Below are 56872 nucleotides of genomic sequence, written 5' to 3' on the forward strand. Positions count from 1 at the left end.
GCCGTCCCGCCTGGACGTACAGCCGTCGTTTGCGGCCGGCGTTTACGAAAGCACGATCATCGAGGTTGAAGGGGCATCCGCAGCAAGCGGAGCGAACGGAACATACAGCGTAGAAGCCGGGCCGGCCAAAATTGTGACGGTGGGCATCAGAAAAGCCTAATGTATTGCAATATGCAGAGGGAGTGCTGAAATGGCCAAAATCAAGCAAATCAAATGCATTCGTACAAGGCATGACGGAAGCTGGACCATTGTGAAAGTGATCACGGATCAGGATGGCCTGTACGGCATCGGTTCGGCCAGCGATATGTATCAGCCGAAGGCAGTAGTCAGTGTCATTGAGGAGCTTCTTGCTCCTCAATTAATTGGCCGCGACGCCAGCCAGATTGAGGATATTTGGCAGACGATGTACACAAGCGGTTATTGGCGCAACGGCTCGACGCTGCATACAGCCATGAGCGGTATTGATATGGCGTTATGGGACATTAAAGGCAAGGAAGCGGGAATGCCTGTTTACCAGCTGCTTGGCGGGGCTGTCCGTTCGGCTGTGCCGATTTACGGCCATGCCAACGGCCATACGTACGAGGAGCTGGAAGAGGATGTGATCCGCTTCAAGGAGCAGGGCTACCGGATTATCCGCGCCCAGCTCGGCGGCTACGGCGGCGGCGGTTTTGTGGATGGCGGCGTCCGGTCGTTGTTCCCGCCGGCCAAGCAGTTTGACGAAGCCAGCTATATCCGGTCCATACCGGATATGTTTGAGAAGCTGCGCGTCCGGTTCGGCTCGGAGCTGGCATTTACGCATGACGTCCATGAGCATTTGACGCCGTCCGGCGCTGTGGCGCTGTCCCGCGAGCTTGACCCGTATCAGCTGTTTTTCCTCGAAGATTTGCTGCAGGTCGAACATACCGAATGGTACCGCCGCGTCCGCGAGCTGAGCTCTACGCCGCAAGCCATCGGCGAACTGTTTGTTCATCCGCAGGAATGGCTGCCGCTCGTCCAGAACCGGCTTATCGATTTCGTCCGGATGCGTGTTTCGAAAGCCGGCGGCATTACGCCATGCCGCAAAATCGCCGCCGTATGCGAAGCGTTTGGCGTCCGAACGGCATGGCAGGAGGGCGGGGAGAACGATCCGGTCAACCAGCTTGCTTCGGCGCATCTCGATATGGCGATCATGAGCTTCGGCGTGCAGGAAAGCAATCATTTTAAAGCGGAAGAAAAAGAAGCGTTTCCGGGGCATGCCGTATTGGAAGGCGGATACTTGCATGTGAACCATCAGCCGGGACTTGGCATCGATATTGATGAAGAGAAGGCGGCGAAGCTGCTGCAAGGCGGGGCGGTATCCACCTCTTACCACCGCCCGTATATATTGGACAGAAAGCCGGATGGGACGCTTCTTCGTCCATAACATAACGGCTGCCAAGGAGGAAGTGAGCGATGAATACGATTCTTGTGACGGGATCAGAAGGAAAGCTTGGCCGCTTTGTCGTTAACGATTTGGCCGAAGCCGGATACCGGGTTATTGGAACCGACAATCGGCCGGCGCAAGGCGGTCGCCGTTATTCCCGGTACGTGCAGGCGAATTTGACGGATCTTGGCGAGGTATACGGCATTGCCGCAGAAGCGGATGCCATCGTCCATTTGGCGGCGGTGCCGAATCCGATCAATTTTTCGCCGGAGCGCATTTTTCATAATAATATGATGTCCACTTATAACGTCATGGAGGCTGCCTCCAAGCTTGGCATCAAGCGGGTCGTAGCCGGCTCAAGCGAATCGGCGTACGGTTTTTGCTGGGCGAAACATCCGTTTGCGCCGGACTATTTGCCGGTGGATGAAGCGCACCCGCTCCTGCCCCAGGAAAGCTACGGCTTGTCCAAAGGGCTGAACGAGCTGACCGGCGATATGTTTGCACGCAGAACCGGCATGGAACTGTTCATGCTCCGCTTCTCCTTAATTGTTGCGCCGGAAGAATATGAACGCGAAATCGGCTATTTTGCCGATACGGCGAGGCATCATCGCATCTTGTGGAGCTATGTGGATGCACGGGATGCAGCGTCCGCCTGCCGGCTTGCGCTCACCGCTCCATTGCCGCGGGCTGATGAAGCGTGCCGTCTGGGCATTACGGCAAGCGATCTGCTGAGCGGCACTGATTTGCAGTCGCTTGCGGCCCAATATTATCCGCAGCTGCCGCTGCCGGAGAAGACGCCTGGAGCGCTTGTTTCCAACAAGCGAGCCGGTGAGGTGCTGAACTGGCATCCGGCTTATTCGTGGCGGGATGCGGCAAGCGCAAAATAACGCCTTGGCGTAGAACAAAATACGGAGCAGCTGCCGCCGGCAAGGCAAGCTGCTCCGTATTTTCGTTAGCTGCAGCACTTTCCAATCGGTTAATGGCAAAAAAAACGGCAAGATCTCCTGCCTGCACGCAAGAGATTTTGCCGTTTTGGTCCCTAGTTGTTATGAAGCCGGCTTAAGGCACGATTTTGCCGGAAGCGCGGTAAATGCCGTACCATTCTTCGCGGGTCAGCGGAATTTCCGAACCTGCCGCGCAATCTTTCAGGCGCTGTACATTCGTTGTGCCGGTTACGACCTGGATATTTGCCGGATGGCGCGTAATCCATGCAACGGCAATCGCCGTATTCGAAACGCCGTATTTGGCTGCGATTTCGTCGATCTTCTGGTTGAGCTCCGGATACTGCTCCATGTCGCCCAGGAACGGACCTTCAAAGAACCCTTTCTGGAACGGGGACCATGCCTGCAGCGTAATGTCCTTCAGGCGGCTGTATTCCAGCACGCTGCTGTCGCGGTTGATCGCCTGGTCGATGTTCATATTGAGCGTAATGCCCGAATCAATGACCGGCGTATGTGCGATGCTGAGCTGGATTTGGTTCACGACCAGCTTTTGCTTCACATATTTTTGCAGCAGCTCGGTTTGCGCCGGGCTAAAGTTCGATACGCCAAAGTAACGGACTTTGCCGCTGCTGTGCAGCTTGTCGAACGCTTCGGCGATTTCTTCCGGTTCCATGAGCGTATCCGGACGGTGCAGCAGCAGGACGTCCAGGTAGTCGGTGTTGAGGCGCTGCAAAATGCCGTCGGCGGAAGTTAAAATATGTTCTTTGGAAAAGTCAAAATATCCGCCGCGGATACCGCATTTGCTTTGCAATATCATTTGCTCGCGGATGGAATCGTTCATTTGGATCGCTTCGGCGAAATGCGTTTCGCACTTACCGGCGCCGTAAATATCGGCGTGGTCAAAAAAATTGATGCCCTCTTCCAAAGCGGTGCGGATAAGGCGTTCCGTATCGGATAACGAAAGCTGGTTAATGCGCATATTCCCCATAATAATATTGGATGCGCGAAGGTCTGTGTTTGCAATTTGAATCGTTTTCATAATACCGTTCTCCTTTCAAAACTTTACTGGAAGACAAGAACACAATAAACTATTATTGAAGCTCGAACAGAGCAAATCCTTTAGTTTATTGCCGGACAACTTCACGATACCCTATAGAGTAGGCTCTAGGTCAACAAAAATTATCGGAGGCGAACAGGATGAGCTACACGATATCGCAAGTAGCCAAAAAAACGAATTTATCGATCCATACCATCCGATATTACGATAAGGAAGGACTGTTTCCTTTTCTTGACCGGGATAACGGAACAAGAGTGTTCCATGACCAGGATGTGGAATGGATTGATTTAATCAGCTGCCTGAAGCATACCGGCATGCCGATTAAAGAACTTCGCACCTTTACCGAATGCTGCACAAGCTACGAAATGCTGGTGGAGCGAGGGCTTGCCATCCTTTCCAGGCATCGTAACAATGTGCTGAAGCAAATCGAAGAAACGCAGCGGAGCTTGGAGACGATTGATTATAAGATCAAGCATTTGCCGCAAATGTACAAAGAAAAGTTTGCGGCAAAAGAGCGGCTTCCGGTGTAATATGCATGTTCATTTTTAAGAGCATCCGTCACGGATGCTCTTTTTTAGTATGCAAAAATTGGCGTATGTCATCCGCCGAAAAAGATGGATGCTTCTATTGTATTAAGTGTATTAAGTGATATAATACACTTAAATCACATAAACAGGATGCGAATCTCGTATAGGAGGAACGGCTGTGGAAGATAACAAGGCTAAGTCTATCCGGTTTCATATCGATTTCAGCCAGCCGTTATATGAGCAGGTATTGGATCAGGCAAGAAGTGCCATCGCTAAAGGAGAGATTGCATTGGGAGAGAAAATGCCCTCGGTTCGCGAGCTCGCACAAGAACTTAGAATGAATCCGAATACGATTATGCGCGCATACGCGGAGCTCGAGCGTGACGGCTTGACGGAAAAACGGCGCGGGCAAGGGACGTATGTAACTTCCTCGCAGGAGAAAGTGTTTTTTTTCCGGACTACGATTGCGGAGAAATATATTGATCAATTTTTGGCCCAGATGGAGAGCCTCGGGCTGTCATGGGACGATATACAGCGTTATGTGGAAATGAACAGAAGCAGAAAAGGAGAGGACCGGTTATGAGCGTAAACCCGATCATTACCGCCGCCGGAGTTACGAAGCGATACGGCCACAAAACAGCGCTGCAGCAGTTTGATGTTGCGATTCCGGAAGGTACGATTACAGGCATACTAGGGCCAAACGGCTGCGGCAAATCCAGTTTTTTTCGAGCGGTAACTGGTTTGATCCGCCCCGAAGAAGGGAGATCACGGTGCTGGGCGGCAAGCCGGGCTGGGCGTTGAACGGCCAAATTGCTTATTTGCCCGATCGGGCGCGCTGGTATCCGAACCATACGGCGCAGCAGGCATTTGAATGGGGGGCATCGTTTTTGCCCGGCTTTGAACCGGATGCTGCGCATAAGCTGGCTGCGTATATGGATGTCGACCTGGGGATGAAGCTTGGGGCGATGAGCCGCGGCCAGGAAGCGCGGGTGCTGCTTATTTTATGCCTGGCGAGAAATGTTCCTCTGCTCGTGCTGGATGAACCGTTTGCCGGTATCGACATTTTGTCGCGGGAAGCAATTATTGCAGGGATGCTGGACCGCCTGGAGGAGCGCCGGCAAACGGTGCTGATCAGTACGCACGATATTGCAGAGGTGGAAGGCATGTTTGATTACACGGTCATGATGGATAAAGGGCGCGCCATCTGGTCCGGAGATACCGAACGGCTGCGTGCCGAGTACGGCTCGATCCAGCAAGTATTCCGCAACATGTATACGAAGGGGTGGAAACAGTGAACTCGTCCAATACGATGCTTCAGCTTATACGGCATGAGCTGAAAACAAGAGGAAGCAGAGGCCATGCGAACAGCCCCGCTTCCGTCAAATATGCCAAACGGGTCTATGCCATTGCGGCCCTTTTGATCTTAGGCGCTTTTTTTGCATACAACAGCTATTCCGATGCCGAGAAAGTCGTGGGCTTCTGGTATGTGACGATTGGCTTCCCGTTTATTGTGCTGTTCAGCGGCTTTCGTCTTATAAGAAAGGAATGGGACTGCGGCACATACGGCTTCTGGCTTGCGATGCCTTATTCCAGTCGCAAGCTGGCTGCGGCCAAATGGGCGGCCGCCTGCTTATTTTCGCTGTACCTGGTTGTATTAAGCCTGGCTGCGCTGACTGTCTATTCCCTTATTATTGCCGTCACAGTCCCTTCTTTTACGATGGAGCATTGGCGGGCTTTTATGGAGGCGGGCACAAGCTGGCTAATTATTATCGTCGGATTTACCCCTGTTCTAACGGCGGCAGGCCTGCTGCTGGCAAGCTGGAGGTACAGCGTTTGGCGGTTTGCTTCCTTGCTGCTGTGGATCGTAGCAGTCAGCGCCACAAGCTTGTTGTATTCGTTCGCTTCCGATCCATTTGATCGGTTTACGGAAGGATCGCAAGCGCCGTGGTTTCCCCATCCGCTGCTAATTGTTGCCGCGATGGCTGCAAGCTGGTTGGTCAGCTACCTGTTTATGCGGACAGCCGCTTATTTGCTCGAAAATAAACTTCTTTTATAAATCGAAAATACGGAGGGCATGACCATGAATCATACAGGAGCTTCTATTATTTCTTTTGTAGCAGCAGCCGCTATTATCGGGCTGATTGTATGGCGCAGAATGGGGCGGAACAAACGTCCCGTTAAAGGAGAAGGCTACGGCTTGCTTTATCCGCTTGCTTATATCGTCATCGTGTTTGGGCTGGCTGTATCGCAGCTCGTACGCCTGCCGGAAGACAAGTTTGAGTGGCCGGCGTCGTGGGAACTTCTCATCGCAGCGCTGCTCGGCGTATTGTTCGGCACAGTTATGCTGTACCAGACAGCCTACGAAAGAAGGACGGACGGGCACATCTATCCGAAAGCTAACAAAAACTTGAAATATATATTTATCGGCATTATTGCGATCCGCATTGCGCTTACTCAATACTTCAGCGGCATGAATACCGGCGAGTTTTCTTTGCTGGCCATGGATATGGCGCTTGTATATATCGGGATTTGGCGAATCGGCAGCTTTATCAAATTCCGCAAAGTAAAAAACGGCCCTGCAGCACGCATTCTTTCCTGAGCGGCGTCTGAGGCGGGCTGGGCTGAGCGTTATCCGGAAAGCTGCAAAACCGGAACAGGACAAAATCCGGAATTTGGCTTACAATAGGGAACGTAAACGATACGATATTAACGACATAGGCGGTATACAGCTATGAGAATCGGTTTCCGGACACTCAAAACAGCTGCAGGCGTCAGTATTTCCGTATTGATCGGCCAGCTTCTGCAGCTTGAATATTTTACGGCAGCAGGCATTTTGACACTGCTTTGCATTCAAAAGTCACGCAAGCAATCGATAAAAGCGGCGGTCAGCCGCTTTTTGGCGTGTTTGCTTGGCTTTATCATTTCAACCGCGCTTTTTGAACTGATCGGCTACCAGCCGTATACGATTTTAGTACTGCTGCTGTTATTTATTCCTCTTGTTGTCGCGCTCCGCATCCAGGAGGGCCTCGCCAGCAGTTTGGTTATTATGATGCATGTATATATGAATAAGCAGATGGAACTGTCGTTTTTTTGGAACGAGCTGCTGATCGTGCTGATCGGCCTTGGCGTCGCGCTGGTTGTGAACTGGTACATGCCCAGCATCGACAAGACGCTGCTCCGTTACCGGGAAGAGGCGGATCAGCAGATCGCTTCGATCTTGCATGAGATTTCCAATTACTTAATGAAGGGCGCTACCGATTGGGACGGGCGCGAATTGCTCCAGCTGGGCGATACGTTAAATAAAGCGCGTGCCCTGGCGCTGCTGAATGCGGAAAACCATACGCTGCACAAAGATGACACCTACATTACTTTGTTTGACCAGAAACGGCAGCAGCTGCAGCTGCTGGAGGGGATGCTGCCGATGGTATCCCGCATTACGGCCCAGATGGAGCAAAGCAGCAGGATCGGCGGATTCGTGGAGCGGCTGAGCCTCTGCTTGCGCGAAGGAGAGCCAACCGGCGGGCTGTATGAAGAGCTGAAAGAGATCAGGCAATATCATAAGCAGCTCCCGCTTCCGGAAAGCCGTGAAGAATTCGAAAACCGGGCGAACCTGTTCGGTATGGTGAATGAGCTGGAACGGCTGACTGATACATTGTAAAACCATTGAACGGGCCGGGTGCCCCTTTGCTAACAGGGTTCGCAAAGCGAACCAACAGCAAAGGGGCATTTATGCTTTTCCGCCCAAGTGCCACCGGCGGAGGCGCATATAATGGACGGAAAGCAAAAGGAGGCATGCCCGGCGGGAGTGTCCGTTTCGCCCTGCGGCTCGCACGGTTGTTTAACGCATCCGGGGGGCCGCTTGCGGGGCATGTACAATCAAATCGAATGAAAGGGCTTTCCCTCGCCTATAATGGAATATAAAGCTTTTGTTAATGGAAATAAGCGGTGGGGGATAAGCGCCCGGCACTGCTCATGCCCGTAACGGAACAGGGGGCGTAAATATGGCGAAACACCGATTGGCCAAATGGGCGGCGCTCGCCGCCGTTGCAGCTTCAGCGATTGGATGGAGCGGGCAGGATACGATCCGCGAGCATGTGCTTGCAGCCCGCAGCAATGAACAGGCAGGTTTTGCCGATCCGGAGGAGACGTTGGCTTCAGAATTGTATGCCGGATTTGCAAGCGGGGAAAGCAGCTTTGACATGACGTACGCTGGAGACCGGAAGAAACTGGCTGACGAGCTGCCGGCTAAAATAAAAGAAGCCATTGCCAAAGACGACTATATCCGGTATACGCTTGCTTCTTATGTGTATACGATCCGCAGCGCCGGCGGACGCTCGACGATACATGTGGAAGCCCGGTACCGGGAAACCAAAGCGCAGACTGCTTATGTAAAAGCGCAGGTCAAGCAATGGATAAGCCGGCTCGTGAAACCGGGCATGAATGATCATCAGAAAGTGAAAGTGATCCATGATTGGATTGTGTCACATGTAGAATACGATCAGCAGCTAAAAAAATATACGGCTTACGATGCTTTAACGTCCGGCTACGCGGTATGCCAAGGTTATTCGCTGCTTGGCTACCGGATGCTGCAGGAAGCGGGGCTGACGGCGCTTATCGCCGAAGGCAAAGTAAATACAGGGGATCATGCGTGGAACATGGTGAAGCTGGACGGCAAATGGTATCACCTTGACCTGACTTGGGATGATCCGGTTGTGCATCAGCCGCCATCCGCCCGAAAGCCAAAGATACTATCCGCTACACCTATTATTTGCGGACGGATGAGCAGCTTGCTAAAGATCATTCCTGGACGCTTGTTTATCCGGCGGCCGATACAAGCTACGATGATACGCTCCAATCGCTCATGCGGCGCGGAACGGCTGCTAACCAGGCTGCCTATGCCAAGCTGCGGAACGAGCTGGGGCTGCAGTGGATGGATGCGGAGCATACGATAACAAACGTTCCGCAGCTGACAGCCCGGATTAGGCAAGCGCTGCGCAGCAATGTTAAGCAGCTGCAGTTCCGCTATTCGGCGGGGACGCAGCTGCGGGAAGATTTGCGTAAAGCGGTCGCCGGACTAAATGAGCCGGCCGGTTATTCGGCTTCTTTTGAACCGTATGGCACAGATGGTTCCATGCTTGTTACGCTGGAGCTGAAAAAAGGATAGCCCGGCCGCTTCCGTTCAGACGATAATGATGGCGAGCCGGATAAGCAAAAGGCACAATGCCCGTTCGACGCGCGTGACGCGCGCAGGGGCATTGTGCCTTTTTGGCATATCATAAACACCGCGGGCCGCTGCATTTATGAATTTGCAGCAGGGCCAGGTTATATAAGGCGGCGTTGTCCGATTACGGTCACTGGCCGTTTTCGATTTCGCGGTTTCGCGCCGCCGTCATTTGCTGCCAGACGGAACCGGCCGCTTCTTCGCCGCGTTCAATCCGCTCAAGCGCGATCTGCGCCTGCAGCCGAATCTCGAACTCTTTGTCCTGCGCCGCCACCCGCAGCGCTTCGACGGCGGATTCATCCCCCGCTTCATACAGAAAACGCGCAGCGCGCCAGCGAACAAGCTTATTTGGATCGGCGAGCGCCTCGATCATCGGGCCGGTTGCCGCCGGGTCGCCCCAGTCCGACAACGTATCTCCCGCCGTTCTTCGGACGGCGGCTGAAGAATCTTTTAACGCCTCGAACAAATACGGCATCGCCTCCGGCGTGCGCAAATCGCCCAAATAAACAACAGCCAGCCGCCGGATCGACATATTGTCGTCCTTGAGCGCGCGTGCAATCAGAAGCAAATCGTCCGGCTCCGGCGACAGCCGGTCAAACGCCGCATAACGCAGCTTCCAATCCGCCGCTTGAAAAGCTTCTTCGACTTCCGCGCCTGTAAGCGGAGCGGGACGGGCAGGCGCTGCCGCCGCGGCGGGGTCTGCCCCATGCGCTTTGGCGTCTTCGATAAGCGCCTGCAGCCGCTCGCTTGGATAAGAGGCTTCCAGCTCTTTGACGACCTCTGCGGCAATTTCTTCAAGCTCGCCGTAACGGATGCCGAACTCCTCCAGCTTTCGTTCCCGGATCATCGTGGCTCCGGCCGCTTCGGTTACTGCATCCGTGAAAGCTTGGGGCAATGCCGACCGTACCTCGCGGTCGCCCGATTTGACGCGCACCTGAATCGGAATGCCGCGGTACATCTGCACAAGCACATGCGCTTCCCCGAAGCTGTTGTCCGGTCCGGCCGCCGTGCCGTCTGTTTCTTCGCCGCCGCCTTGCAGCAGCTGGCGGGCTTCGCTTAATATGGCTGCCCAATCCGCGCTGGATATGCGGTCCAGCGCGATAAAATCCGCCGTCCGGAAGACGCTTCGCACGCCTTCAATGCCAAGCAGGCTCCGCAGCGGCTCCGGCGCGCTGGCCGCTTCTTTCACCGTGTACGACTGCCGAACGCCGCGCGGCAGCGTTTCATCTATGTTAAGTTTCATGGAGTTGGGGCTTGGGGTTGGTTCGATATTAATGAGCTTCATCCAGAAATACCTCCGTTCAATGAAATAAAAGTTGTTCTAATCTCTAGTTTACATGAAATTGTCCGGCTGCGCGAATAGCCCGAAAACATGCTTTCGGGAAACGATATCGGGTTTGCTTTTGCCTTCGCCCAGTTGGTATCTTTATGCTAAGACCTATGGTAAGGAGGGAGCAATATGAATTCCAGCCGTTATGGCAATTATGATGCCGTTGAACAGCAAAATTCGTTCAAGCAGCTGAAACGGTGGAGGAAAGAGAGAATCCGCAAGCTTAAATATAAGGATTATTCGTACCGTGTGCCGTGCGCAAAGCCGGACGTCCGCTATTTGCAGAGCAACCGCAGCGATCCTTCCTTGACCTGGATTGGCCACTCTACTTTTCTCATTCAGCTGGAAGGGTTGAATATCGTTACGGATCCGGTATGGGCAGGCACGATGGCTTTTCAAAAAAGGCTGTCCCGCCCCGGGTTATCAATGGACGAGCTGCCGCCGGTGGATATTGTCCTCATTTCACATTCCCATTACGATCATCTAAGCATTAGCGCATTAAGGAAGCTGCCGGGCCCGAAGAAGCTGCTCGTTCCGGCGGGGCTGGGTTCGAAGCTGCGGCGGAAAGGGTTTAACGATATAACGGAGCTGGACTGGTGGGAGCATACAACGATAGGGACGGTAATGTTTACGTTTGTGCCTTCCCAGCATTGGACGCGCCGCAATCCTTGGGATACGAACCGTTCGCATTGGGGCGGCTGGGTTATGGAGCCTGTACAGGCGTTCCGCGAAGCTGCGGCGGCCGTTGCCCCTGCGTCTGCAGAGCTGCATCCGCAGACGATAGAAGCGGTTCCGATGTCTGCGGAGAAGGCGGCTTCCCCGTCATCGGATACAGCCGTCTCCCGGCCGGCCGTGGCGGAGGCGCCGGTTATTTATTTTGCCGGAGACAGCGGTTATTTTCGCGGGTTTAAAGAAATTGGCCGGCGAAAGCGGATAGATGTGGCATTGATGCCGATTGGCGCTTATGAGCCGGAGTGGTTTATGGGGCCGCAGCATGTGACGCCCGAGGAATCGCTGCAGGCGTTCGAAGATGTGAAAGCCGAATGGTTTGTGCCGATGCATTACGGTTCGTTTAAGCTGGCCGACGATACGCCGCGCGAGGCGCTGGACCGGCTCGAGGCAGAACGCAAGGCGCGGGGCATTGCGCCGGAGAAAATTGCGTTGCTTGCGCACGGGGAGACATGGCGGCTGGCGGGCAGCTAACGGCCGGGCGAAGCGGCAAGAACACATAACGAATAAACGGCCGTTATCGGCAAGCCATGACAAACTTGTACAACACAATAGCAAATAAGCAGAATGACGCGCAGGCCGGCAAGCAGGTATACTGATCATAGGTACTGGAACCAACCGACATTGACAAATAAGCCGATAAAAGCCGTCTGAAGCCGGCATTATCCGCAATCCGGGGAGATCTGACTATGAGCCAACAACCTATTCGTATCGGCGTTATCGGCGCGGGAGCTATCGGTAACGTTCATATTCAAACGTTTAAAAAAGTCGAAGGAGCCGAAATCGTTGCGATTACGGACGCTTACCTGCCGCTTGCGGAGCAGCGTGCGCAGGAGCATGGCATTGCGGTGGCGGCAAACCCGCAGCAGCTTTTTGAAGATCCGTCGATTGACGCTGTTATCGTATGCGTTCCGAACCAATATCATGCGGAACTTGCTATCGAAGCATTGCGCAGCGGCAAACATGTTATTCTCGAGAAACCGATGGCGATCAATTCAGAAGCCGCTCTGAAGATCGTAGAGGAGCAGCGCAAAGCGGGCAAAATCGTAATGATTCCGCATCAAATGCGCTGGGGCGGCCTTGCCCGCGCTGTGAAGCAGCGTATCGACAACGGGGATTTGGGCCGGATTTATAATGCTAAAACCAGCTATATGCGCAAAAAAGGCATTCCGGGCTGGGGCTCGTGGTTTACGCGCAAAGATCAGGCAGGCGGGGGGCCGCTGATCGATATCGGCGTGCATATGCTGGACTTGACCTTGTATTTGATGGGCAATCCGAAGCCGGTATCGGTATTTGGATCAACCTATGCCGAATTTGGCCCGCGCAAGCAAGGGCTTGGCACATGGGGCACGCCGAATTGGGACGGCTACTATGATGTAGAGGATTTGGCTTCCGCTTTGATCAAGCTGGACAACGGCGCAACTTTAGCGCTGGATGTCAGCTGGGCCGCTTTCTCCGGCTCGATCAGCGAAGAGCCGTCCGTCCATCTGATGGGATCGGAAGGCGGCGTATCGATCGTTGGCAATGCCGGCACATATGTCACCTACGAGGATGACAAGGTCGCGGCCAGCGAAATTACGGCGGCGGACGAGGAAGAAGACCGCGTATTGCTCAGCCGCCATTTCGTCGAGTGCGTGAATGAAGGCAAAGAGCCCATTACATCGGCGATGTCCGGGTATACGATCAACCGGATTCTCGACGCGATTTACGAATCGTCCCGTACAGGCCATGAAGTGAAGCTGAACTGGGATTAATGAAGACCGTATGTGCGGTATAAGCCGGCCGCGGGCGACTGCCAAGTCGTCCGGCCGGTTTTTATTTTTGCAGCAGCAGGCGAAAATAGGCCATGAACGGCTTTTAAACAGCTTTTGGGCGTACGTTTGCGCGCCAACCTATGCTATAATGATTCGAGATATGATTGTTTTTGAAGAAGGATGGGATAAATTACATGATCAGTACAAGTGGCATAACGCTTCGTTACGGGAAGCGCGCGCTTTTTGAAGATGTAAATATTAAATTCACGCCGGGCAACTGCTACGGCCTCATTGGCGCGAACGGAGCAGGCAAATCGACGTTTCTGAAAATATTGTCCGGTGAAATCGAGCAGACCAACGGCGAAGTGCATATTACGCCGGGCGAGCGTATGGCCGTGCTCAAGCAGAACCATTACGAGTATGATGATTTCCAAGTGCTCGAAACGGTTATTATGGGCCATAAGAAATTGTACGACGTAATGAAGGAAAAGGACGCACTGTACGCCAAAGCCGATTTTACCGATGAAGACGGCATGCGCGCAGGCGAGCTGGAAGCGGAATTTGCCGATATGAACGGCTGGGAAGCGGAATCGCAAGCGGCTGAAATGCTGAACGGCCTTGGCATTACGCCGGATTTGCACGATAAGAAGATGGCGGAGCTGGACGGCAACGAGAAAGTCCGCGTCCTGCTGGCGCAAGCGTTGTTCGGCGAGCCGAACATCCTGCTCCTTGACGAACCTACCAACCATTTGGACATGGAATCCATCAAATGGCTGGAAGATTTCCTCGCCGATTTTGAAGGCACCGTTATCGTAGTCAGCCATGACCGTCACTTCCTGAACACGGTTTGTACGCATATCGCCGACATCGACTTTGGCAAAATCCAAATGTACGTAGGCAACTACGACTTCTGGTACGAGTCCAGCCAGCTGGCGCTTCAGCTGCAGCGTGAGGCTAACAAGAAGAAAGAAGATAAAATGAAGGAGCTGCAGGCGTTTATTCAACGCTTCAGCGCCAACAAATCGAAATCGAAGCAGGCGACTTCGCGTAAGAAGCTGCTTGATAAAATTTCGCTGGATGATATTCGTCCTTCGAACCGGAAATATCCGTTCATTAACTTTAAGGGCGAACGTGATGCCGGCAAATCGATCCTGCTGATCGAAGGGTTGACGAAGTCGATCGACGGCGAGAAAGTAATCGACAACTTGACGCTGACGATCAACAAAGGCGACAAAATCGCATTTGTTGGTCCGAACGGCTTGCCGAAAACCGTATTGTTCCAGCTGCTCATGGGCGAGCTGGAGCCTGATGCCGGCAAATACCAGTGGGGGGTTACGATTACGCAGGGCTACTTCCCGAAAGACAACTCCGCTTACTTCGACGGCGTTGACCTGTCTCTTGTGGAATGGCTCCGCCAATATTCCAAAGACCCGGATGAAACGTTTATCCGCGGTTTCCTGGGACGGATGTTGTTCTCCGGCGACGACGGCAACAAGAAAGCAAGCGTATTGTCCGGCGGCGAGAAAGTCCGTTGCATGCTTTCCAAAATGATGCTGAGCGGCTCGAATGTGCTGCTGATGGATGAGCCGACCAACCACTTGGACCTCGAATCCATTACGGCGCTCAATAACGGGCTGATTGATACGGACTGCACCGTATTGTTTACCTCGCATGACCATCAGTTCGTGCAAACGATCGCGAACCGCATTATCGAGATTACGCCTAACGGCGTGATCGACCGGATGACGACGTATGACGAATACCTTGAAAATGAAGAAATTAAAGCGATCCGCGAGCGCATGTACGCGGTGAACTAATCACTATGAATTCGCCGCCCCGGCCGCTGCATTAACGGCTGGGGCGGCTTTTTGCCGTTCTGGGCTTCAATCCGAGCAACTGCCGGAATCGCTGCAGCGGACGCAGCTGTTTGCCGGGCAGTCCGTTTGCGTTCCGAGCGGTCTGCTCAGCTTGCGGCAGCAGCTCGTCATCGTAAATAATGAATTCGCCGGCGTTTACCCGGCTTTTCATTTCCAGTTCCCGTAGTTCATGGAGCTTTTGTGCGGTATAATGATTATCCATCATGGAAGTTTCCTCCTTAACTGCCAAAAGGCGCTTCGGACCGCCTTTTGCTCTCATTATGGAGTCATTATAAAAAGGGAAAAAGAGTAGATTCATTCCGGTTCATTTCCTCTTTTAGGAGGTTAACGAAAAACATGCAAACCTTGGAACGGTATTTTACACTGTATGAGCGGTTCGGCAAGGAAAGCGCGCCCGGGACGCCTTGCGAGGTTTCGCTTGGCCAAATCGCGGAAGCTTTATTTTGTACGGAACGCAATGCCAAACTTATTGTGAGAAAACTGTCGGATGAAGGTTTGATATGCTGGCAGGCCGGACGTGGGAGAGGCAACCGCTCCAGACTGACGTTTAAGCAAGACCGGGCGGAGCTGCTTCTCGTTGAAGCCAAAGCATTCGCCGAATCCGGCGAATATAAGAAGGCATTCGAGCTGCTTCGATTATATGGCGGTTCTACTGGAGCCGGAGAACGTTTTTTGGAGTGGATGAACGGCCGTTTCGGCTTCGGCAAAGAACAGGCGGAGGGCAGGGATGTGCTGCGGCTTCCCGTCTATGAGCCGATTCTTACGCTTGATCCGGCGGAAGCTATGTTTTCGCTGTCTGGCCATCTGGCTATTCAGCTGTTTGACCGGCTTGTCCAATATGATCATGAATCCTGCAAAATTGTCCCGGCGCTCGCCCACTATTGGGAAAGCGCTGCAGACGGGCGCGAGTGGACGTTTTATTTGCGCAAAGGCATTCCGTTCCATAACGGCAAGGAACTGACGGCAGCGGATGTTGTGTTTACATTGAACCGGCTGAGAGGGAAAAGGAACAGCTGGATTGTCCGCTTGGTGGAACAGGTGGAAGAGCTTTCTCCCCGGGTGGTTCAAATCCGCTTAAGCAAGCCGAATCGGCTGTTTTTACGTTTTTTGTGCTCGGTCAGCATGTCGGTTTTGCCGCTTCATTTGGCCGGGCAAACCGAAGAGCAGTTTTGGCGGCTGCCGGTTGGCACCGGGCCTTTCCGGGTGGAGCGCAGAAGCGACGAGCGGATTGTGCTGCAAGCCAACGCGCATTACTACTTGGGGCGCCCGCATCTCGACAGCGTGGATATCGTTGTAATGCCGCAAGCGGCGAAACGCCCTGAAACATGGAGCTGGCAGCAACTGCTGCGCGAGCCGGATCAGCGGGAGGTTAAACCGGAGAACAGCTGGGCGAAAAAAGAGTCGGAAAGCTGCTGCACGCTGCTGCTGACCTGGAATATGAACAAGGAAGGGCTGCATCAGCATGCCGCGTTCCGGCATGCGGTCGACAGGCTGCTGGACCGGACGGCAATGGTGGCGGAGCTGGGGCCGAATCGCGCTTATGCAGCGGAAGGTTATTTTTATAACGGAGCCGGCAGCAGCTGCAGCCGTGATGAAGAAAATAGCGGCGAAGTTCCGGCTATCCGGGAACTGCTGAAGGAAGCGGGCCATGATGGAACACCGGTTACCCTGCTTACTTACAATTCGCATGAAGCGGAAGCGAAATGGATGGTGCGCCGGTGTACGGAAGCCGGCATTCCGATGCGGATCGAAGTCGTTTCCATTGATAAGGTCCATGAGGCGCTGAGCGGCGCGGACGCCATTATGCATGCGATTGTTTTCCCCGAACAGGAGGTATGCCTGATCGAAAATTACGAACAAGAGGGCAGCTTCTTTAAAGAATATCAGCCCTCAGGCTTCCTGGAATGGATTAAAGCGAAGATTGACCAGGCAATCGGGCTTGAGCCGGCAGCGGAACGCCAGGCAGCGTTTGCGGCGATTGAGAACCGGCTTAAAGCGGAGGCCAGAGTATCCTTTTTGCTGCATACGAAGTTTTATACGAATTATCATTCTTCCTTTAAAGGGGTTGGCTTTAACCAGAACGGCTGGGTTGATTTCAAGGATGTTTGGCGGGCTTGAGCAGCTTATGCCGTGCATTTCCATTCCAAATGTTGCATAAGTGCATAAAAGCGCGCACTTGGTAAACACTGTTTCTCTAGACCCACTCGGGTTGTCTAAGGTATGATACGGCTAACCTTATCAGAAGGCAGGTAAGTTGCTTGAATCCATACGATGAAATTAAACGAGGGGAAAAGGGAGCCTGGGTCAGCATATCGGCTTATTTGGTTTTATCTGCGCTTAAGCTGATCGCCGGCTACTGGTTTGCTTCAGGCGCGCTTGTGGCGGACGGCTATAACAACTTGACCGACATCGTCGCGTCGCTTGCCGTCCTGATTGGGCTGCGCATTTCGCAAAAGCCGCCTGACAAGGACCACCGGTACGGCCATTTCCGTGCGGAGACGATAGCGGCGCTGATCGCCTCTTTTATTATGGCGATGGTCGGCATTCAAGTGCTGATCAGCACGATCCAGAAGCTGATCGCCGGGAACGAAGAAACGCCTAATGTGCTGTCGGCCGTCGTTGCATTGTTTTCGGCGGTTTGTATGGGCGGTGTATATATTTACAACAGCAGGCTGGCTAAACGCATCCAGAACGCCGCTCTTCAAGCAGCGGCGAAAGACAATTTATCGGACGCTCTGGTCAGCATCGGAGCGGCGATCGGCATATTTGGATCGCAGCTTGGCCTTCCGTGGCTGGACCCGGTTGCCGCGCTGTTTGTCGGAGCGATCATATGCAAGACGGCATGGGAAATCTTTTATAGCTCCACACATGCGCTCACCGACGGCTTTGACGAATCGGAGCTGATGACGCTGCGCCAGACGATTGTGGATACAAACGGCGTCAAGCTGATCAAAGACATGAAAGCCCGTGTGCACGGCAGCCAGGTGCTGCTTGATGTAATTGTCCAGGTCGACCCGATGCTTACGCTGGTTGAAAGCCATACCATCAGTGACGAGATTGAGCGGAGAATGAAGCAGAAGCATAATATTATGAGTGTCCATGTCCATGTGGAACCGCTTGCTGCTGCTGATACGAATGCCGCTCGGCCTGCTGGTAAGTAATGGGCATGCTGGTATAAGTCCTATCCGGTAGGACTTTAGACATATATGGCTGGAACGGTTTCATTTTCCTTTCGTAATACTGGAAAAAAACCAGCCGTGCCAATGTTTTGGCATGGTTTTCCGGCAAAAGCGCCTTCCTTCGGGAAGGCGCCTTTTTTTGTTCAACGCTCCAGAAACAGGATGAATTGGACCTAGTCTGGCGCCTGGCCATTTAGGCATATAGGTCGATGCTCCTGCCGCTTAAAGCCCCCTACAATAAGAAGGAACGATCATGGACAAGCATAAAGGAGGCGCATCAATTGCACAAAATGATGAAGCGAAAGGCGATTACGCTTGGACTTGCGGCAACGCTTTTGTTAAGCACAGCGGCTGCGGCTATTCCGGCGGAGGCGGCATCTCAGACGGCTAAAGTGGTCTATGGAGTTAATTTCCGCACAGCACCATCCTCATCGGCATCCGTAATCCGCATGCTGAAAAAAGGGGAAACATTAACGATTATTGATAAGGTGAACAGCTCCTGGTATCAGGCTGTTGATCAGAACGGGGCAACAGGCTATCTGTCCACTTCGTCCCAATATACGGCGATTACGTCCAGCCCGGCTTCTTCTTCCGGGACGACGGCAACGATTAAAAAATCGGTTTCATTCCGGACAGGCCCTTCCACTTCAAGCTCCGTAATGCGTTATTTGAAGGCGGGCGAGGTGGTACAAGTATTATCGCAGCCGAACAGCTATTGGTACCAAATTGCCGACAGCAGCGGCAAGACGGGTTATGTAAGCACTCAAGCGCAATACATAACGCTCGGCGGGACGCTTGGAAACAGTTCCGGAAGCGGCAACGGCTCAAGCAGCAGCGGCAATGGAAGCAGCGGCGGCAGCGCGACCGCAAGCGCCAAAGCGGAAGCGGTCATTGCGGCTGGCATGAAATATTTGGGTACGCCTTATGAATACGGTTCGAGCCGGAGCAATACGGCGACATTTGACTGCTCCGATTTTGTGCGGCAGTCGTTTATCGACGCGCTTGGCCTTACGCTGCCTGCCGATTCGGCATCCCAAGGCGCTTATGTGAAAAGCAAAGGCCACGCCGTAACGGACTGGCATCAGCTGAAACGCGGCGACCTGATGTTTTTTGGCGATTACAAAGGCACAAGCAAATCGAGTTACGCGAACGTCAATAAAGCGACGGCCAAAGTGTCGCATGACGGCATCTATTTGGGAGACGGCAAAATACTGCATACGTATTCCGTCGAAAGCGGCGGCGTTACGATTAGCAGCATCGCCGGAACCCATTGGGAATACCGCTTCCTGTACGGCGGAAGCCCTTTGTAAACCTGCGCTAACGATTAATAAACCTCCAGGCTTGTAAAGCCTGGAGGTTTATTAATTATGCTTTGATTATGCGCAGCCCAATAAAAAACCGTCACTGCATAAATTGCAGGACGGCTTTCGTGCAGCCCAGCGGATCGTAATACTGGTTGCGTTTGGCAAGCATCCGGCGGCGGAATTGCTCGGCTTCTTCCGGATTCATAATTCTTGCAAACCATTTGGAAGCGGTTGCTTTGGAATCGAGCACTTCGCCAAATCCGTGGCGGACAAAAAACTGGCAGTTTTCTTCCTCCTGGCCAGGAATCGGATGGTAAAACAGCATCGGAATGCCTTTGGTCATCCCTTCCGTACAGGTCATGCCGCCCGGCTTCGTAATGAGAATATCTGCGATATCCATCAGCTTGCTGATCTCCCGCGTAAACCCGATAATCCGAACGTTCTCATGCTGGTAAGCGGGATTGGCGAGCATGCTTTCCCGGGCTTTCTCATTGGAACCGACACAATAAATAAACTGGATGCCGTCACGCCATTTGGACATGTACTCCAGCATCTCATCATCTTCGTCCATCAGCCCCCAGCCGCCGCCCATAACGAGCACGGTGGGCATATCCTTTAAGCCAAAATGCTTCAAAGCCTCCTGCTTGTTGCCCGTACTCCAAAACTCCGGATGAACGGGAATGCCGGTCACTTCGATGCGGGAAGCGGGAACGCCGCGCTCCTGAAGCTTCTTCTGGACTATAGGGGTGGACACCAAATATTTGTCCACTTCCTGATTGATCCACGCGCCATGCGCATCATAATCGGTAATCACGGTATACAGCGGCGTATTTTCCATGCCAAGCCGCTTCAGTCTGCCGACCACCGCATTTGGTACGGGATGGGTGCAGATAATAAGGTCAGGCCTTAATTGATCAATGACCTGGGAAGTATGGGTATAGAACATTCGGTGAAGCGCAAGCTGCGTAAACCGATTGAGCGATTTTTCATAGTTGCTGCGGTACATGAGCCCAACCATTTTAGGCTGTTTGCTGACCGTTTTGCGATAGGCGGATACGATTAACGGACCTATCCTTGGGTTAAGAAAATTACCAAGCTCAAATACGCGGGTCGTTACGCCGGGATGAAGTTGGCGAAGACTGGCTGCAAGGGCATAAGCTGCTTGGGTATGTCCAGATCCGAAACCTTCGGAGAGCAGCAGTACTCTTTTTTTACGCATAAAAATCACCTACTTTTTCTTATCGCATCCATAAAGAAAATCCCGGTACTTCGATTTTGCAGATGTGCGGGTGCTTTCAATCATATCTCATTCCATCTTACTTCTCCGGTGAAGTGAATACAAGCTTTTATAAACAACGAACCTCTCCGGTGTTGGTTAATGAACGCAAAAAGATGATAGAATACAAATGATATGACGGTTTATAAAGGAGAGGACGGCATGGTTAGCGGGAATTATGCGGAAGGAAATATCGTAACTGCAGCGGTTCGCACCGGTACATACATCGGAGAAATCACGGAGTTTTACGGGCCGCGGGCAGTCGTGAAGGTGCTTGCTGTGCTGAAGCATCCGGAGCAGGGGGACCTGCATCATCCGTACAGCCCCGACGTAGCGATTTTCCATGAGCGGCGGGCGCTGGCTTACACGGAAAAAACGACGGTGCTGCAGCGTGATTTGGCTCCCTATGACGGGCCGGTGCCGGATTATAAAACGTCGCTGGCGAAGGCGCTCGACGAGCAGCTCGCTGCGCTGCAGGAGCAGGCCGCCGGCGGGGATGCGGAGCTGGCGCGCTGGGCGGAAAAAAGCTTGGAGCAGCTTCTGACGCTGCGTTCCGATTATAAACTGGACCGTTGAAATAAGGAGGGTCCGGTGTTATACTGGCGTTACGACTAAATGACCGGATTGGATTTTTGGTCATTTTATTATGGGGGAGGGCATATGCAGGAAAGCGGTGCGATTGATCGCAAGGCGCAAATTATTGAAGCGGCCAGCCGGTCCTTCGAGATGTTTGGCTATAAGGCGACTACAATGGAACAGGTAGCCAAAATCGCAGGTGTGGGCAAAGGAACGATCTACACTTTTTTTGCGACAAAAGAAGAACTGTTCGGTGCGATCATTGATACGCTGAAGCGTGAGCTGCGGCAAGTGGCGGAAAGCTCCATTGATCATGACCGGCCGTTTTTCGATAATTTGGCGAATGTGCTGGACGGTGTGCTGCAATACCGCGACCAGCATGCCTTATTCGTGAAGCTGTCGCAGGAAGTGCGGGAGATCGGGACGCCAATGGCGAAGGAAGGGCTCCGGACGCTGGAGCTTGGAATTGTGGATTACATTGAAAAGGAAGTTAAAGCAGCTGCGGACAAATCGGAAATTGCAGCGGGCAACACGCTTATGACGGCCTACGCCATGTTGAAGCTGTTTTTGGCTTTGTCTACAGACTGGAACGAACGTTATGAGCCGCTGACGCGAGAGCAAATCACCGATTATTTCTCGCAGCTGTTTCGAAGAGGGCTGGACGCCGCAAGGTAGCGGCAAAAGTGCCCGGCCAAGCCGTTGTTGCTGACGGCTGGCCATTTATTTTGGACTGGAATGACCAAATGAGTAATTTGGTCATATAGTACGGAGGATAGAGAGAAGGAGGACTTTGGATGGGAAGATCATTTGCAAATGAAATGATGAACATTATTAAAAACAAAAAGCTGCTGATTTCATTTATCGGCATCTTGCTCATACCGATTATGTACAGCGGCATGCTGATCGGCGCTTTTTGGGATCCGTACGGACAATTAAGCAAGCTGCCTGTTGCGGTTGTTAATGAAGATACGGGCGCAAGCCTTGAAGGCAAAACGATTGCGGCCGGCAATGATTTTGTAAACGAACTGAAGCAAAATGATGAGTTCAAATGGGATTTTGTAAGCAAGGAAGCGGCGGAGAGCGGGCTGCGCGACGGCCGTTATTATTTGGCGGTGGAAATCCCCGCCGATTTCTCGAAGCGAGCGGCAACTTTGCTGGACAGCAATCCGCAGCCGGCTTCGCTTGTTTATGTCAAAAATGAAGGAGCTAACTACTTGGCCGGCAAAATCGGAGATTCCGCCATTGAAAAGCTGAAATCCGAAGTTTCTGCAAAAATGACCAAAACGTATGCCGAATCGGTGTTTGAATCCATCAGCCAAGTGTCGGACGGCTTCCAGGAGGCAAGCGACGGCGCGTCGCAGCTTCATGACGGAGCGGAAAAAACAAAAGAAGGCGCCAATTTGCTGCAAAGCAATATTGCAAAGCTGGCAGACGGGTCTCTGCAACTGGAGGATGGCGTCTCCAAGCTGCAAACGGGCGCATCGCAGCTTGCTTCCGGCGCAAGCCGCTTGTCCGACGGCGCAGGAGCGCTTGCGGACGGCTTGAAGCAGCTGGATGGCGCAGCCGCCCAGCTGCACAGCGGCGCGGCCGACGCCGCGAAAGCCGGCGGGCAGCTTGCCGCCGGCCTCAGCTCGGCCCAGCAAGGCGAAGCCGAGCTGGCAAGCCAAGCGGCAGCGCTCGCTGACGCGCTGGCCGCTGCAGCAGCGGCTGCCGGGCCGGACGGCGGGGCAGCCGGCAGCACGAGCACGCCGGCGGCGGACGGCGGGCAGCCTGCCGCCGGAGGCAGCGCAGCTGCGGAGCAAGCCGCGCAGCTGCAGCAGCTGGCGGCTTCCGCCCGCGCACTTGCGGCGGGCGCCAGCCAGCTTGCAGACGGCGGCGGCAAGCTGGCCGCCGGAGGCGACGCGCTGCAGCAAGGCCAGGCTAAGCTGCAGCAAGGGCTGGAACAGCTGTCTGCGCAGCTGTCGAAAGCAGCGGGCAGCAGCGCGCAGCTGGCGCAAGGAGCCGCCGAGCTGGCCAGCGGCGCTTCGCAAGTGAACAGCGGCGCGTCTGCGGCGAAGCATGGCGCGGCTGATTTGGCCGACGGGTCCGTCAAGCTGGCGGACGGGTCGGGACAGCTGGCTACCGGCGCCGGCGCGCTGGCGGACGGCTCGTCGGAGCTGTCCGAGAAGCTGGGCGATGCCGCGCATGATTCCAGCAAAGTGAACGGAACCGACAAGCTGTACGATATGTTTGCATCTCCAGTGGATGTTACGGAACAGAAGCTGACTGAGGTGCCGAACTACGGTACCGGATTTTCTCCTTATTTTATGGCTCTTGGCTTATTTGTCGGCGCGCTGCTTTCCACCGTTGTGCTGCCGCTCCGCAATCCGGCGGCGGCGCCGCGGTCCGGCCTCAGCTGGTATACCGGCAAAACCGGCATGGTTGTGGTCGTGGCCGTGCTTCAGGCGCTTATTGCCGATATGATCATGCTGTACGGCTTGAAGCTTCATGTGCAAAACACCGGCTTGTTTATTGCGTTTAGCGTTGTATCCAGCTTTACGTTTATGATGATTATTCAGTTCCTTGTTACAGTGATGGATAATCCCGGCCGGTTTCTCGGTGTTATTTTGCTTATTTTGCAGCTGACAGGCAGCGCAGGGACGTATCCGAAGGAGCTGCTGCCGGAATGGCTGCAGAAGGTCGGGGAGTTTTTGCCGATGACCTATGCGATCCGCGGCTACCGCGAAATTATTTCCGGCGGCGATTTAAGCCGCGCGCGTGTCCAGATGTGGACGGTGCTGCTGTTTGCCATTCCGTTTATGGCGATGCTGCTCATCTATTTTGTGCTTGTATTCCGCAAAAAATATGCGGACAGCAGCCATGGTGGCAATGGCGGCGGACCGGCGCTTCCGGCCGCCGGTGCGGAAGCCTAACGGCTTATAACCAATAGAATAGTCCCCTTGTTACAACAAAAAGCTGGCCTCAGTGATGTGAGGCCAGCTTTTGTTGTTGTGCTTCTGGGTATGAAATTAGAAAGGTTGGTATGATAACAGGTGACGGATTATGAATTGATGAAAGCCGCCTGCAGCGTGCTGCGGTATACCGTTTGCAGCCCGAGGCCTTCGGATAAAGCGGCCAGCGGCAAATAAGTTTTGCTTTCTTTTCCAATGGTGCGCAAGTATGGCGCCGGAGCGTTAAGGGTTGTTGCTTTGCCGTTTACGAGCACCGTTGAGGAACCGATCTTGAACTCGACTTCGTTACCGTTTAATTGGACGGTAGCGGTCTGATTGGCATTATTCCAGTCCAGCTTGGCTCCGAGGGCGTCCGTAATGTCGCGCATCGCAACAAAGGTGCGGTTTTCCTTTAAGTCCGGCGGATATGGCGTAATCAGCTGTTTCCCGTTGACGACCACGGCAATCGGGGCTTGCGCGGATTGCGGCGACAACGTCCGGTAATCGCCCCATATTGCGTTGGCAAATGCTTTGCCCATTGCATCATAACCCGCCTGGGTCGGATGAATGTCTTTAGCGGCAATGGAGGTGTACTGCAGCTCATGCCCTTCAAAAGCTGCAGCGACCGGCACAACCGAAACGTTGTATCCGTTCTGCTGCAGGCCGGCTGTAACGGAATCGAGGGCTTCTCTCAGCTCTTTGGCTGCTCCAAGCAGAAACTGGCGTGCATCTTCCGGGAATAAAGCAACCGTCGTATTGCCGATTTGAACCGGTGCCGGAACCGGCAAATATTGATCGGCAATTTCGATTTTGGCATCCGGGTTCAGTTTTGTTATGCTGGCCAGCGCGCGCGCAAGCTGCGTTTTGTAATCTTCCAGCCCGGCCGCCAGCGTTGCGGCTGCCTGCTCGTCATGGCCGCCGCCGTTTTGCAGCGATTCCATAATCGGCAGAAAGTCATTGCCTCCGATAGTCAAGACGACGAGCTGGGCGGTTTTTAAAGCTTCCCCGAGCTGGGCTGTGCTTGCAGCGATTTGCTGCGCCCGCGGGTCGGACAGCTTGGGCTGAATATCATCCGCTGTAACGGCTGTCCCGTCAGCAGCAGCTTCCAGCTGGTTCGCAAGGCCTTCCGTTTTCAGGCCAAGCAGCGCGTAATTGGCGTAGCCGGCTCTTAGGCCATGGAATAAAGCCTGCTCATAGACACGCTCTACATATCCGTACGGAACGGACTGTGCCGTAAAGCCATGTTCGTAACCGGCTGTCACCGAGTCTCCGACAGCAACAATAGAATAAACATTTGCCGTTTTCGTTTCTGTAGCGCTTACACTTTGTAAATCCGTAAGTTCATTTGCTTTTGCAATATTAATGTTCGGAAATAAGACCAAAGAAGCGAGGATGGAAACGACTGTAAACCAGGCGGGAAGCTTACTGAATTTTTTGTACAATTTGTTCACTTTTTTGTACAATTTCATCACAACCTTTGGCATAATTTTTGTCTAAATTTAAAGCTTGAATTGCTGAAACATTAGGATGTATAAGCTTTTTCACCTCGCTTTAAAGGGTTAAAGGTACACAGCTGAAAAGCGCAAAAGAAGATGTTTATCGGGACCATAAAAAATATTAAATTGCGTCCGTTTTCTTCTTTTGTTAAAATGTTAAAATAATCACTTGTCTGAGAATGAAACACGGGAAGATAGGAAATGTTCGGAATTGGTCGCTTTTTTCCAATTTGAGGTGCGGGTGATCCAATTTTGTTCGTTACAGGTAGCGTTAATCGGCTTGCTTGGGAAGCACTTTCTAGTAAGATGTAAAGTTTTCCATACTGCAAGTTTATGATAAAACATGCTGAAAATGAAGCCTTTGCTTCATATTTATAAGTGGCCTTATTGGTCCGCTTAGCTTTGTTTTTTAGTAAGTTTTTGCCTAAAAATCTTTTGAGAGAAAGGTTGCCATGCAATGAACGAGAACATTATGGGGTTGCCGCCCAAACAGGGCCTTTATCGTCCGCAGTTTGAGAAAGACGCTTGCGGTATGGGCTTTGTGGCAAACATTAAAGGGAAAAAGTCGCACAACATCATTCGCCAGGCGCTGACGCTGCTTGAAAACATGGAGCACCGCGGCGGCCAAGGCAGCGAACCGAATACGGGGGACGGCGCGGGCATTTTGCTGCAAATTCCGCATGCGTTTTTCTCCAGGGAGCTGGCTAAAGAAGGCGTCAGCCTGCCGGAAGAAGGAGCTTATGCCGTCGGCATGCTGTTCCTGCCGCTGGAAGCCGAGCTTCGCGAACCGATGGAGCAGCAGCTCGAAGCTATTATTAAGGAAGAAGGCCAATCGGTTATCGGCTGGCGCACCGTGCCGACCAATGACGAGCATCTGGGCGAGTCGGCGCTTGCCGTTAAGCCTTACGTGCGCCAAATTTTCATCGGCCGCAATGCGGCGCTGAGCGACGATCTTGCGTTTGAGCGCAAGCTGTACGTGATCCGCAAACGCGCGGAGCTTGCGATCCGTTATTCCGGGCAGCCGGGCGGAGACAAATTTTATTTCTCCAGCTTGTCGAGCCGCAAAATTGTTTATAAAGGCATGCTGACGACCGAGCAGGTCCGTTCCTTCTATATAGAATTGAACGACGAAGCGGTTGTGACGGCGATGGCGCTTGTCCATTCCCGGTTCAGCACGAACACCTTCCCAAGCTGGGAACGCGCTCATCCGTTCCATTATTTGATTCATAACGGCGAAATCAATACGCTTCGCGGCAATATCAACTGGATGCACGCGCGTCAAACGCTGTTTGCTTCCGAATTGTTTGGCGAAGATCTGGAAAAAATCAAGCCGATTATTAATCCGGACGGTTCGGATACGGCTATGTTTGACAATACGCTGGAGTTCCTGCACCTGGCGGGCCGCTCCCTGCCTCATGTTGCCATGATGATGGTGCCTGAGCCTTGGAACAACGACGACCGCATGAGCGAGGAACGCAAAGCATTTTACGAATACCACAGCACGCTTATGGAGCCGTGGGACGGCCCTGCGGCGATGGGCTTTACAGACGGCGTGCAAATTGGCGCAGTGCTTGACCGCAACGGCCTCCGTCCTGCACGTTACTATGTAACGAAAGACGATCACATTATTTTGGGTTCCGAAGCGGGTACGGTTGATATTCCGCCGGAAAACATTTTGTACAAAGACCGCCTTCGTCCGGGACGTATGCTTCTGGTCGATACGAAGGAAGGCCGCATCATTTCCGATGAGGAAGTGAAAGCGCAAATCGCCGCCGAGCATCCGTACCGCGAGTGGCTCGATGAGCATCTGGTTGATCTGGATGATCTGCCGGAAGCGGCGGAGCTGCCGGAACCAAGCCATGAAACGGTGCAAACGCGCCAGCAGGCATTTGGCTATACGTTTGAGGATGTGCGCAAAGTGCTTGAGCCGATGGCGCTTACCGCGCAGGACCCGATCGGTTCGATGGGCTACGACGCCCCGCTTGCCGTGTTGTCCGAACGTCCGCAGCGGCTGTACAATTACTTTAAACAGCAGTTCGCGCAAGTAACGAACCCGCCGATCGACGCGATCCGGGAAGAAATCGTTACGTCGACTTATACAACGGTTGGTCCGGAACGGAACCTGCTCCAGCCGGAGCCGGAAAGCTGCCGCCAAATCCGCCTGGAGACGCCGGTATTGTCCAATGAGCAGTTTGCGAAGCTGCGCCATATCCGCCGTCCGGGCTTCAAGTCGATCACGCTGCCGATTTTCTTCAACGCAGCTGATGGAGAAGCGGGGCTGAAAGCGGCGCTTGACCAAATGTGCGAAGCGGCTGACCGCGTCATTTCGAAAGGGCACAACATTATTATTTTGTCCGACCGCGGGGTCGACAAAGACAACGCGGCGATTCCGGCCCTGCTTGCCGTATCGAGCCTGCATCACCATCTGATCCGCCAAGGCACGCGGACGAAAGTCAGCCTGCTGCTGGAATCCGGCGAGCCGCGCGAGGTGCATCATTTTGCGCTGCTGCTTGGCTACGGCGTAAGTGCGGTTAACCCTTATCTGGCGTTTGAATCGCTGGATGATATGATTTCCCAAGGTCTGATCCGCGGCGTTACGCATGAAAAAGCGGTGAAAAACTTCATTAAAGCCGCTACGAAAGGCGTCGTGAAGATTTTGTCCAAAATGGGCATCTCGACGATTCAATCGTACCGCGGCGCGCAAATTTTCGAAGCGGTTGGCCTGAACAGCGAACTGATTGATCAATACTTTACGTGGACGCCGTCCCGCATCGGCGGTATCGGCCTTGCCGAAGTGGCGGAAGAAACGCTGCGCCATCACATCCGTGCGTTCTCCGAGCAGGAAGGCAAAGTGAAAGAACTGGATTCCGGCGGCGATTACCAATGGCGCAAAGAAGGCGAAGACCATCTGTTCAGCCCGCAAACGATTCATACGCTGCAAATGGCTGCGCGGAAAAATGACTACAATCTGTACAAAAAATTCGCTTCGCTTGTACTGGGCGAAGATAAAAAATATTTGACGCTCCGTTCGCTCTTCCAATTCAAGGAAGGACGCGAATCGGTTCCGCTCGATGAAGTGGAATCCGTCGAGTCGATCGTTAAACGGTTCAAGACCGGAGCTATGTCCTTTGGCTCGATCAGCAAGGAAGCGCACGAAAGCCTCGCAATTGCGATGAACCGCCTTGGCGGCAAATCCAATACGGGCGAAGGCGGCGAAGATCCGGCCCGCTTTATTCCGGACGCGAACGGCGACTCCCGCCGCAGCGCCATCAAGCAGGTAGCATCCGGCCGTTTTGGCGTAACAAGCAACTATCTCGTCAATGCCGACGAAATTCAAATCAAGCTGGCGCAAGGCGCGAAGCCGGGTGAAGGCGGACAGCTGCCAGGCCGTAAAGTGTATCCGTGGGTAGCGGAAGTACGCGGTTCAACGCCGGGCGTCGGACTGATCTCGCCGCCTCCGCATCATGATATTTATTCGATCGAGGATCTTGCCGAGCTGATTCATGATTTGAAAAATGCGAATCCGCAAGCCCGCATCAACGTGAAGCTTGTATCCGGCGTTGGCGTAGGCACGATTGCGGCCGGCGTAGCGAAAGCGCGTGCGGACGTCATTATGATCAGCGGCTACGACGGCGGTACCGGCGCTTCTCCGATGGGTTCGATCCGCCATGCCGGTCTCCCTTGGGAGCTTGGCCTTGCGGAAACGCATCAGACGCTGATGCTGAACAACTTGCGTGACCGCGTTATGATCGAAACCGACGGCAAAATGATGACCGGACGCGACGTTGCTATCGCGGCTTTGCTTGGCGCAGAAGAATATGGCTTCTCGACCGCTCCGCTGATCGTTTTGGGCTGTGTCATGATGCGCGTCTGCCAGCTGGATACTTGTCCGGTGGGCGTTGCAACGCAAAATCCGGAACTTCGCGCGAAATTTATGGGCGACCCGAGCCATGTGGTCAATTACTTGAAATTTATCGCCGAAGATCTTCGTGAAATTATGGCGGAACTTGGTTTCCGCACGATTAATGAAATGGTTGGCCGCGTCGACATTTTGGAAACCAAACATTTGGTCAGCCATTACAAAGCAAAAGGCCTGGATCTTTCCGGCTTGCTTTACGAACCGGCAACTTCCCGCAACCTAGCCCGCTACAAAGTGCAGGAGCAAAATCACGGCCTCGAATTGTCGCTCGATATGCAGGAGCTTGTACCGGCTGCCCAAGCTGCGCTTGAAACCGGTGAGAAGGTGCGCGGCACTTATCCGATCCGCAATACGAACCGTGTAGTCGGCACGATTCTGGGCAGCGAAGTAACCCGCCGTTACGGCGCAAAAGGGCTGCCTGAAGATACCATATCGTTCCACTTCGTAGGTTCGGCCGGCCAAAGCTTTGGCGCATTTGTGCCAAAAGGGATTACGCTGTCCCTGGAAGGCGACTCGAACGACTATGTCGGCAAAGGGCTTTCCGGCGGCAAAATTATTGTTGCGCCTTCTGCGAAAGCAACGTTTGCGGCGGAAGACAACATCATCATCGGCAACACGGCCTTTTACGGCGCGACAGCCGGCGAAGCTTATATCAGCGGTATCGCTGGGGAACGTTTTGCTGTCCGCAACAGCGGCGTCAGCGTTGTTGTTGAAGGGGTAGGCGACCATGGCTGCGAATATATGACCGGCGGACGGGTAGCCGTGCTGGGCGAAACGGGCCGCAACTTTGCTGCCGGTATGTCGGGCGGTATCGCATATGTATACGATGAAGCGGGCGACTTCCTGAACCGCTGCAACCTCGAGATGGTTCTGCTTGAGAGAGTAAGTGAAGAGCAGGACGTTGCAGAGCTTCGCGGCATGATTGAACGCCATGCGTCTTATACAGAAAGCGCCATTGCAACCCGCATCTTAAGCGACTGGGATACCTCGCTTACGAAATTCGTGAAGGTTATTCCGAAGGATTACAAAAAAATGCTTGAGCATATTCAGAAAGCCGAAGACAAAGGCTTAAGCGGTGAAGCAGCGCTGCTTGACGCTTTTGAAACCAGCATGAAGGAGCTTGCCCGTACAGGCTCATAATGACAAGCTTTCCGTATAAGAACAAGGACTCCGATAATATCGGAGTCCTTTTTTGTTGCTTGTTGTTTAGCATGAAAGGTGCAATTCGACAAAAGCGAAAAGAGTCAGGGGGAAACTGACAATTATTCGACAAAAAAACAACCGGATGTGTCTACACCGTTTGACATTCTCCAACCATGGAATTAGGTATAATAACATTGTTGTTTCGAATAAGGTTAGTCCAGATAGAAAGAGGTAGAGGATATGAGAGAAGAAATAATCGGGCAACAACATAAAGACCGCATCACAACGGATACGGTCGAGTTAAAAGTAGAGGACATACTGTCGCATCTGAATATATCGCTCGATCAATGGAGGCAATCGGAAACTAAAAACAGCGACCTGAAATCATACAAGCAAGCGTAACCAACCGCTAATCAGTTGCTCATCGATCTTTCCGCCCGCACAAAGGCGATAAAACGCCTTGTTTCTTCCGACGTCAACTTCTGGCCATCTATACTCAAGTTGTACTTCTCCAATATTTCTTCATCGGAAAGCTCCAAATCGTCCACAAATCCTTGCACTTCCTCGCTTAACGTAGCTTGTGGGTTATTGGTTCGTCCAACCAGATAATCAATCGTCACCTGATACAGATCAGCAAACTTTGCCATTGTTTCCGTATCCGGTTCTCTTCTGTTTTTTTCATAATGAGACAGAGAAGCACGAGAAATCCCAAGCTTGCCGGCAGTTTGTTCTTGCGTCCAGCCGCGATCCTCTCTAAGTTTTGCGATTCGATTTCCGATGTTCATAATTCTCCCCCTAAAGTTCCCGTTTCGCTACACCTATATTAATACGGAAATATAACATTTGCATTTATTGAAACAAAACGTCGCAAATTTTCACTCATTTTATTCTTTTTTCTTGACATGTTACATATTGTATCTTAAAGTGGGAAATGTGCATGATACATTTTGTATCTAATGATTAGCGTATCCGAATGAAATGAAATTATACCTGGCGCGGGAAGAAAACCCGCATCAGCCCGGCCCAGTGGCGGCCGGCTTAGAGAGAAGGCGATATGGTGGATATAGTCCGTTCCCGGGCGTTCACCCGTTTGAAATTCAGCTATGGCCTGAAAGCCGAGCTTAGGCTGGCGGACGATCAAGGCATTTTATTAACAGATGCGTCTGCTGCCGTCATCGTGATGCATATGAATCCGGACGGGCTTGGATTTCTGTCCGGCCTGCGTCTGCCTGTGCATCGCGGTTATTTGGTTGATCTCCGTTTTTCTATAGGCGGCGTTTTACTTCAAGTGTGGGGGAAGCTGACGTCGAGAAAGACGGCTGACAACCAGTACGAATACATGATGGACTTTCATCCCCCTTATAAGCTGCGTCCTCTTCTCGTTCGAATTTTGAATCAAGAGCTGCTGCGTCAAAACCCGGCTGATTACAAGATTCATAGCATTTATCGAAGGCTGAACGAATATCGTATGAGAACGGATCAAAAGGCGGACTAGCAGCGAACTTATCATTTTACGGGAAGGTGATCGGGACAATATGCCTCGACAAATGAGTGACAGAAAGCTTATTACTTATTATAATCCGGAATCTCCTATCGCCGAGACGTACCGTACGCTCCGGACGAATATTCAATTTTCCTCTATTGATAACCCTTTACGGACTTTAATCGTAACCTCCCCCAATTCCGGAGACGGCAAAACGACTACTGTCGCTAATCTGGCTGTCACTTATGCGCAGGAAGGCAAACGTGTCCTTATCGTAGATACCGATTTACGCAAACCGTCTTTGCATCAGCTGCTGTCTCTGTCTAATTTAACCGGCCTGACCAATGTGCTTATGAATGAAACGGAATGGCAGCAAGCGGTGCAGGAAACGAGCGTAAGCGGGCTATTCTTGTTAAGCTGCGGCCCTACGCCTCCGAATCCTTCCGAAATTTTAAATTCCAGAAAAATGCAGCAGCTCATTGATGAGCTAAAAGAGCAATACGACATCATCTTATTTGATACGCCTCCCGCATTAATTATTAGCGACAGCCTCATCATTGCCTCCAAATGCGACGGCGTTATTCTTGTCGTGAGCGGCGGCGTTACGAAACGCCAGCACGCCGAGAAGGTTTGTGCGAGCCTCGCCCATGTGAATGCCAGAATGCTAGGCGTTGTGCTGAACAATAAAAACAAGCGCGAACGGAAAAAAGAGTACGCAGTCTATTTCCGAAAATAGCTGCAGGGAAAAGGTGAGTTTGGCTTTGAAAATTATGATGATGGCTGGCGGCAATGATCAGCATTTATGGCCGCTTGCAAACAGCTTGCGTGCGGATCAATTTGTTCCATTGCTGGAGAGGCCGGACGGAGGGAAAGAATCAATCGTGCAGCGGATATGGCGCCAGCTGGAAGCTGCCGACCTGCAGGATTATGCCCATGTATGCACAACTTTGGAGCAGGCCGAGCTGCTGCAGAAACAGCTGGGGCAGCTGACGCCGGTTGTCTTGGAGCCTGTGCAGCGTGGCACCTATTGGGCGGCCGCGCTTGCTGCGGCTTATTTTCATTCCATTGCCTGCTTGTCCATGAACGAAACCATTATTGTGCTGCCGGCTAATATTGGGGTGCAGCAAAGCTTCTATGATTGTATTCGCAGCTTGCCCAAGCTGTTGAAAGACAGCGGCAACGAGCTTATGCTGATCGGCATTAGAGCGGAAGAGCCTGCTGCGGAACGGGCGCTCATATTGACGGACAGCAGAGGGGACGAGGCTGATTTTTATTCCAAGGTGCTTTCGTTTAACGGCCAGCCTTCCATAAAAGAAGGGGAGCGTCTGGCGGCAGAAGGCGCTTATTGGCATAGCGGGGCGTTTGCGTTCCGGCTTGGTTTTATGATTGAACGGCTGCTGGAAGAAGGGTTGTCCGCCCATTACGGGGAGCTGTTCAGGCAATATGAGGCTTTAAGCAGCAGAAGTTTCGCGACGCTTGTCCAGGATACGAGAACTGGGCTGGTGGAATATGCAGGCCAGTGGACGGAGCTGCAAGACTGGCAAAGCCTTCGCCCATTCCTGCATCATGATCTGGTCGTAATGGAGCAGGCAGCGGGCCGTGAACAACCTTCCTGCCTGTTCAATGAGCTGGATTTGCCGATTGTTGTAGAGGGGTTCTCCAACATTATGGTGGCAGCAAGCCGGGATGGCATTCGTATAACCAATTTGGACGGCGGAGAACGGGGCCAGAACGGTTATCCGAAGGCTGAGGAAGACCGCATCCGCCTTCCTTTGCCTATGACGGAGGAGAAACGCTGGGGCAGAGCGGAAGTGCTGGGCCATTCCAGCTATGCGGACGGGCATCAAGTTTCGGTAAGGCGGCTAAGGATGGATAAGGGCAAAAACCTTGATTACGAAATTCATTTAAACCGAAGCGAATATTGGATGATTACGGCTGGCGAAGCAGAGCTGCTGATTGATGAGAGGCCGTCGACTGTAAAAACAGGCGATACCGTCATCATCCCGCCCCGTACAAGACACAGCCTGAAAGCATTAACCGATCTGGAATGGGTCGAGCTTCAGATGGGAGATCTATTCTCTGGCAATGATGCCATCGTTATTTCGTCCACTTGGGATGAACTTGGGTTAAGCAGCAGCTAAGCGGCTGGAGATGTGACAAATGCAGGAGGAATACATATGAGCAGATGGCTCAAAAGGGCATTGATCGGCACGGGGATCGGCGTAGGGGTAGTGGCGATTGGCGTATTTATTTATGCCTGGTATTTATATGGCTCGATCAAGGATACGGCTAAAGCGGTTTATGAGCCTATTCCTTCACAAGAGCCTTATATCAGCAAAGATCCAGACGTCCAGCCGCGGGGCGGAGATCATGTCTCCAATATTACGGACCAGCATCCGTTTTCGGTTGCAATTTTAGGCGTGGACCAGCGTGAGCATGATGTTGGCCGTTCAGACAGTATTATCGTTCTTGCTGTAAATCCGGTTAAAAATTCAATTCTAATGTTCAATATTCCGCGCGATACGCGTACGGAAATTGTAGGGCACGGAACCGTCGACAAAATCAATCATGCTTATGCATTTGGCGGCGTGGAAATGTCGAAACAAACGATTGAAAATTTTCTCGACTATCCCATCGATTATTACATCAAAATCAATATGGAAGGTTTTGCGAAATTGATTGATTTAATGGGCGGCGTAGAAGTGCAAAACCCGTTTTCCTTTGATTATGGCGGCCGGACGTTCGAGAAAGGACCGCTGAAGCTGAACGGCAACGATACATTGCTGTATTCGCGTATGCGGTATGACGACCCGCGCGGCGATTTTGGGCGAAATACCAGGCAGCGGGATGTACTGGTTCAAGTGATGAAGGAGTCCTTGTCGTTCACGAACGTTATGCAGGTGCAAACCTTGCTGAACCAGCTTGGCAGCAGTGTCAAAACCAATATAACCTTTGATGAGATGAAAACATTTATGGCCGATTATCGGACGGAGCTGAATCATATTGATACGGTTGAAGTCAGCGGGACAGGACAGACGATTAACGGAATTTGGTATTATATCGTATCCGATCAAGAGAAAACAAGAATCCATCAGCTGATGAAGGATCAGATGCAGCAAAGCACAGGCGGAGTGTAAGGAACAAAGGGTGGCCGGCGGGCTTGCATAAGCTGGACGGCCCCATTTTTTTTCGGCTTGCAGATGCAGCTGCGACGGCCGGCGACAAAATACGTGAAATGGATTGACAATATTCGATAATTCACGTAAATTAGATACATAACGTATCATATATCAAAAAAAGATACATTTAGTATATAGAGGCGGTGTGTAATCCATGAATGAATTTTATTGTGTAGGCTGCGGCAAAATGGTTCCCTTTGGCGGAGAAGGCGTTTTATTTAAAACCGGTTTTTACCGCCAGACGCAATCGCTGGGCTGCTGCGAGAAATGCCTGAAAGCGAAAGAGCGGCCGCAGCCGGAAGCCGGCGAGTCCGACCATCCGTTTAATCATCATCATGTGGCTTCTCTAGCGCCTGTCCGCAATATCCCGCTTGCTGCTCCGCAATATTTGATCGCATTATAAAAAAATTTACTTCTTATTAATTTCCTTTTGTTCCCTGTTTCTATTATAATGGTGCTTGTTAATGAGAGGGGACCCTAATTGAGTGAAGCAATAGTTCAATTGCGTGATGTGACCAAAAAGATTGGCTCCAGAACGATAATTGACCGTTTAACGCTGGATTTGCCTGCAGGAGAAGTGTTTGGTTTTCTTGGGCCTAACGGCGCGGGCAAAACGACGACGATCCGGATGATGGTTGGCTTAATGTCGCTAACATCCGGCGAAATTCAAATTGGCGGTTACAGCATTACGAATCAGTTTGAGAAAGCTATCCGTCAAGTAGGCGCAATTGTTGAGAATCCGGAGATGTACAAATATTTGACCGGATATCAAAATCTGGTCCATTATGCGCGTATGGTGCCGGGAGTGGAGGACAGCCGAATCGGGGAAGTGGTAGAGCTCGTTGGGCTTAGCGCGCGCATACACGATAAAGTAAAAGGTTATTCCTTGGGCATGCGCCAGCGTTTAGGCGTAGCGCAAGCGCTGCTGCATAAACCGAGGCTGCTGATACTGGACGAGCCGACCAACGGTTTGGATCCGGCCGGAATACGCGAGCTTCGCGACTATTTGCGGCAGCTCGCGAGGGAAGAGGGCATCGCTATATTCGTATCAAGCCATTTGCTGGCCGAAATGGAGCTGATGTGCGACCGCGTCGCCATTATCCAAAACGGCAAATTGATCGACATCCGGAATTTGAAGCAGAACAGCGGGGAAGGCCAGGCGTCGATCGTGCATTTTGATGTGAGTGCTAATTCTGAAGCGGTTAACGTGCTGGCAGAAGCCGGCTTCCATCCAGTGCTGGACGGGGGCGTGGTGGCGGTAGAAGCGAATCGCGAAGCAACCGCAGAGCTGAATGCGCGGCTGGTTGCAGCCGGGATTAAAGTGTACGGCATCCGCCTGCACAGCAAATCGCTTGAGGAGCAATTCCTTGAGGTGACGGGGGGAGAAACGATTGCTTAACTTCTTTGAGCTCGTCATGAATGAGAATATGAAAACTTACCGCAGGCCAAGAGCATGGATCATGTCGGGCATATTGGCGCTGCTTGTTATCGTCATTACGGTTATGGCTTACAACGTCACGAACAGCCCGCCAAACGGATGGTATATGATTGGCATTGAGACGCAGGTGCTCATGATGCTCGTTACGATCTTTAGCGTTATTATCGCGGCAGGGAGCGTTGCGGACGAGTTTGCGACGGGTACGATCAAGCTGCTGCTTATCCGGCCGTGGAGCCGCTCCAAAATTTTATTGTCCAAATATATTTCGGTGCTCATGTTTGGCGTTCTGCAAGTGATTGTATTGTTTATCAGTACGCTTGCAGTCAATGCCCTGGTACTGGGCTTGCACAGTACGACAGTGCAGGAAGCGTTTGGTTCAGACAGCGGCAGCTCGCCGTTTGCGTATCTGGTTCAGTTTTTTGCGCTGAAGCTGGTGACGCTGTTTGTGACGCTGACGATTGCGTTTATGATTTCGACGATTTTCCGGAGCAGTGCGCTGGCTATCGGGCTGTCGATATTCCTTATTTTGCTGATGAACTCATTTGCTCCGCTGCTCGCGACGCTCAAATACAAGTGGGTTGATTATATTTTGTTTATCCATTTGGACCTTACGCAATATTTGGACGGTACGCCGCTGCGCGAAGGAATGGGGTATGGCTTCTCGCTGGCAGTGCTCGCAGTGTATTACATCATCTTTGTTGCATTGACCTGGCTTATATTTACGAAGCGGGACGTTGCATCCTAATCCGCGATAGTTGATGTTCGAAGAAGACTAACAGATCCATATGAAGAAGCCGTCTTGTAAAATGGATGTGCCGGGACTCCCCGTGATCGCGGGCAGGAGTCAGTCCCGTGCCAGACAGCCATTTCAAAGGACGGCTTCTTTTTGTCGCGCATTTCCGGCAAAACGGACAAACGGTCAACCAGCTGCTGTCAGCCCGCTTGGCGCGCTTTCTCGCGGGCCGCTTCCTTAGCGGCGGACAATGCGCTGCCGGACAGCTCTTTAGAGCTGCTGGCCGCTGTGCCTGCAGCAGCCGGTGTAACAGGGGGTGCGATAGGCGATGCAGCAGATTCCGTTTCGGCTAATGGGCGTGTATGTGTCTCTTGCGGAAATTCCATGCGGCAGTGGCCGTTAAGTATACCTCCGTCGTGGAGGATGAATGACCCGGCGGTGACATTGCCGTGAAGCTGGCCGTTTGAGGTAATGGTCAGCCTGCCTTTGGCGGCAACATCGCCGATGATCCGGCCTGCAACAATAAGGTCGGTAGCTGTAATGTTGGAGCGGGCTATTCCGGCTTCGCCAATGATGACGCTGCCCGCACATTCGATGTCTCCCCGGTATTCGCCTTCAATACGAAGATTGGCCTCGCACACCATTTTGCCTTCCACCCGGGTGCCTTGCCCGATTAACGTATCCGTACCTGCAGAACGCTTTAAGTCTTTGAACATCCGCCAGACGCCTCCTTCGACATATCAACTGGCCGGCCCGTTTAAATAAGGGAGCGGATCGACGGGAGTGTTTTTCTCCATAATTTGAAAATGAAGATGAGTGCCTGTGCTTCTTCCGCTTGATCCCATAAGGCCGATTTTTTCCCCGCGAACGACCGTATCGCCTTGCGTGGCTTCTATTTTCTCCAGATGCATATATTCGCTCTGCAGGCCGTTGCCGTGGTCAATAACGATGTAATTGCCTTCGGAACCGCCGCTTCCGGTCTCTGTAACGATGCCGTCGGCGGCGCTGAATACGGTATCTCCGGATTTGCCGGCAATGTCGATTCCGGCATGGAACTTGATGCTCCCGTTGATCGGGTCTTTTCGATAGCCAAAGCTGGACGTGAGCATATGTGATTTCGTAGGCCAGCTGGAAGGATAGGCATCTGCTGCTTGGCGTGTTTGTACAGCTTGCTGGAGTGTTTTTCCCATGATTTGCTCCATCTGGGAGAGCATTTGATTCATGTTTTGCAGATGTGCGCTTGTGCTGCCGGCTAAAGCTTCAGCTCCGTAAGGCGCATTCGTCCCTGCCGAACCGTCCTGTGCTGCGGACAGCCCATCCGGACTTGTTTCGTCATAAGCAGACAAGCCTGCCCGGTTCCCGTATTGGTTAATGAACTGTTTTAGCTTGTTTTCCAGCTCCTGCATATTGGCAACCTTCGTTTTCATTTCCTCCGCTTGGGCGGACAAAAGGGCAATTTGCTGCTGCAATGCCTGTATCGTTTCATCTTTGCCGGTAATGGCGTTGGCATAGCCGGCAGACTGGCTATCCAGTTCATCTTCTAGCGCCTGTGCTTCGTATGCCGCTTTTATTTGCAGCCCCGCAACGCAGCCCGAAACAGCAAGAATAGCCGCCGCAGGCGCTGCGACAACCGATTTTCTGGAAACGCGGAACTGTTTAACGGACTGCTCGGCGCCGCGTATGACCATAAACGACCATTTAGGCTTCCGTGCTCGCTTCAAAACGTCTCTCCTTCCGGCCGGGGAGATTTAAGAACGTTCTCAATGACATTTATTCTCGAATCCTATAAAACATGCCACAAAAAAGGAGAGATTGCTGTCAAATAGGGACGTATATCCTAGCTGCCGCGCGTGCAAACTAGTGGTTGGAACGCACAGGATAGAGGTGCAACAAGTGGAATTATGGCTGTTTATCGTTTGTTTGGCCTTGTTATTTTATATCGTTCAATTAGTTGTTATTTTGTTATCGGAACGGATGAATGCGAATAAAGCGGCTGCCTGGATATTTATTTCGATGATCCTTCCGGTGGCGGGATTCGCCGCTTATTGGATAGCGGAACGGGACTTCAAGAGGCATAAGCGGCTGCGGAGCCTGGAATTGAGCAGGCTGCAGGAAGCTAAAGCCATATCCGACTGCGTAAGCAGTGCCGGGGAGCTTAACAAGCAGTGGAGAAAGAGGGCAGCGGAAGGCGAACGGCTGATGGCGGCGTTGTCTGCGATTTCACAACGGGCTGTTACGCGGCGCAACCGGGTAGAAGTGCTCACTAACGGAGAATCGCTGTTTGCTTCCCTGCTGGCCAATTTGAAGCGGGCGGAGCATCATATCCATATGGACTACTATACGATCCGGAATGACGGGATCGGCTCGAAGGTGCTCGATGTGTTGACGGAACGGGCCGGGGCAGGCGTTGAAGTCCGTGTGTTATATGATGGGGTCGGAAGCTGGAAGCTGGGAGATGATTTTTTGATACGGCTGCAGGCGTCAGGAGGAAGAACTGCTTGTTTTTCCCCGCCGCGAAGCGCCATGGCTGCCAGGCAGCTCAATTACCGCAATCATAGCAAAATCGTGGTTATAGACGGCCGGATCGGTTATGTCGGCGGAATGAATATTGGCGACGAATATTTGGGTCGCAACCCGAAATTAGGTTTTTGGAGGGATACCCAGCTTCGGCTGGAAGGCGATTCGGTCTATTTTTTGCAGGAGCTGTTCATGAAGCATTGGGCTTATGCAGCTGGTGAAAGCCTGCCCTTTGACCAGTATACGGCGCCTCATTCAGACCCGAACCTTAGTGAAGACGGCGAGAATGTGCTTATTGTAGCAAGCGGACCGGACAGCCGCAAAGAGCCGATTATGGAAACGGTATTTGCCGCCGTTAATTCGGCGCGCAGCCGCATTTATATGACGACGCCTTATTTTATCCCGGATTCCGCTTTGATGACCGCGTTCATGAGTGCAGCCAGAGCCGGCGTCGACGTCCGGCTTATTATACCCGGGATTGCCGACACGCAGCTCGTGTTGTGGGGAACTTTATCTTATATGGAGCCGCTTCTTGCCGCAGGCGTCAAAGTGTACCGTTACGGCAAAGGGTTTATTCATGCCAAAGTGCTTATCATTGACGACCTGCTGGCTGCCGTCGGAACCGCTAATATGGATATGCGCAGCTTGCATAACAATTTTGAGCAAAATGCGATTTTATTTGACGAACGTACTTTGCAGCGGCTGGTTCATGATTTTCAGCAGGACTTGAAGGACAGCCGCCAAGTGGATCCGGACCGCTTTGCGAATCGCTCGCGGCTGGAAAAGGCGAAAGAAGCGTGCGGCCATCTGCTTTCGCCTTTGCTGTAGACCGCACCATGTTACGGGCGTTTGTTGATGAAGCTGATAATCGTCCCTACATTTTGCGGAGGCAGCGATCCGGCTAGCAGATCGCCTTTCTCAAGCAGGCGCTGTTCGATGTTCAGCAGATGAAATTGTTTAGGGGTGCAGCCCCGGCGCACTTCATCCCAAGTCAGCGGTGTAGATACTGGAGCGCCTTCCCGGGCGCGGGGCGTATAAGGAGCTGCAATGGATTTGCCGCGATAATGCTGGAGATAATCGACATAGATCAGGTCGCCGCGGTTTTTGACAAACCGTTCGACTGTAAACAGCCGCGGATGCGCTTTGGATAAATATTCGCCGATAAATTGCCCGGCGGCACGCAGCTGTTCGAACGTCAGCTGCCGGTTGAGCGGCACGATAATTTGCACGCCGGTGGCTCCGGATGTTTTGGGAATGGATTTGATGTGCAAAGATTCCAGCAGTTCGCCGACAATGGAAGCAGCTTCCATGATCCGGGGTTCTTCATCCCTGAACGGGTCCAGATCCAGCACCCACTCGGACGGATAATCCGGATTGTCGGTCTGCTCGAATGAAATATGGAATTCCAGAGAAGCCCGATTGCCAAGCCACATCAGCGCAGCCAGCGAATTTAAATGCACATAGTCGATGCCTTCGTTGGCCATAGTGTGAACGTAGTCCGGCCGGGGCTGCGGGCAGCTTTTCTGGTAAAATGATTTGCCGGTTATGCCGTCCGGATAACGGATGGTTGTCAAGTAGCGGTTCGCGCAGTGGCGGAGCAAATAGGGCGACAGGGCGGCAAGCTTTTGCACATACAGCAGCTTGGTGATGCCTTCTTTCGGCCAAAGCAGCTTATCGGGGTTGGATAATGCGATTTCGACGCCGCCGACAGCCAGCGTTGCTGTTGGCCGTTTTGCTGCTGCGCTCATAATGCGGCACCTGAAGAACCAAACGATACGAGCTTCGGATGGCGGAGCAGACCGTTGGAGGTTATTTCAAGCCCGGTAACCCGGCAGGGCATTGGAGCAGGCAGCCAAATGACCCGCTCGCCTTTTAACTCGGCGGGCAGGTTATCGAAGGGCATCGGCCATTGCTGTCCGCTGTCTGCCATTTGGGCGATTGCCCCATCCAGCGCTTGAAGCATGGCGCCGTTTAAGCCAAGCGAGACCGAGCCGGCAAACAGCCCGTCCAAACGCATGACCAGGCTGGCTGCACGCCCGTCCCGCTGTTTAATGCCGACAATATCCACATCGAGAATAACCGCTGTTTTTTTCTTTAGCCAATCGCGGTGTTTTTTGCCGCTCCGATAAATGCTTGTCCGCCTTTTGCTGACGACACCTTCCCAATGCTGTTCTTCTACCCAGTTCCATAATGCTTGCCCGTCTGCGTAACAAGCGGCAACGAACAGGCGGTTATCTGAAACAGGCGCTACCTTGCCCAGCAGCCGGCTGTACCGCTGCTCGAAAGGGAGGTCGCGCAGATCAGTCCCGCCGTCGAGCAATAAATCGAACAGCACATAACGGATACCCGGCGGGACCGGGGTGGTTTCCGCTTCAGGCGTAAGCGCAGCAGTCGGAGAATTGTTCCTGCCGGAGTTTGCATGATCAGGCCGGGTATCGTCATCTGGCTCTACCGGGCAGGCTGAATGGCTGCCGGAACCGCTCCTTTCCCGCTGCAGCACCTTCTGAAAGCTTGGCCGCTCGCCATCCCAATAAATAACTTCGCCGTCCAGCAGGCATGGGCCAAGCGCATCGAATTTATCCTTCAACAGCTGTTCCACTTCCGGATATACGCTGTTTTTCAGCAGCAGCTTGCGCGACCACAGCTTAATGGTTCCGGCTTCATCCAGCTGTGCAAGCATGCGCACGCCATCCCATTTTAATTGAAATGTCCATTCCTCTCCCGCAGGCAGGCACGGATCGGTAACAGGAGCCATCGGCTCGAATTCCATTAGGAAACGGTCTCCTTCTTCGGTTTTGTTGTGCGCGGCTTGCGGGGTTTCGGTGTTTTTGCCCCGTCGGCTGCTGCCTTCACTTTGTCCGCCGCACCGGTATCCAGTCCGCCGCCTGCAGGGGCAGGGGCTACTTTGGAAGTCTCGAGGCTGGCTTGCAGCGCAGCCATCAGGTCGATGACATTCGCCTGCTCCTGCTCCGGCGCTACCCGGATTTCCTCGCCGGCAATTTTGCTGTTTATCATCTCCATCAGATTGACCCGGTAATCGTCTGTATATTTGGTTGGCTCAAACGGCGTGGACAGCTGCTCAATCAGCAGTTTCGCCATCGTCAGCTCCTTGTCATTGACGTTTACCGCTTCCGGCAAACCGGGAACCTGGCTGACCGGACGGATTTCATCCGGGTAAAAAATCGTCTCCATTGCCAGGCAGTTGCCCATAACACGGATGGCAGCGAGGCTGCTCTTGGAGCGTATTGATATTTTGGCGATGCCGATTTTGCCGGATTCCAGCATAGCCTGCATAAGCAAATTATAAGCATTGCCCCCGGCTTGATCGGGCGACAAGTAATACGTTTTTTGAAAATAAATCGGGTCGATTTCCTTCAAATCCACAAAGTCGATAATTTGCAGCATACGCGATTTTTCGCCGGCCAGCTGCTCCAGCTCGTCCTTTTCAAACACAACAAACCGGCCTTTATCATATTCGTACCCTTTGACAATATCGTCCCATTCCGCTTCGGTGTCGCAGCTTGGGCATCGCTTCACATACGAAATCGGGCTCCCGCAAGGGCGGTGCAGCATACGAAGTGAAATATCCTTATCTTCCGTAGCGGAAAACATTTTGACCGGAACGTGCACAAGGCCGAAGCTGATAGCCCCTTTCCATACAGTATGCATGTTCATTCCTCCTCTGTATCAATTAGTACAAGGATTCCCCATATGCATGAGATTGAACCGTCCAGGGCATATTTTTAAGTGACCGGAAATCAACTTATTCAGGAGGTGGAGCTCGGGTGGAAGACAATAAAGAAACGAATCCGGAAGCATTGCCGGATACAAGGCATGAAGGACGCGAGCAATACTACATGGATATCGATCGAATGGTCAATGAAGGGCTGGGCGGAGGAACCGTCACTTTGCACAACGGCTTGATTGAAGAGTCGACAACCGACACGATGTTTGATAAAGAATAGAAGCGTTATTCAGGCCAAAAGAGGTGTAACTTGTGAACGTTGAACGCGCGAAACAAATTTATAATGCGAAGGAAACGATTAGCGTCAAGCTGGACGGCGATCCGGTCTGGATTGAGAAAGTGGATGCCGATAACGGCGTGGCTACCGTTCAAGTAGGCAATAATCCGGTGAATACGCGAACGGTATCCGTTTTTCAGCTTCAAGAAGAGGAATCATAACGAACAAAAGCATGTCCGGCGCTGCGCCCGGCATGCTTTTGTTCGTTACGGCCCTTGCGGCATGGCTCCGCTTTGGATTGGCCTATAAAGGCGCAGCTTTTAAGCGGCGCCGAACGCTTCCCGGAATGCCGCATTCAGCTTGACGGCATCTACATTCCAAAGCCTAGCGATTTCCTCGCTTACGTTTGTTTCCCACCAGTCCGCAAGCAGCTTCCGGTTGCTTTGATGCTCATGGATATAAAGCAGGTTTTCCGCTACCTTCTTAAAATAATACCGTTCCGCTTCTTCCATCTGTTTCGGCGCAACATATAGTTTCAGCCGTTTGGCTGTCCGGTACAGCTCATTGCTGCAGGCGCGGCGTATTTTGCGCGCGGTCGGATACCCTGCAGCTGTATTATGCTTGGGGCTGGGCGTATGAGAAGACAAGGCAGACCGACTCCTTTCCATCTGGATAATGTAAGTTATGCATCTGTCTCCGGCCGGGTCACTCGGCCGGCCGTTGGCCACGCAGCAAATAAGGGACTTCGGGATCCGCTTTTGCCAAACTGGAAGGAATGTCCGGCTCTGTGATAGAATACGTTGGAGAGATAGAATGAGGAGAAGAGCGGAGGATAACAAGAAATGGATTTCATATCGAATCTTCTTCACGACGTGCTGTTATGGATCGAGCAACTCGGCTATTTCGGCATCCTGATCGGGCTTCTGGTCGAGGTCATTCCAAGTGAAGTTGTATTGGCTTACGGCGGCTACCTGGTATCGGAGGGGAAAATTTCATATGCGGGCGCTGTCCTATTCGGAGTGCTCGGGGCAATCGGTCAGAACTGGATATTGTACGCGCTTGGCCGGTACGGGGGACGACCGCTCATCAACAAATACGGCAAATATATTAAAATTAAACAAAAACATGTCGACATTGCCGAGGGGTGGTTCAAGAAATACGGCTCAGGCATCGTATTTACGGCCCGGTTCATCCCGGTTATGCGCCAAGTTATTTCCGTGCCTGCCGGCATGGCCCGCATGAATTTTGGTTTGTTTACGCTGCTGACGGCGCTGGCATCGCTTCCTTGGTCGCTGTTGTTCGTTTATTTGGGCAAAGAGCTTGGAGCCAGATGGGACGACATCGAAAGCGAAGCAGGCCAATATGTACAGCCGGCCATTCTCATTGCGCTTGCGGTGCTTGTTATTTATGTCCTTTACAAATTTTTAAGATCCAAAGGCAAATCGGTATAATTTATTCCTTAAGGAGGATGAATACATATGAGCATTCAATTGGCTGATAAAATCGGAACGGGCATTACGCCTGCCCAGTTTATTGAAGGCATGACCAAAAACAAAGAGGCGTTCACAGGCTGGTACGATAAATTTGAATGGCCAAGCGCGGAAGACCGGTCTTTTTTTGAATCGCTCTCCGGCAAGCATTCGCTCCGCTGCTTTATTCTGATGGCGGACTGGTGCGGAGATGCGGTTCGCAATATCCCTGTAGTGCTGCATGCGCTGGAAGCGGCGCAAATACCGGTAGAAGTGCTGATTATGGAACAGCATCTGGACACGATGGACCAATTTCTCACGTTTGGCGGCCGTTCCATTCCGGTCGTTATATTTACGGATGAGCAAGGACAGGTGCTTGGCAAATGGGGTCCAAGGCCAAGTTATGTGCAAGAGGCGATGGTCCAGTTCAAACAAAACAATCCGGACCGGAACGCGGCGGATTACGAAACGAACCTGGCAGAGACACGCAAAGAAATAATGAGACGTTATGGCGAAGGCGCCGCTTACCATCCGCTTATCATTAGCGAGCTGCGCGAGCTGATCGGCTCGTTTTAAAGGAGCGGGCGGTTATGCGCATTGAAACTTTTACATTGGGGCCGTTGCAGACAAACGCCTACTTGCTGACCAATACCGATCCGGCAGGCAAGGAGCGGGGGATTGTCATTGATCCCGGAATGAATCCGAAGCGGCTGCTGGATCGGATCAGCGGCATTACGATAGAAGCGGTGCTGCTCACCCATGCCCACTTCGACCATATGGCCGGCGTGGATGCGGTGCGCCAGGCGTCAGGCTGTCCGGTGTACGTTCATGATTTGGAGGCCGACTGGCTGACCGATCCGAAAAAAAACGGCTCGGCCCGCTGGCCGGACGCAACGCCCCCCTTACAGCCGAACCAGCGGAATATGCGCTGGATGAAGGACAGCAGCTGCAGCTGATCGGGGAAACGTTCCATGTGATGCATACGCCGGGCCATTCGCCGGGCAGCGTCAGCTTTTTGTGGAACAAAGAGCTTTTCTCCGGCGACGTGTTGTTTAAGATGTCGGTCGGACGGACCGACCTGCCGGGCGGCCGCGAACGGGATCTATACGATTCCATTGAAACGAAGCTGTATAAGCTGGAGCCGGATGTGAACGTTTATCCGGGCCATGGACCGCGGACGACGATTGGATTTGAAATGGCCAACAATCCGTACGCCAAAGCCAGGTAAATGTTGTACAGCCGGGCTGCATACCGAAGCCACATGCGTTTGTATGGCGTATGTGGCTTTTCTTCTGCCTGCAGGCATTGGCAATCCGCTTTATATTTTGAGACAATGGTGTAGTTAAGGTTTATCGTTAGGCGGCAATATGATGGGATGGAAGGGTGTATGCGGTTTGGCGGAAACAAAAGATAAACGGCTTATGGAAGCAGAAACGGAAGAAACCGGGGCGAACGTTCGCACACCGGAGCAGATCGCCGAAGAGCAGGCGCGTATCGTTAAAGCGGTTGCCGCGGAGCTGGCTTTGCCGCTTACGAAGGTAAAGGCGGCTGCAGCGCTGCTGGATGAAGGGAACACGATTCCTTTTATCGCCCGATACCGCAAAGAAATGACAGGCGAGCTGGATGAAAACGAATTGCGGGCGATTGAAGAGAAGCTGCAATACAAACGCAATTTGGAAGACCGTAAACGGGAAGTCATCCGGCTTATTGACGATCAGGGCAAGCTGACGGATGAGCTTCGCGAATGGATAGAGGCAGCTTCCAAGCTGCAAGAGGTGGAGGATTTATACCGCCCTTACCGGCAAAAACGGAAAACGCGGGCGAGCGTCGCCAAGGAAAAAGGGCTGGAGCCGCTTGCGCTCTGGATATGGTCGCAGCCAAGGCAAGGCGAACCGCTGCAGGAGGCGGCCCGTTACGTTAAGGGGGCTGTTGCAACGGCGGAGGAAGCGCTGCAGGGCGCGATGGACATTCTGGCGGAGAACATTGCCGACGAAGCGGCGATCCGCGGCTGGGTGCGCAAGTTTACGTTTGACCAAGGACAGCTCCGTACAGTGGCTAAAGATAAGGACGCCGAGTCGGTCTACGAAATGTATTACGATTACCGGGAGCCGCTGCGCAAGCTGCCGCCGCACCGGACGCTTGCCATTAACAGGGGCGAGCGCGAAGAGGTGCTTCGCGTCTCCTTTGAAGTGCCGGCAGAGCGCATCTATGAGCATATGCAGCGTAAAATCATTCGCGGCGGAACGGCCGCCGCAGTCCGCGATACGCTTGCCGCAGTAATCGAAGATGCGTACAAACGGCTTATTGCGCCGTCTATCGAACGGGAAGTGCGGAACGATCTGACGGAAAAAGCGGAGGAACACGCCATTTCCATCTTTTCCGCCAATTTGCGCAATTTGCTGCTTCAGCCGCCGGTGCCCGGGCATGTAGTGCTTGGCGTTGATCCGGCGTACCGGACCGGCTGCAAGCTGGCCGTCGTAGACGATACGGGCAAGCTGCTGGAAGTGGCGGTAACCTACCCGACACCGCCTAACAATAAGGTTGCGGAAGCGGAGCGGATTATTAACGGCCTGATTGATAAATACGGCGTCGAACTTATTGTGATCGGCAACGGCACGGCTTCCCGCGAAACGGAACAATTTATTGCCGGGTTGATCGGCAAACGGTCAGGCGGACATAAGCTGAAATATATTATTGTCAATGAAGCCGGCGCCAGTGTGTATTCCGCATCCAAACTCGCGCAGGAGGAATTTCCGGATCTTGACGTCGCGGAGCGGAGTGCTGCTTCCATTGCACGCAGGCTGCAGGATCCGTTAGCTGAGCTGGTCAAAATTGAACCTAAAGCAATCGGCGTCGGACAATACCAGCATGACGTCAGCCAAAAGCGGCTGGATGAAAGCTTGGGCGGCGTTGTCGAATCGGCGGTTAACCATGTTGGCGTAAACGTCAACACGGCTTCGGCGTCATTGCTGTCTTATGTGGCGGGCATTAACATGACGCTTGCCCGCAATATCGTGAAGCACCGCGAGGAGCACGGCAAATTCTCCAAACGCCAAGAGCTGCAAAAAGTGCCGCGCCTCGGCGCCAAAGCGTACGAGCAGGCAGCAGGCTTCCTGCGCATATCCGAAGGCAGCAATCCGCTCGATAACACGCCGATTCATCCGGAATCCTACGGTGTTGTGGACAAGCTGTTTGCCGAGCTTGGGCTGGATGAAACGAAGCTGGGCGCAGAGGAGCTGAAACAGAAACTGTCGAGTGTTAATGCCGAGCAGCTTGCTCCCGTACTTGGCGTCGGCGTGCCGACCTTGCGTGATATCGTCGACAGCCTGCTGCGGCCCGGCCGCGATCCCCGCGAGGAGCTGCCGCCGCCGATTTTCCATACCGATGTGCTGCAGATCGAAGATTTGACGCCGGGCATGGAACTGCAGGGCACGGTCCGCAACGTCATTGACTTTGGCGCTTTTGTCGATATCGGCATTAAAAATGATGGTCTTGTCCATATTTCGCAAATGAGCGATAAATTCGTCAAGCACCCGATGGATGTGGTGTCCGTAGGCGACAATGTAACCGTCTGGGTATTGAATGTTGATCTGAAAAAAGGCAGAGTTGGCTTGACGATGCGCAAGCCGTAATGGAAATATTGGAAAGGGCTTGCTGAGCTATCGGCAAGCCCTTTATAATGTTGCATAGAGCAGGAAGGTTGAGACTTAAGACCTAACAGGGAAAGGAGAGATCAAATGCGCGAAGAGAAATGCACCAGCCCGCGAAATCATAAATGGTTTGGACTGTCGCTGCAAGCGTTGGTTGTTCTTTCCCACAAAACATGCGCCGTCTCCAGCTCCGAGATTGCGCCAAAGCTTTGTTCGGAAGCGACATTACTCAGGCGTGTTTTGGCTAAGCTGGCTAAAGCCGGTATCGTATCGACAAGGGAAGGGCGAGATGGAGGATACCGATTAAGCCGCCCTGCCGACAGTATTACCCTCGCGGAAGTTTATTTGGCAATGAGGGTAGGCCAGCCATTAAGCAGCGGTATGCTTGATACGACAGGTGTAAGCGCTTTCGGTCAAGAGATGAAATCAGCATTTATTGACATTACAAACGAATTGGAGCAGATGACGATCGAGGTGCTGAGCCATTATACCATTGCCCAGCTTGCATCCCGAATATGCGAAGAGAAAATGAGCATGCTAAAGGATGCGCCAGCTGCTGCATTAATTACGCTGAATCACAACGAAAGCGACGTCTCATAGCGGATGTAAGCTCCCGTCAATTTTTAAGTAATTGACAGGAGCATGCATCCGTTTTATACTGTGGTTAAATTAGTTACAGTTCATCGTCATCGTTGATCCTGTGTCCTTTTGTACACTGTTTTTTTATTGGATGAACTGAGCAAATTATTACACAGATAAGTGGAGGGATTTAGGTATGAGTCATTCTGTTTTGGCTTCTAATGACTTGTTTACGATTTTGAAGGAACGCCATTCGGTTCGTCATTATGACCCTACTGCCGTTATTTCGGATGCCGAGCTGACCGAAATTTTGGAGCTGGCTACCAAAGCGCCATCGTCCTCGAATACGCAAAGCTGGCGTTTTGTTGTCATCACCGATCCGGAGCTGAAAAAACAGCTTAAACCGGTTGCCAACAACCAGCAGCAAGTTGAAGATGCATCGGCGGTTATCGTTATTTTGGGCGATCTGCACCTGTATGAGAAGCTGGAGCAAATTTACGGTTCTGCCGTAGAAGCCGGCTTTATGCCGCAGGACGTCAAAGAACGTTTTGTTGAAAACTCCAACAAGCTTTACCGTTCGCTGCCTAGAGAACGCATGCTGGAAATTGTTAACTTTGACGGCGGGCTTGTTGCAATGCAAATTATGCTGATTGCGAAGTCCAAAGGCTACGATACGGTACCAATGGGCGGCTACAACCGCGATGGGCTTAAAGAGCTGCTCAACCTGCCGGAACATCTCCATCCGCTGCTGCTGCTGCCAATCGGCAAAGCGGCGACGCCGGGCCGTCCAACGACACGCCTGCCAATCGGCGAGATTGTTCATTGGAACCAATTTTAATAACAGCTGTGAAAAAATCCCGCGTACGGCGCTTATTCAGCGCTGCACGCGGGATTTTTTTTGAAATTGTATGTGTAATGGATGACCAGCGGCCAGTAATGCTGCAAGGATGTGCCGGAGCCGGCTTCCGTGGTTAGCTTAACCTAAGCGGGTTAAAGCCGGTTCAGCTTTTCACTTTCTCCATGGTTTTGTTTGCTCCGGTAAAAATACCAGCAGTCATTCAGCAGCTTGATCTGGCGGCTGTCCTTCTTCTGAAAAGCGCGCATCAATTGATTGCATAGCCATTGCGGCATACGCACCGTCCTCCTTCCGAGCCCTAACCTGTTGTAACACTAAGATATGGGCGGAAGGAGCCGTTTGTGCAGGTCCAACGCGATTATTCCGCGTATTCTTCCTCATACCACTGCTCCAGCTGGGCTTGCAGCGCGCGGATTTCCGTAAGCAGCGCAACGAGCGGATAAGCCGTTTCTTTGATGCCGGCGAACTCTTTTTCCAGCCCGTTGATGTAATCCAGGCCGGAGACGACAGCAGCAGACGGATCGTGAAGCTCGACGTTATCGCATTCAGCGATTGCTCTTGGCAACGACGGAACGCTGTCGGCAGTCAGCTTGTCCATCTCTTTGTGCAGGCGCAAGTTTAATGCGCTGAGCTGATAAGCATGGGTAGCGGGCATTTCTACGAAAGTCATTCGATCGGAATTGGACATTAGTACATAACGCATAGCAGGCATTGTGAGTAAACTCCCCTCGGTACATCGGCTTTTATGGAAATAGCATTATACGTATTGTTCAACAATTGCTACTTGACAGTGTATCGTATGAACCCTTTACAATTCAAGTAGTTAGGGGAGAATAACGATGACAAATGAAATGCTGCAGCAGTGGGTCGAACGCGTATCGCTGCAATATTTTGGACGGCCCTTCAAACATCAGGCGACGTTTAACGGGAGGCTGAAGGCGACCGGAGGACGGTATTTTACAAAGTCGCATCATATCGAGATCAGCCCGCATCAGCTGGAAGCGTTTGGCAAAGAGGAAACGGAAAAAATCATTAAGCATGAGCTGTGCCATTATCATCTTCATTTGCTGCGGCGGGGCTATCGGCACCGGGATGCTGATTTTAAGCTGCTGCTGGCGCAAGTGGGCGGATCGCGTTTTTGCAAATCGCTGCCTGAGCGTACGGCGCGCAAGCCGATTCCGCACAAATATAAGCTCATCTGTAAAAGATGCGGCATGGAATATTTGCGGAAGCGGAAGGTCGATCCCGCAAAATATGTATGCGGCAAATGCCGCGGAAAATTATCATTAATTATGCTTGACATAGAAGACATGCCATGATAAATTATTACTTGTCGCCGCCGTTTGAACGGCGTGCAACGAACAGCATTTTTAACAAAAATATTCCCTGATAGCTCAGTTGGTAGAGCACTCGACTGTTAATCGAGTTGTCACAGGTTCGAGTCCTGTTCGGGGAGCCATGGAGAGATACCCAAGTGGCTCAAGGGGACCCTCTGCTAAGGGGTTAGACTGCGCAAGTGGTGCGAGGGTTCGAATCCCTCTCTCTCCGCCATCGTTTTTTTTGTTGAAATGCTTGGCCCGTTGGTCAAGGGGTTAAGACACCTCCCTTTCACGGAGGTAACAGGGGTTCGAATCCCCTACGGGTCACCATCTTTATTATTCACTACGAACCGGCTGAGGGCAGTTGATTTCGATAGATGACAGCACGAGCCATTAGCTCAGTTGGTAGAGCACCTGACTTTTAATCAGGGTGTCGAAGGTTCGAGTCCTTCATGGCTCACTTTTATTTTTTTATGTGCGGTAGTGGTGGAATGGCAGACACGCTATCTTGAGGGGGTAGTGGGCGTACGCTCGTGGAGGTTCGAGTCCTCTCTACCGCACCATAACCAAGCCAACGAACAAGTCTTGCTCCGGCAAGGCTTTTTTTATTTGTCCGCATAGCGGCTGCGTTCACGGGACAATACGGAACCGCTTGCGGTATTCACGCGGCGAAATGCCTTCGTACCGGGTAAACGTCGTGCTGAAATAAGCCGACTGCTGAAAGCCGACCTGCTGTGCGATATGGCTGACCGGCAAATCGGTCTGCAGCAAAAAAAGCTTCGCCTGCTCCAGCCGGTAACGGTTCAAATATTCAACAGGAGAGCACCCAAGCTCCTTCTGCATACAGCGTGCGATATAAACGGGATGAAAGTTCAACTTTTCGCTCATCAGTTTGATCGAAACATCCTCATTATAATGCTTGCGCAAATAGGTGGCCGCTTGCTCTGCAACGCTGGCTGCGGGCAAAACCGTATGCATATCAAAGGATGCATTCAGCAGCTCGATGATTTGCTGGAAAATTAGCTGCTGCTTCCAGCGGGCGTTGCTGGACTGGGAGCCGTTCTCCAGGGAAACGAGCTGCCGCAGTTTATCGTAAACGATAGCAGGCTGCGATAATCGGATGAACTGGGGGAGCAGCATTTTAAACGTCTGGACGGTGAAAGCTCTTTTCCCTTGAAGGTGATCCGGTTCATCGTCTTTATTCTCGGCTTGATCGACAGCCCCCCATTTGCCGGCAGCTTGAAAATGCACCCAATAGCTTTTGGTGCGCCCTTCGCTGCCTTTTATGCCGTAATGGTGGCAGTCGGGCCGCAAAATTAAAGCATGTCCGGCTGGAACTTCATATTCGTTGTCATCCTCCTTGACGTATATGCAGCCGTCCAGCACTACGATCAAATCAAATATGCCGATATTCCGCCGGTTCAAATGCTTCCAGCCCGGCTCTGTTTCCATATAGCCGCCAATGATATAGTGCGGCAGCGGAGGCGCAATAAATTGCAAAATGGCCATAAGTGTTCACCTGTTCCCGTCCTGATGCGCAGCTTCCTGTACAGGCAGCTCTGCGTATTGCTCTAAGTATAGTACGGCCGTTCATTGTTGGCTATATTCGGCGCAAACAAAAAAAAGATGGCCTGGACGGGCATCTTTTTTATCGTTATTTGTATTCCATCCGGCGGTTCAAATAAATGTTGGCGCCGTATTTTTGGGTTAAGCCGTGCGATTCCTTTTGCATAAACAAGTAAATATCTTTCAGCTTCTGATTGAGCGGTTTAATCGTTTCTTTCACTTCTCCATTCACAATGACGTCAAACACAATCACGTTTCATCCCTCCTGTATTGTTTTCTATATGCAGTATAGCCCTGATTTATTAGAACAAAATTAAATGCACATTTAATCTGTATTAAAATAGGCCCTGCCATTAAATCTGAAAATTTTCACGATACAGTCGATTATTGGCGGGGAGGATGATATGATGGAGTACAAAGAGTTGGCGGCCGCCGCAGATTGAGGCTGCGGGGCAGACGTTTTGCTTGCAAAGGTTAAGGGGGATTAAGTTCATGCGCTTTATCAGTACGCGAGGCAATGTTGGACAAATCGGGTTTATTGATGCTTTTTTGATGGGGCTTGGCAATGACGGAGGGTTGCTTGTGCCGGCACAAATTCCGGTTATTGAAGAAGCAACGCTGAAGCAATGGCAAAATTTAACCTTCCAAGAGCTGATGCTCGAAATATTCAGCTATTACACAAACGGCGAAATTCCGGAAGCTGATTTGAAGCAAATGGTGTATGCGAGCTACGGCCGGTTCCGCGATGAGGAAGTAACGCCGGTCCGTAAGCTGAAGGATGGCCTGTTCCTGCTGGAGCTGTTCCACGGGCCGACTTTTGCGTTTAAGGACATCGCTTTGCAGCTGATGGGCGAACTGTATTCGTATGTAGCGAAAAAAGACGGCCGTAAAATCCATATCCTTGGCGCAACATCCGGTGATACGGGCGCTTCGGCTATCGAAGGCGTGAAAGGCAAGGAAGGCATTAAAATCTGCATCCTTCATCCGCACCAAAAGGTGAGCAAGGTGCAGGAGCTGCAGATGACAACGGTGCAGGAAGATAATGTGCTGAACCTGTCCGTTCACGGCAATTTCGATGATTGCCAGCGTATCATTAAAGAGTTGTTTGCTGATGTGAATTATAAAACAACCAATCATTTGGCCGCGATCAACTCGATTAACTTTGTGCGCATTTTGGCGCAGACGGTTTATTATTTCTATGCTTATTTCCAACTGCAAAAACAAGGCGTCTCTGGAAAAGTGGATTTCAGCGTGCCAACCGGCAATTTTGGCGATATTTTTGCAGGTTACTTGGCGAAACGGATGGGCCTTCCGGTCGGCAAGCTCATTTTGGCCACGAACGAAAACAATATTTTGGAGCGGTTTGTGAAAGAAGGCATTTACAAGCCGGGCAACTTCCAAAGCACATACAGCCCTTCGATGGACATCCAAGTGGCGAGCAACTTCGAACGTTATTTGTATTACGTGCTGGGTGAAAATCCGGAAGCGGTCGTATCGCTGATGGAGGGCTTCAAGCGCGAAGGGCAAATTGTGGTGAATGGCGATACGCTTCGCCAGGTGCAGGAAGACTTCGCCGCGCACGGCGTCGTTGGCGAAGAATGCTTAAATACGATTCGCCGTTATAAAGAGGAGACGGGCTATCTGCTTGACCCGCATTCCGCATGCGGCGTAGCGGCAGCGGATCAATGCGAAGCAGGCGGCGTATGCGTGTCGCTGGCGACGGCGCATCCGGCGAAGTTTGATGAAGCGATCCGCTTGTGCAGCATTGAGCAAACGTTCCCTGAGCCGATTGCCCGCTTGTTTGACCAGCCGCGGCGCCAAATCGTTGTAGACGGCACGCAGGAAGCGATCGTACAGGAGCTGGGCCGGTTTTTCCGCTAGAAGGCGGAAGCCGTTTTTGCGATGAACCAGTGCCTGGCGTGGCGGAAGCCTTGTGGCCGGCAATAGGCGAAAAGCCCGCAGCAAGCGCTATAAAGCGTTATGCTGCGGGCTTTTTTATGCGCTGTCCTGCAAAAACATAAGCAGGGACAACGGATGGCCGCCCTTTGGTTCAGGAACGGCCGAGCTGGTTATTGGAGCGGGTCGTCGTTCAAATATTTTTCGGTAAGAACAGTTAGCAGCTGGACGCCAATCTCGTTATGCCCGCCTTCCGGAATTATCAGATCGGCGTATTTTTTGGACGGCTCGATAAAAGCATCATGCATCGGTTTCACGGTGTTCAAATATTGGTCGTGAACGGACTGGATTGACCGGCCGCGCTCCTCGATATCGCGGAGCACCCGGCGCAAAATGCGCACATCGGGATCGGTATCGACAAATACTTTGATGGCGAGCAGCTCCCGCAGGTTAGCATCGGACAAAACATGAAGCCCTTCGATCATGACGATTTTTTTCGGAAGCAGCAGCTCCGTGTGGCGGGAGCGGGCGTGCAAGGAAAAATCGTAAAGCGGCGCCTGGACTTCCTGACCGCTGAGCAGCAGCTTCAAATCTGCGATCAGCTGCTCGTTATCGAATGCCAACGGGTGATCGTAGTTGATTTTTTCTCTTTCCGCATACGTAAGATGCGGGTTGTCCTTATAATAGTTGTCTTGGGAAATAAACGTGACGTTATCCGCGCCCAAGCGCTCCATGACGGAACGGGCTACTGTCGTTTTGCCGGAGCCGGTTCCCCCGGCGATTCCGATAATAAGCATAATAAAATTCGAACCCCCCTGTTACGATATGCCGATTTCAATCCTCGTATTGTAGCATATGTTATTCCTTTTTTCACGGGCTGCTGCTGTGGAATCGGATGGATGGCACCGGAAGCCGGGCGCAAGTTGTTTTTTTATTCTATTTGTTGTCACGGCTTGCCGTTGTTATAATAGATATATTGCAGGAAAATCGATGAGGGAACGGTTTTCACTTATGTGAATGAGGTGCACAATGATTATTATTAAAACCAAAGATGAAATTGCCAAAATGCAAAAAGCCGGAGAAATTTTGGCGGCTTGCCATAGAGAAATCAGAGGCTTGATCCGTCCGGGCATTACGACGTACGAGATCGACCAGTTTGTAGAAAAGTTTCTGAAAGAAAATCATGCCATACCTGAGCAAAAAGGATACAATGGTTATCCGTTTGCGACATGCGCGTCGGTAAATGATGTGATTTGCCACGGCTTCCCTTCCAAAACGCAGGTGCTGAAAGACGGGGATATCGTGACGATCGATATGGTGGTGAATGTGGACGGCTGGCTGGCCGATTCGGCCTGGTCGTATGCGGTAGGGCAAGTTTCCGAGCAGGCGGCGCATTTGCTGCGCGTTACGGAAGAGTCGATGTATAAAGGCATCGAGCAAGCGGTTATCGGCAACCGGATTGGCGATATCGGCCATGCGATCCAAACCTATGCCGAAGCGGAAGGTTTTTCCGTTGTACGCGAGTTTATCGGCCACGGCATCGGGCAGGAAATGCACGAGGAGC

The 56872-nt window shown here is 52.3% G+C and carries 56 protein-coding genes, 5 tRNA genes and 2 pseudogenes (2 of these 63 only partly in view); 46 read left to right on the top strand and 17 right to left on the bottom strand.

Annotation, left to right across the window (positions count from 1 at the left end; translation table 11 throughout):
* The 3 genes in view from ET464_RS18815 to ET464_RS18825 are tightly spaced (at most 30 nt apart) and all read left to right on the top strand, a layout consistent with a single transcriptional unit that may run on beyond the window.
* Positions 1-160: the 3' end of an alpha-mannosidase gene (locus ET464_RS18815; RefSeq protein WP_129443580.1), read on the top strand. The gene continues 2564 nt to the left of window position 1, outside the view; only the last 160 of its 2724 coding nucleotides appear in the window; its start codon lies off the left edge, out of view; its stop codon occupies positions 158-160.
* A gap of 30 nt (positions 161-190) precedes the next feature.
* Positions 191-1402 carry an enolase C-terminal domain-like protein gene (locus tag ET464_RS18820; RefSeq protein WP_129443582.1) on the top strand — a complete coding sequence of 404 codons (1212 nt, stop codon included), beginning with the start codon at positions 191-193 and terminating at the stop codon, positions 1400-1402.
* Positions 1403-1431: 29 nt separating this feature from the next.
* Positions 1432-2289 (top strand): NAD-dependent epimerase/dehydratase family protein, encoded by an 858-nt coding sequence (locus ET464_RS18825; protein ID WP_129443584.1) that lies wholly within the window; start codon positions 1432-1434, stop codon positions 2287-2289.
* Between the two features lie 172 nt (positions 2290-2461).
* On the opposite strand, the gene ET464_RS18830 is transcribed toward ET464_RS18825, so the two are convergent.
* A complete protein-coding gene (locus ET464_RS18830) occupies positions 2462-3382 on the bottom strand; it encodes an aldo/keto reductase (protein ID WP_129443586.1) in 921 nt (306 codons plus the stop codon).
* 158 nt (positions 3383-3540) lie between these two features.
* Between ET464_RS18830 and ET464_RS18835 the strand changes: the two genes are divergently transcribed.
* The 8 genes and pseudogenes from ET464_RS18835 (at position 3541) to ET464_RS18870 (ending at position 9091) form a co-directional block, all read left to right on the top strand.
* The gene (locus ET464_RS18835) at positions 3541-3930 is read left to right on the top strand and encodes a MerR family transcriptional regulator (protein WP_129443588.1); all 390 of its coding nucleotides are present in this window, start codon (positions 3541-3543) and stop codon (positions 3928-3930) included.
* Between the two features lie 175 nt (positions 3931-4105).
* A complete protein-coding gene (locus ET464_RS18840) occupies positions 4106-4510 on the top strand; it encodes a GntR family transcriptional regulator (protein WP_129443591.1) in 405 nt (134 codons plus the stop codon).
* A pseudogene (locus ET464_RS18845) lies at positions 4507-5222 on the top strand (ABC transporter ATP-binding protein). The gene ET464_RS18840 and the pseudogene ET464_RS18845 overlap by 4 nt, the downstream one beginning before the upstream one ends.
* Positions 5219-5983 (top strand): ABC transporter permease, encoded by a 765-nt coding sequence (locus ET464_RS18850; protein WP_165280055.1) that lies wholly within the window; start codon positions 5219-5221, stop codon positions 5981-5983. Before ET464_RS18845 ends, ET464_RS18850 begins: the two are co-directional and overlap by 4 nt.
* Positions 5984-6007: 24 nt before the next feature.
* Positions 6008-6526: a CcdC protein domain-containing protein gene (locus ET464_RS18855; RefSeq protein WP_129443595.1), complete on the top strand. Its 519-nt coding sequence runs from the start codon at positions 6008-6010 to the stop codon at positions 6524-6526.
* A 132-nt stretch (positions 6527-6658) separates the two neighbouring features.
* Entirely contained in the window at positions 6659-7585 is a 927-nt protein-coding gene (locus tag ET464_RS18860) for an aromatic acid exporter family protein (RefSeq protein WP_129443597.1), read from the top strand.
* Between the two features lie 343 nt (positions 7586-7928).
* Positions 7929-8879: a transglutaminase domain-containing protein gene (locus ET464_RS18865; protein ID WP_129443599.1), complete on the top strand. Its 951-nt coding sequence runs from the start codon at positions 7929-7931 to the stop codon at positions 8877-8879.
* Positions 8858-9091 (top strand): hypothetical protein, encoded by a 234-nt coding sequence (locus ET464_RS18870; protein ID WP_129443601.1) that lies wholly within the window; start codon positions 8858-8860, stop codon positions 9089-9091. The genes ET464_RS18865 and ET464_RS18870 overlap by 22 nt, the downstream gene beginning before the upstream one ends.
* Before the next feature lie 187 nt (positions 9092-9278).
* Here the strand turns inward: ET464_RS18870 and ET464_RS18875 are convergent, their stop codons facing one another.
* Positions 9279-10433 carry a virulence factor gene (locus tag ET464_RS18875; RefSeq protein ID WP_129443603.1) on the bottom strand — a complete coding sequence of 385 codons (1155 nt, stop codon included), beginning with the start codon at positions 10431-10433 and terminating at the stop codon, positions 9279-9281.
* 174 nt (positions 10434-10607) lie between these two features.
* Here ET464_RS18875 and ET464_RS18880 point away from each other — a divergent pair, with 174 nt between their 5' ends.
* The 3 genes from ET464_RS18880 to ET464_RS18890 all read left to right on the top strand — a co-directional run bounded on the left by ET464_RS18880 (position 10608) and on the right by ET464_RS18890 (position 14778).
* Positions 10608-11681, top strand: coding sequence for an MBL fold metallo-hydrolase (locus ET464_RS18880; RefSeq protein ID WP_129443605.1), 1074 nt, complete (start codon positions 10608-10610; stop codon positions 11679-11681).
* Between the two features lie 215 nt (positions 11682-11896).
* Positions 11897-12961: a Gfo/Idh/MocA family protein gene (locus ET464_RS18885; protein ID WP_129443607.1), complete on the top strand. Its 1065-nt coding sequence runs from the start codon at positions 11897-11899 to the stop codon at positions 12959-12961.
* Positions 12962-13155: 194 nt separating this feature from the next.
* A complete protein-coding gene (locus tag ET464_RS18890) occupies positions 13156-14778 on the top strand; it encodes an ABC-F family ATP-binding cassette domain-containing protein (protein WP_129443609.1) in 1623 nt (540 codons plus the stop codon).
* Positions 14779-14809: 31 nt separating this feature from the next.
* Here the strand turns inward: ET464_RS18890 and ET464_RS18895 are convergent, their stop codons facing one another.
* Positions 14810-15043: a hypothetical protein gene (locus ET464_RS18895; RefSeq protein ID WP_129443611.1), complete on the bottom strand. Its 234-nt coding sequence runs from the start codon at positions 15041-15043 to the stop codon at positions 14810-14812.
* 131 nt (positions 15044-15174) lie between these two features.
* On the opposite strand from ET464_RS18895, the gene ET464_RS18900 reads away from it, so the two are divergent.
* The 3 genes from ET464_RS18900 (at position 15175) to ET464_RS18910 (ending at position 19327) form a co-directional block, all read left to right on the top strand.
* A complete protein-coding gene (locus ET464_RS18900; RefSeq protein WP_129443613.1) occupies positions 15175-16956 on the top strand; it encodes an SgrR family transcriptional regulator in 1782 nt (593 codons plus the stop codon).
* 140 nt (positions 16957-17096) lie between these two features.
* Positions 17097-17999, top strand: coding sequence for a cation diffusion facilitator family transporter (locus ET464_RS18905; protein WP_129443615.1), 903 nt, complete (start codon positions 17097-17099; stop codon positions 17997-17999).
* 308 nt (positions 18000-18307) lie between these two features.
* On the top strand, positions 18308-19327 hold the full coding sequence (locus tag ET464_RS18910) for a C40 family peptidase (RefSeq protein WP_244226783.1): 1020 nt from the start codon (positions 18308-18310) through the stop codon (positions 19325-19327).
* A gap of 91 nt (positions 19328-19418) precedes the next feature.
* Here ET464_RS18910 and ET464_RS18915 read toward each other — a convergent pair whose 3' ends face one another.
* A complete protein-coding gene (locus ET464_RS18915; RefSeq protein WP_208543868.1) occupies positions 19419-20540 on the bottom strand; it encodes an MGDG synthase family glycosyltransferase in 1122 nt (373 codons plus the stop codon).
* 219 nt (positions 20541-20759) lie between these two features.
* On the opposite strand from ET464_RS18915, the gene kapB reads away from it, so the two are divergent.
* The 3 genes from kapB (at position 20760) to ET464_RS18930 (ending at position 24085) form a co-directional block, all read left to right on the top strand.
* Positions 20760-21173, top strand: a complete 414-nt coding sequence (kapB, locus tag ET464_RS18920; RefSeq protein ID WP_129443617.1) for a sporulation phosphorelay system protein KapB — start codon at positions 20760-20762, stop codon at positions 21171-21173.
* An 84-nt stretch (positions 21174-21257) separates the two neighbouring features.
* Complete coding sequence (locus ET464_RS18925; RefSeq protein ID WP_129443619.1) at positions 21258-21848, top strand: TetR/AcrR family transcriptional regulator; 591 nt, start codon at positions 21258-21260, stop codon at positions 21846-21848.
* A 119-nt stretch (positions 21849-21967) separates the two neighbouring features.
* Positions 21968-24085 carry a YhgE/Pip domain-containing protein gene (locus ET464_RS18930; RefSeq protein ID WP_129443621.1) on the top strand — a complete coding sequence of 706 codons (2118 nt, stop codon included), beginning with the start codon at positions 21968-21970 and terminating at the stop codon, positions 24083-24085.
* 128 nt (positions 24086-24213) lie between these two features.
* Here ET464_RS18930 and ET464_RS18935 read toward each other — a convergent pair whose 3' ends face one another.
* A complete protein-coding gene (locus ET464_RS18935) occupies positions 24214-25572 on the bottom strand; it encodes an SGNH/GDSL hydrolase family protein (RefSeq protein ID WP_165280056.1) in 1359 nt (452 codons plus the stop codon).
* A 484-nt stretch (positions 25573-26056) separates the two neighbouring features.
* Between ET464_RS18935 and gltB the strand changes: the two genes are divergently transcribed.
* Complete coding sequence (gene gltB, locus ET464_RS18945; protein WP_129443627.1) at positions 26057-30658, top strand: glutamate synthase large subunit; 4602 nt, start codon at positions 26057-26059, stop codon at positions 30656-30658.
* A 243-nt stretch (positions 30659-30901) separates the two neighbouring features.
* Positions 30902-31063 carry a hypothetical protein gene (locus ET464_RS19925; protein ID WP_165280057.1) on the top strand — a complete coding sequence of 54 codons (162 nt, stop codon included), beginning with the start codon at positions 30902-30904 and terminating at the stop codon, positions 31061-31063.
* A gap of 11 nt (positions 31064-31074) precedes the next feature.
* On the opposite strand, the gene ET464_RS18950 is transcribed toward ET464_RS19925, so the two are convergent.
* A complete protein-coding gene (locus ET464_RS18950; RefSeq protein ID WP_129443629.1) occupies positions 31075-31446 on the bottom strand; it encodes a helix-turn-helix domain-containing protein in 372 nt (123 codons plus the stop codon).
* 269 nt (positions 31447-31715) lie between these two features.
* Here ET464_RS18950 and ET464_RS18955 point away from each other — a divergent pair, with 269 nt between their 5' ends.
* The 7 genes from ET464_RS18955 (at position 31716) to ET464_RS18985 (ending at position 37506) form a co-directional block, all read left to right on the top strand.
* On the top strand, positions 31716-32156 hold the full coding sequence (locus ET464_RS18955; protein WP_129443631.1) for a hypothetical protein: 441 nt from the start codon (positions 31716-31718) through the stop codon (positions 32154-32156).
* A 40-nt stretch (positions 32157-32196) separates the two neighbouring features.
* A complete protein-coding gene (locus tag ET464_RS18960; RefSeq protein ID WP_129443633.1) occupies positions 32197-32880 on the top strand; it encodes a CpsD/CapB family tyrosine-protein kinase in 684 nt (227 codons plus the stop codon).
* A 34-nt stretch (positions 32881-32914) separates the two neighbouring features.
* Positions 32915-34285, top strand: a complete 1371-nt coding sequence (locus tag ET464_RS18965; protein WP_244226784.1) for a sugar phosphate nucleotidyltransferase — start codon at positions 32915-32917, stop codon at positions 34283-34285.
* Between the two features lie 36 nt (positions 34286-34321).
* A complete protein-coding gene (locus tag ET464_RS18970) occupies positions 34322-35281 on the top strand; it encodes an LCP family glycopolymer transferase (RefSeq protein WP_129443637.1) in 960 nt (319 codons plus the stop codon).
* 196 nt (positions 35282-35477) lie between these two features.
* Positions 35478-35726, top strand: coding sequence for a hypothetical protein (locus tag ET464_RS18975; protein WP_129443639.1), 249 nt, complete (start codon positions 35478-35480; stop codon positions 35724-35726).
* 78 nt (positions 35727-35804) lie between these two features.
* Positions 35805-36722, top strand: coding sequence for an ABC transporter ATP-binding protein (locus ET464_RS18980; RefSeq protein WP_129443641.1), 918 nt, complete (start codon positions 35805-35807; stop codon positions 36720-36722).
* Positions 36715-37506, top strand: coding sequence for an ABC transporter permease (locus tag ET464_RS18985; protein WP_129443643.1), 792 nt, complete (start codon positions 36715-36717; stop codon positions 37504-37506). Before ET464_RS18980 ends, ET464_RS18985 begins: the two co-directional genes overlap by 8 nt.
* Before the next feature lie 188 nt (positions 37507-37694).
* On the opposite strand, the gene ET464_RS18990 is transcribed toward ET464_RS18985, so the two are convergent.
* Positions 37695-38210, bottom strand: coding sequence for a bactofilin family protein (locus tag ET464_RS18990; protein ID WP_129443645.1), 516 nt, complete (start codon positions 38208-38210; stop codon positions 37695-37697).
* Positions 38211-38234: 24 nt separating this feature from the next.
* Positions 38235-39215 (bottom strand): M23 family metallopeptidase, encoded by a 981-nt coding sequence (locus ET464_RS18995; protein ID WP_129443647.1) that lies wholly within the window; start codon positions 39213-39215, stop codon positions 38235-38237.
* A 172-nt stretch (positions 39216-39387) separates the two neighbouring features.
* On the opposite strand from ET464_RS18995, the gene cls reads away from it, so the two are divergent.
* Positions 39388-40839 (top strand): cardiolipin synthase, encoded by a 1452-nt coding sequence (gene cls, locus ET464_RS19000; protein ID WP_165280059.1) that lies wholly within the window; start codon positions 39388-39390, stop codon positions 40837-40839.
* Positions 40840-40850: 11 nt separating this feature from the next.
* On the opposite strand, the gene ligD is transcribed toward cls, so the two are convergent.
* The 3 genes from ligD to ku are packed head-to-tail and all read right to left on the bottom strand — an operon-like array spanning position 40851 to position 43680.
* Positions 40851-41759, bottom strand: coding sequence for a non-homologous end-joining DNA ligase (gene ligD, locus ET464_RS19005; RefSeq protein WP_129443651.1), 909 nt, complete (start codon positions 41757-41759; stop codon positions 40851-40853).
* The gene (locus ET464_RS19010; protein WP_129443653.1) at positions 41756-42781 is read right to left on the bottom strand and encodes an ATP-dependent DNA ligase; all 1026 of its coding nucleotides are present in this window, start codon (positions 42779-42781) and stop codon (positions 41756-41758) included. Before ET464_RS19010 ends, ligD begins: the two co-directional genes overlap by 4 nt.
* The gene (gene ku / locus ET464_RS19015) at positions 42781-43680 is read right to left on the bottom strand and encodes a non-homologous end joining protein Ku (RefSeq protein WP_129443655.1); all 900 of its coding nucleotides are present in this window, start codon (positions 43678-43680) and stop codon (positions 42781-42783) included. The genes ET464_RS19010 and ku overlap by 1 nt, the downstream gene beginning before the upstream one ends.
* A gap of 116 nt (positions 43681-43796) precedes the next feature.
* Between ku and ET464_RS19020 the strand changes: the two genes are divergently transcribed.
* Together ET464_RS19020 and ET464_RS19025 are read left to right on the top strand one after the other, a co-directional pair.
* The gene (locus ET464_RS19020) at positions 43797-43976 is read left to right on the top strand and encodes a hypothetical protein (protein ID WP_129443657.1); all 180 of its coding nucleotides are present in this window, start codon (positions 43797-43799) and stop codon (positions 43974-43976) included.
* Between the two features lie 32 nt (positions 43977-44008).
* Positions 44009-44194, top strand: coding sequence for an H-type small acid-soluble spore protein (locus ET464_RS19025; protein ID WP_129443659.1), 186 nt, complete (start codon positions 44009-44011; stop codon positions 44192-44194).
* Between the two features lie 99 nt (positions 44195-44293).
* Here ET464_RS19025 and ET464_RS19030 read toward each other — a convergent pair whose 3' ends face one another.
* Positions 44294-44641: a dehydrogenase gene (locus ET464_RS19030; protein ID WP_208543869.1), complete on the bottom strand. Its 348-nt coding sequence runs from the start codon at positions 44639-44641 to the stop codon at positions 44294-44296.
* Positions 44642-44815: 174 nt separating this feature from the next.
* On the opposite strand from ET464_RS19030, the gene uptA reads away from it, so the two are divergent.
* The 6 genes and pseudogenes from uptA (at position 44816) to ET464_RS19060 (ending at position 50509) form a co-directional block, all read left to right on the top strand.
* Positions 44816-45424, top strand: coding sequence for an undecaprenyl phosphate transporter UptA (gene uptA / locus ET464_RS19035; protein ID WP_129443663.1), 609 nt, complete (start codon positions 44816-44818; stop codon positions 45422-45424).
* 27 nt (positions 45425-45451) lie between these two features.
* The gene (locus tag ET464_RS19040; RefSeq protein ID WP_129443665.1) at positions 45452-46018 is read left to right on the top strand and encodes a thioredoxin family protein; all 567 of its coding nucleotides are present in this window, start codon (positions 45452-45454) and stop codon (positions 46016-46018) included.
* A 14-nt stretch (positions 46019-46032) separates the two neighbouring features.
* A pseudogene (locus tag ET464_RS19045) lies at positions 46033-46670 on the top strand (MBL fold metallo-hydrolase).
* 193 nt (positions 46671-46863) lie between these two features.
* Entirely contained in the window at positions 46864-49074 is a 2211-nt protein-coding gene (locus ET464_RS19050; protein WP_129444593.1) for a Tex family protein, read from the top strand.
* Between the two features lie 105 nt (positions 49075-49179).
* Positions 49180-49692, top strand: a complete 513-nt coding sequence (locus tag ET464_RS19055; RefSeq protein WP_129443667.1) for an RrF2 family transcriptional regulator — start codon at positions 49180-49182, stop codon at positions 49690-49692.
* Positions 49693-49867: 175 nt separating this feature from the next.
* Positions 49868-50509: a nitroreductase family protein gene (locus tag ET464_RS19060; protein WP_129443669.1), complete on the top strand. Its 642-nt coding sequence runs from the start codon at positions 49868-49870 to the stop codon at positions 50507-50509.
* A gap of 152 nt (positions 50510-50661) precedes the next feature.
* On the opposite strand, the gene cmpA is transcribed toward ET464_RS19060, so the two are convergent.
* Positions 50662-50802, bottom strand: coding sequence for a cortex morphogenetic protein CmpA (gene cmpA / locus ET464_RS19065; RefSeq protein ID WP_129443671.1), 141 nt, complete (start codon positions 50800-50802; stop codon positions 50662-50664).
* An 83-nt stretch (positions 50803-50885) separates the two neighbouring features.
* Positions 50886-51239 (bottom strand): hydrolase/acyltransferase, encoded by a 354-nt coding sequence (locus ET464_RS19070; RefSeq protein WP_129443673.1) that lies wholly within the window; start codon positions 51237-51239, stop codon positions 50886-50888.
* A 127-nt stretch (positions 51240-51366) separates the two neighbouring features.
* Here ET464_RS19070 and ET464_RS19075 point away from each other — a divergent pair, with 127 nt between their 5' ends.
* The 6 genes from ET464_RS19075 (at position 51367) to ET464_RS19100 (ending at position 52409) form a co-directional block, all read left to right on the top strand.
* On the top strand, positions 51367-51846 hold the full coding sequence (locus ET464_RS19075) for a SprT family protein (RefSeq protein WP_129443675.1): 480 nt from the start codon (positions 51367-51369) through the stop codon (positions 51844-51846).
* Positions 51847-51910: 64 nt separating this feature from the next.
* Positions 51911-51986 (top strand) — tRNA-Asn (locus ET464_RS19080).
* Position 51987: 1 nt separating this feature from the next.
* A tRNA-Ser gene (locus ET464_RS19085) sits at positions 51988-52078 on the top strand.
* A gap of 23 nt (positions 52079-52101) precedes the next feature.
* A tRNA-Glu gene (locus ET464_RS19090) sits at positions 52102-52176 on the top strand.
* A 57-nt stretch (positions 52177-52233) separates the two neighbouring features.
* A tRNA-Lys gene (locus ET464_RS19095) sits at positions 52234-52306 on the top strand.
* A 17-nt stretch (positions 52307-52323) separates the two neighbouring features.
* A tRNA-Leu gene (locus ET464_RS19100) sits at positions 52324-52409 on the top strand.
* Positions 52410-52476: 67 nt separating this feature from the next.
* Here the strand turns inward: ET464_RS19100 and ET464_RS19105 are convergent.
* On the bottom strand, positions 52477-53355 hold the full coding sequence (locus ET464_RS19105) for an AraC family transcriptional regulator (protein WP_129443677.1): 879 nt from the start codon (positions 53353-53355) through the stop codon (positions 52477-52479).
* 145 nt (positions 53356-53500) lie between these two features.
* Complete coding sequence (locus ET464_RS19110; protein ID WP_129443679.1) at positions 53501-53665, bottom strand: mechanosensitive ion channel protein MscL; 165 nt, start codon at positions 53663-53665, stop codon at positions 53501-53503.
* Between the two features lie 239 nt (positions 53666-53904).
* On the opposite strand from ET464_RS19110, the gene thrC reads away from it, so the two are divergent.
* Positions 53905-55293 (top strand): threonine synthase, encoded by a 1389-nt coding sequence (gene thrC, locus ET464_RS19115; protein ID WP_129443681.1) that lies wholly within the window; start codon positions 53905-53907, stop codon positions 55291-55293.
* A gap of 188 nt (positions 55294-55481) precedes the next feature.
* Here thrC and udk read toward each other — a convergent pair whose 3' ends face one another.
* Positions 55482-56105 carry a uridine kinase gene (gene udk / locus ET464_RS19120; protein ID WP_129443683.1) on the bottom strand — a complete coding sequence of 208 codons (624 nt, stop codon included), beginning with the start codon at positions 56103-56105 and terminating at the stop codon, positions 55482-55484.
* Positions 56106-56337: 232 nt separating this feature from the next.
* Here udk and map point away from each other — a divergent pair, with 232 nt between their 5' ends.
* On the top strand, positions 56338-56872 hold the 5' portion of the coding sequence (gene map / locus ET464_RS19125) for a type I methionyl aminopeptidase (RefSeq protein WP_129443685.1). The gene runs 215 nt beyond the window's last position; only the first 535 of its 750 coding nucleotides appear in the window; it begins with the start codon at positions 56338-56340; its stop codon lies off the right edge, out of view.

The organism is Paenibacillus protaetiae (assembly GCF_004135365.1).
Lineage (GTDB): Bacteria > Bacillota > Bacilli > Paenibacillales > Paenibacillaceae > Paenibacillus_AP > Paenibacillus_AP protaetiae.

Coding starts and splice junctions, on each gene's coding strand:
- ET464_RS18820 (WP_129443582.1), top strand. CDS start 191: ATGGCCAAAATCAAGCAAATCAAATGCATTCGTACAAGGCATGACGGA.
- ET464_RS18825 (WP_129443584.1), top strand. CDS start 1,432: ATGAATACGATTCTTGTGACGGGATCAGAAGGAAAGCTTGGCCGCTTT.
- ET464_RS18830 (WP_129443586.1), bottom strand. CDS start 3,382: ATGAAAACGATTCAAATTGCAAACACAGACCTTCGCGCATCCAATATT.
- ET464_RS18835 (WP_129443588.1), top strand. CDS start 3,541: ATGAGCTACACGATATCGCAAGTAGCCAAAAAAACGAATTTATCGATC.
- ET464_RS18855 (WP_129443595.1), top strand. CDS start 6,008: ATGAATCATACAGGAGCTTCTATTATTTCTTTTGTAGCAGCAGCCGCT.
- ET464_RS18860 (WP_129443597.1), top strand. CDS start 6,659: ATGAGAATCGGTTTCCGGACACTCAAAACAGCTGCAGGCGTCAGTATT.
- ET464_RS18865 (WP_129443599.1), top strand. CDS start 7,929: ATGGCGAAACACCGATTGGCCAAATGGGCGGCGCTCGCCGCCGTTGCA.
- ET464_RS18870 (WP_129443601.1), top strand. CDS start 8,858: ATGGATGCGGAGCATACGATAACAAACGTTCCGCAGCTGACAGCCCGG.
- ET464_RS18875 (WP_129443603.1), bottom strand. CDS start 10,433: ATGAAGCTCATTAATATCGAACCAACCCCAAGCCCCAACTCCATGAAA.
- ET464_RS18880 (WP_129443605.1), top strand. CDS start 10,608: ATGAATTCCAGCCGTTATGGCAATTATGATGCCGTTGAACAGCAAAAT.
- ET464_RS18885 (WP_129443607.1), top strand. CDS start 11,897: ATGAGCCAACAACCTATTCGTATCGGCGTTATCGGCGCGGGAGCTATC.
- ET464_RS18890 (WP_129443609.1), top strand. CDS start 13,156: ATGATCAGTACAAGTGGCATAACGCTTCGTTACGGGAAGCGCGCGCTT.
- ET464_RS18895 (WP_129443611.1), bottom strand. CDS start 15,043: ATGATGGATAATCATTATACCGCACAAAAGCTCCATGAACTACGGGAA.
- ET464_RS18900 (WP_129443613.1), top strand. CDS start 15,175: ATGCAAACCTTGGAACGGTATTTTACACTGTATGAGCGGTTCGGCAAG.
- ET464_RS18910 (WP_244226783.1), top strand. CDS start 18,308: ATGATGAAGCGAAAGGCGATTACGCTTGGACTTGCGGCAACGCTTTTG.
- ET464_RS18915 (WP_208543868.1), bottom strand. CDS start 20,540: ATGCGTAAAAAAAGAGTACTGCTGCTCTCCGAAGGTTTCGGATCTGGA.
- kapB (WP_129443617.1), top strand. CDS start 20,760: ATGGTTAGCGGGAATTATGCGGAAGGAAATATCGTAACTGCAGCGGTT.
- ET464_RS18925 (WP_129443619.1), top strand. CDS start 21,258: ATGCAGGAAAGCGGTGCGATTGATCGCAAGGCGCAAATTATTGAAGCG.
- ET464_RS18930 (WP_129443621.1), top strand. CDS start 21,968: ATGGGAAGATCATTTGCAAATGAAATGATGAACATTATTAAAAACAAA.
- ET464_RS18935 (WP_165280056.1), bottom strand. CDS start 25,572: ATGAAATTGTACAAAAAAGTGAACAAATTGTACAAAAAATTCAGTAAG.
- gltB (WP_129443627.1), top strand. CDS start 26,057: ATGAACGAGAACATTATGGGGTTGCCGCCCAAACAGGGCCTTTATCGT.
- ET464_RS19925 (WP_165280057.1), top strand. CDS start 30,902: ATGAGAGAAGAAATAATCGGGCAACAACATAAAGACCGCATCACAACG.
- ET464_RS18950 (WP_129443629.1), bottom strand. CDS start 31,446: ATGAACATCGGAAATCGAATCGCAAAACTTAGAGAGGATCGCGGCTGG.
- ET464_RS18955 (WP_129443631.1), top strand. CDS start 31,716: ATGGTGGATATAGTCCGTTCCCGGGCGTTCACCCGTTTGAAATTCAGC.
- ET464_RS18960 (WP_129443633.1), top strand. CDS start 32,197: ATGCCTCGACAAATGAGTGACAGAAAGCTTATTACTTATTATAATCCG.
- ET464_RS18965 (WP_244226784.1), top strand. CDS start 32,915: ATGATGATGGCTGGCGGCAATGATCAGCATTTATGGCCGCTTGCAAAC.
- ET464_RS18970 (WP_129443637.1), top strand. CDS start 34,322: ATGAGCAGATGGCTCAAAAGGGCATTGATCGGCACGGGGATCGGCGTA.
- ET464_RS18975 (WP_129443639.1), top strand. CDS start 35,478: ATGAATGAATTTTATTGTGTAGGCTGCGGCAAAATGGTTCCCTTTGGC.
- ET464_RS18990 (WP_129443645.1), bottom strand. CDS start 38,210: ATGTTCAAAGACTTAAAGCGTTCTGCAGGTACGGATACGTTAATCGGG.
- ligD (WP_129443651.1), bottom strand. CDS start 41,759: ATGAGCGCAGCAGCAAAACGGCCAACAGCAACGCTGGCTGTCGGCGGC.
- ET464_RS19010 (WP_129443653.1), bottom strand. CDS start 42,781: ATGGAATTCGAGCCGATGGCTCCTGTTACCGATCCGTGCCTGCCTGCG.
- ku (WP_129443655.1), bottom strand. CDS start 43,680: ATGCATACTGTATGGAAAGGGGCTATCAGCTTCGGCCTTGTGCACGTT.
- ET464_RS19030 (WP_208543869.1), bottom strand. CDS start 44,641: ATGGAAAGGAGTCGGTCTGCCTTGTCTTCTCATACGCCCAGCCCCAAG.
- uptA (WP_129443663.1), top strand. CDS start 44,816: ATGGATTTCATATCGAATCTTCTTCACGACGTGCTGTTATGGATCGAG.
- ET464_RS19040 (WP_129443665.1), top strand. CDS start 45,452: ATGAGCATTCAATTGGCTGATAAAATCGGAACGGGCATTACGCCTGCC.
- ET464_RS19050 (WP_129444593.1), top strand. CDS start 46,864: ATGGAAGCAGAAACGGAAGAAACCGGGGCGAACGTTCGCACACCGGAG.
- ET464_RS19055 (WP_129443667.1), top strand. CDS start 49,180: ATGCGCGAAGAGAAATGCACCAGCCCGCGAAATCATAAATGGTTTGGA.
- ET464_RS19060 (WP_129443669.1), top strand. CDS start 49,868: ATGAGTCATTCTGTTTTGGCTTCTAATGACTTGTTTACGATTTTGAAG.
- cmpA (WP_129443671.1), bottom strand. CDS start 50,802: ATGCCGCAATGGCTATGCAATCAATTGATGCGCGCTTTTCAGAAGAAG.
- ET464_RS19070 (WP_129443673.1), bottom strand. CDS start 51,239: ATGCCTGCTATGCGTTATGTACTAATGTCCAATTCCGATCGAATGACT.
- ET464_RS19075 (WP_129443675.1), top strand. CDS start 51,367: ATGACAAATGAAATGCTGCAGCAGTGGGTCGAACGCGTATCGCTGCAA.
- ET464_RS19105 (WP_129443677.1), bottom strand. CDS start 53,355: ATGGCCATTTTGCAATTTATTGCGCCTCCGCTGCCGCACTATATCATT.
- thrC (WP_129443681.1), top strand. CDS start 53,905: ATGCGCTTTATCAGTACGCGAGGCAATGTTGGACAAATCGGGTTTATT.
- udk (WP_129443683.1), bottom strand. CDS start 56,105: ATGCTTATTATCGGAATCGCCGGGGGAACCGGCTCCGGCAAAACGACA.